This window comes from Streptomyces sp. NPDC002104 (assembly GCF_053593795.1).
Genome location: NZ_JBSFDF010000054.1, coordinates 1 through 56,264, shown reverse-complemented (window position 1 = coordinate 56,264; position 56,264 = coordinate 1). Strand labels below are relative to the sequence as shown.

Below are 56,264 nucleotides of genomic sequence, written 5' to 3'. Positions count from 1 at the left end.
CCAGCAGACCGAACAGGCCCGTACCCGGGCCCAGCACACCGACGAACAGGCCCAGGAGCTGGCGGCCGTCATGACCGCCCCCGACGCCAGGACCGTGCACGGACGCACCACCACGGGAGCCGCCACCACCGTGGTCACCTCGGCGCTGCACGACAAGGCGGTCTTCGTCGGCGCCGGGCTGCCGGTTCCGCCGGCCGGCAAGACCTACCAGCTGTGGTTCGACGACCGCGGCACCATGCGCCCCGCAGGTCTCCTCGGCGGCGACGGCGCCACCGTCATGCAGGGCGGCCCCGCGGGCGCCCGGGCGGTCGGCCTCACCCTCGAACCCGCGGGTGGCTCCGCCCGGCCCACCAGCAGCCCGCTGCTCCTCCTCGCCCTCCCCGCCTGAGCTTCTGCGCGGGCCGGGAACGGTTCGGCCGGATGCGGGCAAGGGCTCACCCCTTCGAGGGAACAGGCCATCCGGGGCCAAACCGCCCGCGATGTCACGCCGAAGAAGGTGCGCGGACCCGGTCCGGGTTCGCAGGCGCCCAGCGCCGCTCGAACAGCAAGGAGAACCCCTCATGTCTCGTCTCCTGAAGAGTGCAGGTCTCGCGCTCGCCGTCGGTATGGCCGTCATCGGCGGCGCGTCCGCCGCGTCCGCCGACGCCGGTGCGTCCGGAGTCGCCGCCTACTCCCCGGGCGTCCTGTCCGGGAACCTGATCCAGATCCCCATCCACATCCCCATCAACGCGTGCGGCAACAGCGTCAACGTGATCGGCCTGCTCAACCCCGCCTTCGGCAACACCTGCGTCAACAGCTGAACGTCCCCGGCCCCGGTTCGTCCCGGGGCCGGCCGTCCGGCGGCCCGTCCGGCGGTCCGGCCCGCGGTCCGTCCGGCGGTCCGGCCCGCGGCCCGGGCCGGCCGGGGCGGAAGGCGCCGGGTGGTGACACGGAGGGGAGCCGCCGCCCCCCCATATCCAGTTCGGCATTCTGGATCCAGTAATTCGGTTTCGGAATTCGGCAGGCGGGGTCCTGCTGTATTCGGCTGCATTGCGGAAACGATTCTCTCCTCGCTCCGGGCCGCCTCCGCACCTTATTGCGCACTTCTTGCAATAGCGGGTGGATCCCTGATCGGCCTAGCGCGCGCAGCGCGTGTCGCGGAAATTCCATAATCCCGAATTTCATCCGGTTACGGCTGTGGCCAGGCGTTTTGCTTACACCGCGGTACCGGATTTCCGACGGCTACCTCTAATAGCGGCATGCGCGGGCCCCGGTACGTGCTTTCCTTCCGACTGCGCGGTCTGCATGCAAAGTCGCTGCGCGAGGCCGGCGGGCCTTGATACTGCCGCCGAAGTCTCACGGGCGCATTGTCCGACCGAGTGGTCACCCCACCTGTATGCCCCTTCAGCCGCCGTACCGGTGTGTGCGGTGGGCAGGGGGTCGCAGTCGAGAGGAACAGCCTTGAAGTCCATCCCCGCACGGCCCCGTTCGCGCCGTGTGCTCAACCACTCCCTTCTCGTCCTGGGCGCCGGCGCGCTGGCGGCCGGCCTCGCCGCCCTGACGCTGGCCCCGGGGGTCAGTTCCGCGTCCAGCCACCGCGAGGCGCCGCTGATCGCGGGCGACCCGCGTGCGGACAACACCGACGTGTACGCGTACACGAGCCTGGACCGCCCCGACTCGGTCACGCTGCTGGCGAACTGGATCCCGTTCGAGGAGCCCAACGGCGGACCGAACTTCTACGCGTTCGGCGACGACCTCCGCTACAACATCAAGATCGACAACACGGGTGACGGCGTCTCCGACATCACCTACACCTGGCGCTTCCGCAACAGCTACCAGGACGCCGCCAACCAGTTCCTCTACAACACCGGCCAGGTCACCTCGCTGACCGACCCGGACCTCAACTTCCGCCAGGTCTACGACCTCGTGGTCTCCCACGGCAACGAGAGCAAGGTCCTGCTCTCGAACGTGCCCGCGGCCCCCTCGCGCGTCGGCCCGGCCTCCATGCCGAACTACGCCGCCCTGCGCAACCAGGCCATCCGCAACGTCCCCGGCGGCGGCAAGACCTTCGCCGGCCAGGCCGAGGACCCGTTCTTCGCGGACCTGCGCGTGTTCGACCTCCTCTACGGCGGCAACCTGTCCGAGCGCGGCCAGGACACCCTCGCCGGCTACAACGTCAACTCCGTCGCCCTGCAGATCCCCAAGTCGCAGCTCGCGCTGAAGGGCGACCCCGCCCGCAACCCGGTCATCGGCGTGTGGTCGACCACCGACCGCCAGGGCGTGCAGGTCTCCGACTCCCGCGACAAGCACGGCGACAAGTGGAAGCAGGTTTCCCGCCTGGGCAACCCGCTGGTCAACGAGGTCGTCGTCCCGATCAAGTACAAGGACGCCTTCAACACCCTCAACCCCGACCAGGACCGCACCGTCCAGCCGGTCGTCGACAAGGTCCTGGACCCGATCCTGCCCAAGCTGATCCAGCAGGTCTACGGCATCCCCGCCCCGGCCACCCCGCGCAGGGACCTCTTCGAGATCTACCTGACGGGCATCTGCAAGGCCTGCGGACCCATCCAGGCCGACCTCAACGCCCACCGCCTCAACAAGGACGCACGCCTGCGGGACATCGTGCCCGCGGAGGAACTGCGCCTGAACATGGGCGTGCGCCCGAACCCCAACCCGAACCGCTACGGCGTCCTCGCCGGCGACCTCGCGGGCTTCCCCAACGGCCGCCGCCTGACCGACGACGTCATCGACATCTCCCTCCAGGCCGTCGAAGGCGCCGCCCAGACCGGCCAGCTCGTCCCGGCGCTCGCCGACGGAGACAAGGTCAACGCCAACGAGGTGCCCTTCGGGAACTCCTTCCCGTACCTGGCCCTGCCCCACACCAAGTCCGTCAACAGCGGCCCCACCGCCATGGGTCGCACGACCAACTGACGCGCTCTCCGGGCGGGGACCGAGGCCGGTCCTCCCGTTCCCGCCCGGAGCCGTCTTTCTTCGAACCCACCGGGGAGGATCCTGTGCACCGGCCCGAAGACACACCCGCCCGCGCGACCCGGCACCGCAGACACCTGCGCAACACCGCGATCGTCATCGCCCTGGGCGTGGTCATGTTCACCGTCGGCGCCGTCGGCCTCTCCCCGGCGGGCACCGGCCCGCCGGACGCCTCCCCCTCGGCGTCGTCCGGCCCGGCCCGGGCGCGGGGCACCGAGGCGCTGCGCGAGCGCGTACGCCGCCTGCCGAAGGATCCCGACAGCTGGGCGGACCTCGGCATGGCCCTGGTACAGCAGGCCCGCACCACCGCCGACCAGGCCACCTACGCCCAGGCGGAGACGGCCCTGCGCCGCTCCCTCGCCCTCCAGCCGGACGGGAACCTCCACGCCGAGATCGGCATGGGCGCCCTCTCCGCGGCCCGCCACCGGTTCCGCGACGCCCTCGACTGGGCCCGCAAGGCCGTCGCGACCAGCCCGGCCACCCCCGCCGCCTACGGGGTACTGGCCGACGCCCGCACCCAGCTCGGCCAGTACGGGGAAGCGGAGGACGCGGTGCAGAAGATGGCCGACCTGCGCCCGGACAGCGCCTCCCTGGCCCGCGCCTCGTACGCCTGCGAGCTCCGCGGCGACACCGACCGGGCCACCGCCCTCATGGAACGCGCCCTGCGGGCGGCCGGCACCCCCGGCGAGCGCGCCTTCGCCCACACCCACCTGTCCTCGCTCGCCCTCGACGGCGGAGACCCGGCGACCGCGCTGCGCCAGGCACAGACCGGGCTGGCCATCACCCCGGGCGATACGGGCCTGTTGGAGGCCCGGGCCAGAGCCCACGCGGCCCGTGGGGAGTCCGGGCGGGCGGTCGCCGACTACACCGCGGCCATCGCCGCGGCCCCCCTGCCCCAGTACCTGCTGGGGCTCGGCGAACTCCAGCAGGCCCACGGCAACAAGGAACAGGCCGAAGCCCAGTACGCCGTCCTGCGCGCCCAGGAAACACTGCGCCGGGCCGCCGGCGCACCCGCCGACGTCGACGCGATCCTCTTCGAGGCCGACCACGGCGACCCCCGGCACGCGGTGACCCTCGGGGAAGCGGCCGTACGGGAGCGGCCGTTCATCGCCGTCCACGATGCCTACGCCTGGGCCCTGCACCGCGCCGGACGCGACGAGGAAGCCCTCGTACAGGCCGAGCGGGCGCTCGCGCTCGGCACCCGCAGCGCGCTCTTCCACTACCACCGCGGCGCCGTCCACCAGGCCCTCGGCAACACCACGGCCGCCCTGCACGACCTCGAACAGGCGCTGGCCATCGACCCCTCCTTCCACCCGCTGCACGCCCCCGCGGCGCGCGAAGCGATCCGGCGAATCGACGGCACCCCATGAACCCCGACCACCGCCGGCGCCTTGCCGCCGCCCCGCTCGTGGCCGCACTGCTCACCCCGCTCGCGCTGATCGCCTCCGGCGCCCCCGCGGCCGCCCATCCCCTGGGCAACTTCACCGTCAACCACTCCACCCACCTCACCCTGCGTCCCCACGCGGTCGAGGCCGAGATCGTGGTCGACCGCGCGGAGATCGCCGCGGCACAACAGCGTCCGCTCATCGACCAGGACGACAACGGAACCCTCACCGCGGACGAGCAGAGCACCTACGCGGACCGGGCCTGCGCCACCCTCGCCGGGCAACTCGCCACCTCCGTGGGCGGCGTGCGCGTCTCATGGGACCGCAGCAGCAGCGGGCTGACCTTCCACGCCGGTGAGGCCGGGCTCACGACCAGCCGGCTCGTCTGCCGACTGCGCGCCGACGCGCAGCTCACGGCGCCGTCCGGTGTCCGCGTCGTCACGCACTACGACACCCAGCGCATCGGCTGGCGGGAGATCACCGCCGACGCCGAGGGGCTCACCCTCACCGAATCCACGGTCCCGGCCGTCTCGCCCACCGACCGGCTGCGCCACTACCCGCGCGACCCCCTCGCCGCCCCGCTCGACCAACGCGGCGCCGCATTGCGGACCACCCCGGGGCAAGGCCCCGCGAGCCGGATCGTGCCGCCCGGCCTGCCCGGCGCGGGACCCGTCACCGCCGCCCTCGACAAGGTCTCCGCCCGCTTCGACGCCCTCGTCGGACGCCGCGAACTGACCGTCCCCGTCGGCCTCCTCGCCCTGCTCCTCGCCGTCGTACTGGGCGCCTCCCACGCGGCCATGCCCGGGCACGGCAAGACGATCATGGCCGCCTACCTGGCGGGCCGCCGCGGCACCCCGCGCGACGCCGTCACGGTCGGCGCCACCGTCACCCTCACGCACACCGCGGGCGTCCTGGCCCTCGGCCTCCTCCTCCCGCTGGCGACCCACCTCGCAGGGGAAGCGGTCCTCACCTGGCTCGGCCTGGCCAGCGGGCTCCTCGTCACCGCGATCGGCATCCGGCTCCTCCACTCCGCCCTCCGCGGCCGAGGGCACGACCACGGGCACGGCCATGGACACAGCCACGGGCACAGCCATGGACACGGGCATCACCACCATGACGGCGACCACGAGCACGGCCATGGCCACGGCCACGGCCACGGCCACGAGCACGATGCGGATCACGGGCGAGGCCGCGACGTGGTGCCCGGCCTGCCGTCCTCACGGCGTGCCCCCGACACCGTGCCGGCGGCCGGCACCACCGTCGTACTGACCAAGGCCGGCACCGTGCCCCCGCACGATCACCACCACCACGGCGAAGCCGACCACCCGCACACCCGTACCCCCGCCCCGCGCCGCCGCTGGACCCTCATCGGCGTCGGCATCGCCGGCGGACTCGTCCCCAGCCCCTCGGCCCTGGTCGTCCTCCTCGGCGCGGTCGCCCTCGGCCGGACGGCCTTCGGCGTCCTCCTCGTCATCGGCTACGGCCTCGGCATGGCCGCCACGCTCACTCTCGCCGGCCTGCTCCTCGTACGGCTCCGGGACCGGATCACCGTCCGTACCACCGCGAGGGCTTCGGCCCGGCTGAGGTCGCTGGGGCGCGTCGGACCCGTCCTCACCTCCGCCCTCGTTCTGCTCGTGGGGCTCGGACTCGCCGCCCGGGCCGTCGCCAGCATGTGAGCGGAGGCGCCCGAGACCATCCGCATTTCATACCAATCCGGTGGTTTCCTGCCGCCGAATCACAAGGTGGGAGGAGTGGGCCTGCCACTCACGGCGCCAGGTCAAACGGCCTCGGGGCGCAGGGGCGAGGGGTACGAAAGGAAGTGCTGTGATGACCGCACGAACGATCGGACGCAGTCTTGCCGCCGTCGTCCTGGCCGCCGGCTTCGGTGTGGCGGGCGCGGGCGTTGCCGGGGCCGCCCCCCAGTCCCACCACAGTGACCGGGGATCGTGGGGCACGGTGACCTCCCGGATCGAGCTCAATGTCCGCCAGCACCCGTGGACGCATTCCCACGTGGTGTGGAGCCTGGCTCCGGGAAGCCACGTCAAGCTCGCCTGCCAGCAGGACGGCTGGTACCACCTGGCCGACAAGTCCGGCTGGGTCGATGCCCGTTACGTCCACGCCCACGAATGGGTCCGCTACTGCTGACCGGAGCCGACGGCCCGGATCACCGTTTGCCGCCGTCCCGCGCCGCCTTCACCCGAGGCGGCGCGGTCCCCGGACCGTGAAGCGTGCTCGCACCGGCAGGGAGCGGGGTGTGAGCACGCTGTGGACCTCGGGCAGGGTGGCCGTGGCCAGGGCCCGCAGAATCCGTTCGGGCGAGGCGGTGTCGTCGACGACGATCCGGGTGCGCAGCCGCGCCTTGGCCACGGGCCCGTGCAGGGTCGTGCGCGCGGTGGTCACGCCGGGCAGTGCGAGGAGGCGGCCGCTCACCGCGGCGGTGACAGCCCGCCCGTCGACCGTGCTGTGGCGTGTTTCCAGCGGGAGCCGTCCGAGCGTGCGCCGGCGCAGCTGGAGCAGGAGCAGCAGCAGACCGGCGGCGGCGAGCGCCGACAGGACCAGGACGGCGGTGGTGCGGGTCGCGGGTTCGATCCAGCGGAGGGAGCCGCCGCGCACACGCGCGGCCCACGGCGGCAAGGCGGCGCCGACGCCGGTGGTCGCGGTGAGGACGGCCGTCGCGGCGCCCAGGAGCGTGCAGCCCCCGGCGAGCAGAACGAACCGGTTGACGGCATTACGCGTGCGGTCCATCGGCCTCTTCTTCCTTTCCTGCATCGCCTGCATCGCCTTCGTCACCTTCGGCGCGCGGTGTGCGAGCCGCCTGCCAGGAGGGGTCCGGGCGCAGCCGGACGCGGATGCGTGGCGGTGGGGCCAGAGCCAGGTCCCGTACCGCGGCCTCGACGGCCTCGTGGACGCCGCCCAGGGCCCCGGCCTTCTCGCCCCGGGTGAAGAGGGCTCGTACGGTCACCCGCCGCCGGCCCACCCGCACCCGGACCTCGGCGATGTCCGGGAGGCGGGCGAGCGCGGCCCGCACGTGACGGGAGGCCGACCGGCGGCTGATGACGGCCCGGACCTCCGTACCGGAGCCGGACATCGTCAGGTCGCCGCGGCGTCCCGGGGTGAGCGCCAGAACGACCATCCACAGGCCGGCCGTCCCCAGGGCCGTCGCGGCCCAGAACGGCGTGGTCGCCGGGCCGTGGCGGGCGAGCCAGTCGACGAGCCGGGCCTGCCACGCCGCGTCCCGCAGCAGGACGGCGGCGCCGCCCGAGGCCAGGGCGGCCAAGAAGGCGACCGGCAGCCTTCGTTCGGACCACGCACGCGCGGGCCCGGGACCGTCCACGACCGGGGTTTCGTTCGCGACGGGTGACCGGGCCGGCGCGGCGAGTTCCCGCACCCGGATGCGGGGGGCCTGGATGTGCAGGCCGGTCAGGTGGGAGGTGCGTGCGGCGACGTGGTCCTGCACGGCCTGCGCGGTGTCGCTCGCCGAGCCGCGGTAGGCGAGCACGACGCCGACTCCGACGTCCGCCGACCGCCCGCGTACGGTCGCCGTCGTGTTCGACACCCGGCCGCCGAGGGCCGTGAGGGTTTCCCGCGCGGACTGCTCCGCGATCTTGCGGACGACCCGCCCGGCGACCGTGGTCGTACCCCGGTCCCGCGCCGTCACAGCCGGTCCCGGTCCCGGGTGACCAGCAGCGCGCGCAGGTCGCCGCCGTGCTCCAGGAACCGGCCGGCCGCGAAGCCGAGCGCCCCGAGCGCGGCGACGAGGAGGAAGGCGCCGAAGCCCCCGAACCAGCCGGCGAACGCCAGCGCCATGCCCACCAGGAGCCCCAGTACGTCCTTGCTCATCGCTTCATCCTCCACGTGGTACCGAATACGGGCGGCCCGGCCGGCTCGCGCGGGTCACTCGACGCGGGTGTCGGCCTGCATGCCGGGCTCGTCGTCCTGAGGGAGGTGGACGTCGTTGACGGCCACGTTCACCTCGACGACCTCCAGGCCGGTGATCCGCTCCACCGCGGCGATCACGTTCTCGCGCACGTCGCGGGCCACATCGGTGACCGGGACGCCGTACTCGACGACGAGTTCGACGTCGATGGCCGTCTGACGCTCGCCCACCTCGACCTTGATCCCGCGTCCGACGTTCGGACGGCCGCCGGGCACGCGGTCGCGGACGGCGCCCAGGGTGCGGGACAGACCGCCGCCCATGTCGTGGACCCCGGGGATCTCGCGGGCGGCGATGCCCGCGATCTTGACCACGACGACGTCGGCGATGGACGTCTTGCCGCGGGTGGACGCCGGTTCCGACACCCCGCTCTGCCCGGTGCTCAGCGTCGTGGTGGCCGTGGTGCCCGAGGTGCCCGTGGTGCTCTTGCGGGCGGTCGGGGTGATGGCCGGCGTGGTGGCCGGGGCCAGGTCCTGGGTGCTCATCGGACTCCTCAGAAGACGTCGACGGTGAAACCGCGTTGCCTACGTTCGACACCGGCCGCGGCAGTCCTGTGACGCACCGGTTCCGAATCAGACGGCGACGGCGCCACGGAATTCTCCGCCGGTCCCCGTAACGAAGGGGATGCACGCGTGTCCAACGTAGGGAACGTGAAGGGAGCGAGTGGGTGACGGCTGAGCAGGATCCAAGGCCACGGCGGCCCGGAGCGGCGGACCGGTCCGACGACGCCCTCCTCACCGTCCGGGCGGCGGAAGGGGACGAGGAGGCCTTCGAGACGCTGGTCCGCCGGCACGGGCCGGCCATGCTCCGGCTGGCCTCCCAGCTCCTGGGCAACAGGTCCGAGGCCGAGGACGCCGTCCAGGACGCCTTCATCAGCGCCTGGCGCAAGCTCCCCGAATTCCGGGGCGAGTCGGGATTCGGCACCTGGCTGCACAGGATCGTCAGCAACCGCTGCCTGAACACCCTGCGCGCCCGCCGTCCCGCCACGGACATCGACGAGCTCCCCGAGCAGGCCGCACCCGAACACCAGAGTTCCCCCGAGCGCGCCGCGGAGTCCCAGGCCGCCGTGCACGCGCTGGGCAAGGCGATGGCGGTCCTGTCCCCGGAGCAGCGCGCCTGCTGGGTCCTGCGGGAGATCGAGACGATGCCGTACGAGACGATCGCGGAGACGGTCGGAATCAGCCAGGAAGCCGTACGGGCCAGAGTGTTCCGGGCGCGGCGCTGTCTGACGGAGGCGATGGTCGCATGGCGATGAACGAATCCCACCTGCCACAGCAGGACCCGACGGCCGATGACGACGAGGGGTTCCTGCCCTGCGGAAGGGACCTCGCGGCCCTGTGGGACGAGCAGGACCAGATCCTGCGGCGCCCGCACGCGCAGCCCGCCGACGCCCACACCGCCCGGTGCGAGCACTGCACCGCGGCGCTCGAGGACTTCGCACGGCTCCGCAGCGCCGTCGCGCGCGACCGGCAGGACACCGGCGAGGACTGGGAAGCCGGCGCGGCCCGGCTCACCGCGAGCATCATGGACGTCGTACGCCTGGAACTGCGCCCCGGTCACACCCTCGCCCTGGGCGAGGCCGACGAGGACGCCTGGATCTACGAAGCCGTCGCCGCCCGGACCTTCCGCGCGGCAGCCGAACGGGTCCCCGGGGTCCGTGCGGGCAGTTGCCGCGTCAGCCCCGGACCCGCCGCCCGCCCCGGGAGCCGGACGCGGACACCCGCACGGATCCGCATCGAGGTCACCGTCGGCATGACCCGCGCGCTCCAGGAGACCGCGGACCGGGTCCGCCGGCAGATCACGGCGGCCGCCGGACAGGACCTGGGCCTGCCGGTCGCCTCCATCGACGTGACCGTCACCGACCTCCACCACGAACCCGCCGACGAGGAACTCGATGACCACGGCCAATGACCGCGAAGCGACCCACACGGCGATCAGCCGGGCCGTCCTGGCCGTGCCGGGCGTCGCCTTCCTCAAGCCCGCCCTCGGCGACCTCCTGCGCACGGCGGCCACTTCCAGAGCGGGCCTCCACCCACCGGGCGCGCCCGTGCGCCGCACCGCCGGCGTCCGCATCACCCCCACCCGTCAGGGAGGGGGGCCGGCCGTCGAGGTCGAGGTCGTCCTCCTGCGCGGACACCGGGCCCTGGACGTGACCCGCGCCATCCGCGCCACGGTCCAGGCCGCCCACCCCTCCGCGCAGGCGATCCCGGTACGCGTCACCGTGACCGGGATCGTCTGAGGAGCGGCGGCGGGTCAGCCGGCCCAGCCCGGCAGCCAGGTGTTCAGGAGGACCAGCATCAGCGCCCACCCCCCGATGGCCGCGGCCACCCCGCCCATCCACGGCACCCAGCGGGCTTCCGGCACCAGGGCCACCGCCCGCGAGCGGCTCACGGCCGCCGCCACCGGCGCCGGGGGCGGCGGCGCCACCGCGCCGGACGGGGAGGCTCCGCCGCCGGGAACGGCCGGCTTCCGCTCCCCGGGCGCCGACGCCCGGGGAGCCGGCGCCGGAGGCACGGAGCCCTCCGGGCTGCGGCTGGCCGGCAGCACAGCGGTACGGGGCTGGATGTCGGCGCGCTGGGCAAGGCCCTGAAGGAAGCGGCGGTACGCCTCGCGGCGCTTGCCTCTGGGCTCGCTGCGCCCCGCCTCCCACGAGCGTACGGTCGCCGCCCGTACTCCGAAGGCCACGGCCACCTGCTGGGGCGTCAGGTCCCACATCTCCCGGAGCCTGCGGCGTTCACCCGGAGCGGGAAGGGAAAGGAAGGCAGCGACTCGGGGCGACTGCCGGGACAGCGTGTGCGAAGACGTCATATCGGTAGGACAATCCGTCCGCGGCTCCGTTACGGGCGCGATTGCAGGATCACCCGTTTGTCGGACCGGATGGCCGGACCGCCCCGGGGAGCGCGCCGCTCCAGGCGCGTTCCGCGACGGGCGGGCCGTTCCCGAGGACCGCGTCGACGGCCTCCACCGTGACGCGGTGCCATCGGCCGGCGTCCCGGAGCATCGAATGGCCGCCACGGGGCATCCGGATCCCCTCGACCCGGGCCCCTGCGCTCCGGGCACGGGTGAGGCAGGCCCAGGTGTCCGCCGCGGCGGTGACCCGGTCGGCTTCGTCGTGCAGGGCGATGACGGTACGGCCGCGCAGGTGGCCGGTGGATTCCGAGGCGGGCCACCAGGGCGCGAGGGCGACGACCCCTTTGACCTGCGGGTCGGCGGCCGCGCGCAGGGCGGCGCGGCCGCCCATGGAGTGGCCGACGAGGACGACGGGAACCGGACCGGCCAGGGCGCGGAGCTCGTCGAGCGCGCGCAGCGCGTCGGCCACCGGATGGGCGTGCGCACCGTTCCAGCCGCGGTGCCGGTAGCGGACGTGGGCGATCAGCACGGCCTCGTCGAAGGTCTCCCGGAGCAGCGCGGAGGCGAACGGACGCATCCGCAGCGACGGAAGGTTCAGCCGGGGCGGCGCCTGCAGCGCGTCCGCGCGGCCCCCGTGGAGCAGGAGGACCGCCGCCTCCGACTGCCGCGGCAGCCGGTGGCGAAAGACCGGGACCAGGGCCGGGGCCGGGTCCTGCGCGACGCCGTGCAGACGGTTCACCGGCTTCCACCGGACGCGGCGTCCATCCCCGAGCCGCCTTCGCGGGTGGGCCGGACCGCGAGGAACTGGTCGACGCCCATGCGGCCCTCGGCGAAGGCGAGGGAGGCCCCGGCCAGGTAGAGCCGCCACACCCGCCCCGTGGTCTCGCCGACGAGGTCCTCGACGTCACCCCACCTGTCCTCCAGGTTGCCCCGCCAGGCGTCGATGGTCCTGGTGTAGTGCTCGCGGAGGGACTCCACGGAGCGGACCTCCAGGCCGGCGGACTCCAGCAGGTCCGCGGTCCGGCCCAGGGGACGCATGTGCATGTCGGGAGCGATGTACGTCTCGATGAAACGGCCGCCCCCGGGGGCGTTGGCCCCCCGGGACATCTGCTGGATGAGCAGCCGGCCTTCCGGGCGCAGCGCCGCCCGCAGCATCCCGGCGAACTCCGGGTACTCGGCGTCCCCGACGTGCTCGCCCATCTCGACGGCGGCGGCCGCGTCGTAGCCTCCGCCGTCGATGTGCCGCCAGTGCCGCAGCTGGACGTCCACCAGGCCGGCCACACCCTCGCGTGCGGCCCGGGCGGCGACGAAGTCCCGCTGCGCCGCGGACAGGGTGACCGCGGTGACCCTCGCCCCGTGCTCCCGGGCGGCGTGGACCGTGAGGGAGCCCCAGCCGCAGCCGACGTCCAGGAGCCGGTCCCCGGCGCGCAGCCCGAGCTTGCCGCAGATCAGCTCCAGCTTGTCGGCCTGGGCCTCGGCCAAACCGTACGAGGCGTCCGCGGGGCGGGTCCAGTAGGCGCAGGAGTACGCCATCGTGGCATCGAGCAGCACGGCGTAGAACGCGTTGGACAGGTCGTAGTGGTGGCTGATCGCGGCCCGGTCCCGGGAAGCGCTGTGGAGCCGCCCGCTCAGACGGGCGCGGCCGTGCGGGCGCCGGGGAGGGGGCCCCGCGGCGCCCAGTCCGGCGGCGAGCACGGTGGCCGAGGCCAGCGCACCCGCGCCCGGCCACCGGATCCCCTGGTCGCGGACCGACCGGCCGGCCCGGCCGAGGGCCTGGGCCAGGTCGCCGTCGACGTCGATGTCACCGGCGACGTACGCCTCGGCGAGCCCGAGCTCGTTCGGCTGCCACAGCAGTCGGCGCAGCGCGTCGGGCCCGCGCAGGGCTATCAGGGGCATGTCCGCGGGCCCGGCCTCGCTGCCGTCCCAGGCGCGCAGCCGCACCGGGAGCGGTCCGTCGACGAGGTGGCTGAGGAGGTCGGCCAGGCGGTCGGCTGCGGGCCTCATCGGAATAGTCCCTCCGTGGGAGAACCTGAACGGTGTCGAGGTGGCGGAAAGTCGAGCCGGCGTGCCGACGTCGTGGGGGATTCGCGGCGAACCGCGGCGCGGATTGGTCCGAACGTGTCCGGTCCGCCTCCCCGGCCCCCTTCTCCCTCGCGGGGAGGATCGAGGCCGGCCGCAGCACCGCCTCCACCGCTCCCCGCAGCAGCTCACTTGGGGCTGAGGACCGTGTCGATGATGTTGACGGTGGCGTTGGCGGTCTGGACGTCACCGCAGACGATCTTCGCCTTGCCGTTGACGGTGAAGCTCTCGCCGGATCCGGCCGTGCTGAGCGAGCCGCCTTCCAGGGTCTTGAACGTGCCCGCGCCGAGCTGCTTCGGGGTGATCTTCTCGCCCACCACGTGATAGGTGAGGATCTTGGTCAGTTCGGCCTTGTCGGCCAGGATCTTGTCCAGGTCAGCCTTCGGGATCTTCGCGAAGGCCTCGTTGGTCGGCGCGAACACGGTGATGCCCTTGGCGTTGTTCAGGGTGTCGACCAGGCCGGCCTTCTTGACCGCCGTGACGAGCGTCGACAGGGCGGGGTTGTTGGACGCGGCGGTGGCCACGGGGTCCTTGGCCATGCCGGCGAGACTGCCGGAGCCCTCCTTGGGCACCGAGGCGCAAGCGGGTCCGAAGGGATCGGTCTGCTGCGGTGCGGCGAACGCCGGGGCCGCCACGCCCAGGGCGATGGGGAATGCGAACGCTGCTGCCGCGAGCGCGGCGGACCGGCGTACGTGGTGAGTGTTCATGTGCTTCTCCTCGTGGAGGCGGGTCCGACGGTCTGCCCCGTCCGGAGCCCGCTTGTCCCTCTCACCCGTTCATTCGCAGCCGGAAGGCCTTTCGGTTGCTGGAGAAACATACGAAATAATCTCTATGCGACTATTGCCCCTTTCGCCTGGAGGTCGCCCGCTCCGAGAACGCCCGGTGGTGCGCGGGTGCGGGCCGGCCATTGCCCTCCTGCCGGTGGTGGGCGAGGATCGGCCGGGAATCTTCGCCCTCGGGAGGGTCTGCGTGTCCGAAGTCAAGGCCGAGCTGGACCGGTTGATGCGTGTCTTCCTCGGTGCGTTCACCAATGCCGGAGGCGGGCGGCCGGATCTGGGCGCCATCCGAGAGGTGTTCATTCCCCAGGGGATGATCATCAAGAACGTCGGGGCCGAGCCCGTGATCTACGACCTCGACGGCTTCATCGAGCCGCGCGAGAAGATCCTCACCGACGGGACGCTGACGGAGTTCCGCGAATGGGAGGTCGCCGAGCGCACCGAGGTCTTCGGTTCGGTCGCGCACCGGTTCAGCGAGTACCGCAAGTCCGGATACCTCGACGGAGCGTGGTTCGAGGGCACCGGCCACAAGACCACGCAGTACGTCCGCACCCCCGGCGGCTGGCGGATGAGCGCGATGGCCTGGGACGACGTGGCCCCGTAGACACAACCGGCCCCCCGCGGACAGCGGGGGGCCGGACGTGCGGGGGAGCGGTTACGCGACGGGCTGCTGCTGGGTGACGCAGTGGATGCCGCCGCCGCCCCCGCCCAGGCTGTCGATGTTCAGCTGCACGACCACCCGGCCGGGGAAGAGCTGCTGGAGGGTGGCCTTGGCCGCGGCGTCGGCGCGGGTGTCACCGAACTGCGAGGAGATCACCGCGCCGTTGCACACGTAGTAGTTGGCGTACGAGCCCACGAAGTCGGGGTTCGTGGAGCGGATCTTGTCGTAGTCGGGGCCCTGGAGCCTGGTGACCGCGATCGGGCTGCCCTGGGCGCTGGTGGAGGTGGACAGGATCTGGTACTGCTCGCGCGCGTCCTTGGCCCAGACGTCGTTGTCGCTCGCGAGCGGCATCTGGACCAGGCCCCTGCCCGCTTCGAGGAACCGGGACGTGGCGTCCACGTGGTCATCGGTGATGTCCTGGCCGGAGATGCCCTTGAACCAGATCACCTTGGACGCGCCGTAGGCGGCGCACAGGGCCGCCTCCAGCTGCGCCTGGCTCTTGTTGGGGTTGCGGTTGGAGTTGATGAGGGAACTGCGCGTGGCCATGAGCGTGCCGGCGCCGTCCGTCTCCACCGAGCCGCCCTCGCCGACGAACGAGGCGGTGCTGAACGCCACCCCGGCGTAGGCGGCGACGCGGCTCGCCACCAGGGCGTCCTTGGCGTGGCTCTGCTTGTTGCCCCAGCCGTTGAAGTTGGTGCCGAACGCATCCAGTCCGCCCGCCCCGTTGGTACGGAACACCGGCCCGCTGTCACGGATCCAGCAGTCGTCCACGGGGATCGAACTGATCACGGTGACCGAGGTCCCGCAGGCGCTCTTCGCCTTGGAGAGGCTCGCGGGGTTGGCGAGCATCACGACCGGTTCGTACTTCGCGATGGTCTTCGCGATGAGCGCGATGTTGGCCTGCACCCCCGACAGCTGGTTGCCCCAGATGGAGGTCCGGTCGGGCCACGCCATCCACGTCCGGGTGTGCCGGACGGTCTCGCACGGTACGGCGAAGGCCCCGGCTGCCGCCGCCGACGGCCGGCCGGCCGCGAAGGCCTGCCCGCCCAGCGATGCCAGAGCGGCGCCCGCGGCCGTGAGACCGGCCGCGGCCAGGAACCCTCGTCTGTCCAGCTTCCCTGCTACGTGCTCGTTCATCTCTGATCTCCGATCAGTTGTGCCTGGTGGGGTGATGAACCGCTGGGTGATGAACCGCCGGGCCGCGGGAACCGCCGTTCCCACGGCCCCCCTCACAGCGCGCGGCGCGCGGCGGCGATGCTCCGCGGATCCCACCCCGGACGGGGTACGGACTCCAGGAGCAGGCGCGTATAGGGGTGCTGGGGGTCGGCGAGGACCTCCTGCGTCGGACCCGACTCGACGATCCGGCCGCTCCGCATGACGATCACGTCATCGGTCACGCAGCGCACGACGCCGAGGTCATGGGTGATGAACAGGTAGCCGATGCCGGTCTGTTCGCGGATGTCGAAGAGCAGGTTCAGGATCTGCGCCTGCACCGAGACGTCCAGGGCGGCCACCGCCTCGTCGAGGACGAGGACGGCAGGCTCCACGGCCAGCGCGCGGGCGATCGCCACGCGCTGGCGCTGCCCTCCCGACAACTGCCGGGGCAGCGCGTCCGCCTCGCGGGAACCGAGGCCGACCTGGTCGAGCAGTTCGGTGATCCGGCGCGCGTGATCGGCGCCGGGGAAGTGCAGGGCGAGGGTCTCCCGCAGGGCCGCGCCCACGGTGGTGCGCGGGTCCAGGGACAGGAAGGGGTCCTGGAAGACCATCTGGACCTCACGGGCCCGGGCGAGCCGGCGCGCCTTGCCGCGCGCGTGGTCGCCCCGGTCGCGGCCGTGGATCAGCACCCGGCCCTCGTCCGCGTGTTCCAGGCCCACCACGATGCGGGCCGTGGTCGTCTTGCCCGAACCGGACTCGCCGACGATGCCGAGGGAGCCGCCCTCGGCCAGCCGGAACGACACGTCGTCCACGGCCCGGACGCTTCCGTAGCTCCGGTGCAGGCCCAGGACTTCCAGGACGGTCTTCGTCGCGGCGGCCGTGGTGCCGGCGCTCGCGCCGGTGGCGGTGCTCATGGGTGGAGTTCCTTCCGCTGGGTGCCCGTCCGTTCCTGTTCGGCGATCAGCTCGCCGTGGTGGCAGGACGCGAGCCGGTCCGGTTCCCCGGCCACCGGGAGCAGGGCCGGAGCCTCCCGGGTGCAGACGTCGGTCGCGAGCACGCAGCGCGCGGCGAAGGGGCAGCCGCTCAGCTCCTCCCGCAGGCTCGGCGGACGCCCCTCGATCGCGGCGAGCCGCCCGCGGGGTGCGTCCAGGCGCGGGGTGGAGTTCAGCAGGGCCGCCGTGTACGGGTGCCGGGGCCGGGCGAACAGCTCGGCGGCCGGGCCCGATTCCACGATCCGGCCCGCGTACATCACGTACACCCGGTCGCTGATCGCGGCGGCGAGCCCGAGGTCGTGCGTGACGAACAGCAGCCCCGTTCCGAAGCGTTCGCGCAGATCACCGAGGAGGCCGATCACCTCGGCCTGGCTGGTGACGTCCAGTGCCGTGGTGGGTTCGTCGGCCAGGATCAGGGCGGGATCACCCATCAGCGCCGCCGCGATCACGACGCGCTGCAGCATGCCGCCGGACAGCTGTCCGGGGTACTTGCGCAGGGCGCCCGCCGTGAGGCCGACGGCCTCCAGCATGGCCACCGCCCGCTCCTCGGCGACCGCCTTGCCCGCCTTGGCGTTCAGCCGCAGGCTCTCGGTGAGGAAGTCCCCGACCCGGCGCATCGGGTTGACCGCCGCCCGGGGGTCCTGGAAGATCATGGCCGCCGTGCTGGTGCGCAGCACCCGCAGCCGGCCCGGCGACATGGTGAGCACGTCGTCCCCGGCCACCCGTACCTCGCCCTCCGTACGGGCCCCTTCGGGCAGCAGCCCCAGCACGCTGCGCGAGGTCAGGCTCTTGCCCGAGCCGGACTCGCCGACCAGCGCCACGGTCTCCCGGGGGCCGACGGTGAGCCCGACGCCGTCGAGGACGGGCCGCACGGCTCCCGGCAGACGCAGCCGCAGGCCCTCGATCTCAAGGGTGTTCTTCAGAGTCATCGCGCCCTCCGGGCTACCTTGTCGGCCCAGTTCTCGCCGACGACGTTGAAGGCGACCACGGTCAGCACGATGGCCGCGCACGGCACGATCGCGGAGAGCGGGTAGCCGGCCTGGATGGCGGCGTTGCCGTCGAAGACCATGCGGCCCCAGTCGGGGGTCAGGGCCGGTACGCCCAGCCCGAGGAAGGCGAGGCCGGCCAGGTCGATCAGGGCGTAGCCGAAGTTGATCGCGGACTGCGCGAGGACGACGGGCATGACCGCGGGGACCACGTGGCGCAGGCAGATCTGCGCCCCGGAGTGTCCTTGCACGCGGTACGCCTCCACGTACGGGCGGGCGCGCTCGGCGAGCACGAGGGAGCGGGTCAGCCGGCTGACGTACGGCAGGTAGGCGATGGCCAGGGCGATGACGGGGGCCAGCAGGCCCTCGCCGTAGACCGAGACGATCAGGATGGCCAGCAGCATGCCGGGGAAGGCGAAGACCAGCTCGGTGCTGCGGGAGAGGACCGAGTCCAGCCAGCCGCCCCGCCAGGCGGCGGCGGTGCCGATCGCCACGCCGGCCACGGTGGAGAAGACGACCACGCCGAGCGGGCCGAGCAGCGAGGTGCGGGCGCCCAGGACCAGCCGGGAGAAGGTGTCGCGCCCGGAGGCGTCGACGCCGAGGAGGTGATCGCCGGAGGGGCCCGCGAGGGCGTTGCCCAGGTCGACCGCGTTGGGATCGTAGGGCGCGATCCAGGGGGCGAGCACCGCGACGACGACCACGAGGGCGACGAAGCCCGTACAGAGCAGGGACAGGGGGGCGCGGGAGGTCCGGAGCCGGGCGAGGCCCGGCCGGCGCACCAGGACGGAGCTCACGAGGCCTTCTTCGCGGAGCCGAGGGTGACCCGGGGATCGACCAGCGGATGGAGCAGGTCGACGACGAGGTTCACCGTCATGAACAGCGCGACCATGATGAGGGAGATGGCCTGCACGGTGGGGAAGTCCTTGGTGGTGGTGGAGAGTTCGAGGAGCTGGCCGATGCCGCCCACGCTGAAGGCGGACTCCACCAGGACGGTGCAGACCAGCAGGGTGGAGACGATGAGCCCGCCGGTGGTGAGCACGGTGCCCAGCGCGTTGCGGAAGACGTGGCGCCGGATGACCTGGCTCGTGGAGACGCCGCGGCTGCGGGCGACCGTGACGTGCTCCTGGCCGAGGATTTCGAGCATCGCGGCCCGGGTGACCCGGGCGAGCATGCCGATCAGGTACAGCGCCAGGGCCACGGCGGGCAGGGTCAGGTGCCAGAGCATCCCGCCGAACCCCTCGCCGGTCCCGCCGGTGGGGAACCAGCCCAGCTTCACGGCGAACAGGCCCTGCAGCAGGACCGCCGCGACGAACGAGGGGGTGCCGATGGCGACGGTGGTCGTCACCAGGATCGCGGAGTCGGCCTTCCCGCCGCGGACGGCGCCGATCCAGCCCAGGAGCAGCCCGAACACGAGGACCAGTACGAGCGCCATCGACATCAGCATCAGGGTGTTGGGCAGCCGGTCCGCGAGCAGCCGCGACACGTCCGTGCGGTACGTGATCGAGCGGCCGAAGTCGCCCTGCACCACCTGGCCGAGCCAGTTCAGGTACCGCACCGCGAAGGGGTCGTCCAGGTGGTAGTGCTCGTTGATCGCCTGCAGTGCCTCCGGGGAGGCCGAGCGGCCGCCCAGGAGGAAGCTCGCCGGATTGCCCGGAGCCAGGTACAGCGCGCCGAAGATCACGAAGGAGGCGCCGAGCAGGGTGGCGGCCATCTCGGCCAGCCGCCGTGCGGCGAAGCGCAGGAAACTCATCGCGCGGCCGCCCCGACATCCGCGGCCCACGGGTAGTAGAGGTAGGAGATGGTGGTGGGCGCGCCGGTGATCCGCTTGTTCAGGAAGACCGCGGTGGGCCATTCGGCGACCGGGATCCACAGGACCTGGTCGGAGGCCTTCCTCTGGAGTTCGGCGGCCGCCGAGAAGCGCTTGGCCGGGTCCGACTCGGCCCGGGCCTTGTCGGCCAGCGCGTCGTAGGACTCGTCGCTGTAGCCGGCGTAGTTCTGGTAGGCCCCGGTCTGGAAGTTGCTCAGCATGTCCATCGGGTCGGTGATGGAGTCGTAGTACGTCTCCGGGAACATGTCGATGCCCTCGCGCGCCGCGGGATCGGTGAACAGCGAGGTGAAGGCGTTCGGGGCGATGGTCTTCAGCTGGACCTTCAGGCCGATCTTGGTGCCGGCGTCCTGGATGGCGGTGGCCAGCACCGAGACGTCCTGGCCGATCGAACTGGTCGCCACCGTCAGCGTCTTGCCGGTGGCGCCGGCCTCCTCGATCATCCGCTTGGCCGCCTCGACGTTCTGGTCGGGGGAGGGCAGGGTGTCGAAGGCGGACGCGCGGATGGCGGGGGGCGCGGCGGCCCAGATCGCCTTGGTGGTGAGCGAGCTGGTCACGGTGCCCGCGCCGCCCAGGCCCGCCTTGACGAAGCCGCGGCGGTCCAGGGCCAGGGACAGGGCCCGGCGGACGCGGACGTCGCCGAGCGCGCCCTTCATGCTCGTCACGTTGACGTTGACGGTGCTCAGGCCCTCGCCGAAGTAGAGCGTGCCGGCGCCGCTCGCGCGCAGCCGGTCGTAGCTCTCGGTGGGGATGAGGTAGCCGCCGTCGGCCTCGCCGCTCAGCATGGCGTTCGTACGGGCGTTGGGGTCGGTGAGGAAGGTGAAGACGGCCTTCGCGGACTTGGCCTTGGTGCCCCAGTAGCCGTCGAAGCGCTGGAGCTCGATCGACTGGCCCTTGTTCCAGGTGCCCAGCTTGAAGGGGCCGGTGCAGTCCAGGCTGCCGCTGGTGCCGTAGTCCTCGCCCGCCTTCTGGATCCCGGCCTTGGAGGCCACGACGCCGGCGGCGGTCGCCATGTACTGGGGGAACTGCGAGTCGGGCTGCTTCAGCTTGACGGTCACCTGGAGCGGGCCGGTCTTGGTGACGGACTCGACGTTGGAGAAGTTGCTGTTCCAGGCGGCCCCGTTCTTCGGGTCCATCTGACGGCCCAGGCTGTGGACCACGTCGTCGGCGGTCATCGTGCCGCCGTCGTGGAAGCGCACGCCCGCGCGCAGGTCGTAGATCCAGGTCAGGTCATTGGGGTTGGTGGCCTTCTCGGCCAGTCCCGGAGCCATGGTGAGCTGCGGGGTCCACCGCATCAGGCTCTCGCAGACGTTCGACAGGATCGTGTTCGCCGGGTAGTCGAAGGCCGATATGTAGTCCAGCGTCGGCGGTTCCGCGTACACGGCCCAGGTGAAGGAGTCGATCTCACCCGCGGCGGCGGGGGTGCCGGCGGACAGCTTGAAGGCCGTGTCCTTGCCGCCTCCGCCGCCCTTGGGCGGCCCGGAACATGCGGCCACCAGGCTGAGGGCGGCCAGCGCGGCGACGGGCAGGACGTATCGGCGGGAGGCGGCCGCGGCAGCGGGGGCGGGGGCGGTGCGGCCGGCGGACCTGGCGGCTCTGGACCAGGGAAGGGATCTGGGCATCGGGGCTCTCTCTTCCATGCGGGGCGGGGAGGTACGGGCAGGCGGCGAGCGGGTCGAGGAGGGGAGTCTCGGGGGCCGGCCGCCGGCCCGGGCACGGCAAAAGGGGGCGAGCGCGTCAGGCGGTGCGGCCGGCCGCCGGGATCTGCTGGGTGATGCAGTGCACGCCGCCGCCGCCGTACGCGATCACGCGCGAGCGGACTCCGACGACCTTGCGGCCGGGCAGCGCGGACGCGATGACGGCGAGCGCGCCCTCGTCCTCGGTGGTGCCGGCGATCGGGACGACGACCCCGCCGTTGGCGATGTAGAAGTTCAGGTAGCCGACCTCGGTCTCCTTGCCGTCGACCTCGACGAGGTTGCTCTGCGGCAGGTCGATGATCGTGAAGGGGCGGCCGGCGGCGTCGGTGGACCCCTCCAGGACGGCGCGGTTGACGCGCATGCGCTCGTAGTCGGGGTGCGCGGGGTCGCTCGGGAGCTGGACGACGACCGTGGCGGGGGCGACGAAGGCGCAGACGCCGTCGACGTGGCCGTCGGTCTCCGTGTCCAGCAGACCGCCGTACGGCAGCCAGATGACCTTGGTGACACCGAGGCGGGCGATCAGCTCGGCCTCGATCTCCTCCTTGGTCATGTCGGGGTTGCGGTTCGGGTGCAGCAGACACTGCTCGGTGGTGATCAGCGTGCCCTCGCCGTCGACGGTGATCGCGCCGCCTTCGAGGATCATCCGGGAGTCGACGCGGTCCACGTTCAGATGCGCCAGCAGGGCCGCGGCGATCTTGTCGTCGGTGTCGTAGGGGAAGTGCTTGCCGCCCCAGGCGTTGAAGCGGAAGTCCACGCCCGCCCGCCGGCCGTCCTGACCGAGCACGAAGATCGGACCGGAATCCCGGAACCAGGAGTCGTCGATCGGCAGCTCGATCACCTCGACGCCCTCACCGCACAGCGCGCGGGCCTCGTCACCGGCACCGGGCAGCGCGACCATGGTGACCGGCTCGAACTCCGCGATCGCGCCGGCGACCTGGGCGTACTCGACCTTGACCTCGTCGAAGACCTCGCCCCACAGCTCCTGCCGGGTCGGCCACGCCATCAGGCAGCCCTCGTGGTCCGTCCACTCGGCCGGCATGCGGAAACTCGTCATGATCACTCCTGTTTGAAAATTCAGTCAGTGTTCGTAAGGGGTGCCCGCATCCTCCACCGAACTGAAAATTCAGTCAATGGTTCTGGCCAAGCTGATGCGGAATCGGTCACACCGTGTGGCGGACGGACTGCGGAGAGGGCCCTGAACCGGCATGATCACGTCGTAACCCCCGGAAACGGGTCCCTGATGTTACGGTCAGGAAAAGCCCCAGGTGACGGAGTCGGCGGGTAGAGTGACCCTTCGTGTCAGACCGTCGAACGGAAATACTCAGAGCCGCCACGCGAGTGATCGCGCGCCGCGGCGTGCGCGGGCTCCGGGTGGGGGAGCTCGCCGCCGAAGCGGGCGTGTCCACCTCGCTGATCTACTACCACTTCACCGACCGCGCCGGGATCCTGCGCCGCACGCTGGAGTTCATCAGCGACCGCGCCGATCGCTACACGGCCGAACGCGAGGACGGCTCGGACGATCCTGAGAGCCCCCGCGACGAGCTGAAGCGGACCCTGCTCCTCGAACTCCAGGAGACCCCGGAGGTACGGGAGAACAGCACCGCCTGGGGCGAGTTGAGGGCCAGCGCCGTATTCGACCCCGACCTGCGCGAGGACGTGGCCAAGGCCACGCACAGCTGGGTCCACGAGATCTCCTACCTCCTCGCCCAGGCCCGCCCCACCGGCACGGCCCCCGAGCACGCGGCCGCCGCCGAGCGCCTGACGGCCCTCCTCGAAGGCCTCAGCGTCCGCTGGCTGAGCGGCTCGCTGCCCCTGGACCACGCGCGCCGCCTCCTCGCCGACGCGATCGACGGGGAACTGGCCGCGTAGGCCGTCCCCTCCGGACCGGCCGGCCGCGCCGATGATGATCACGGCTCGGCGGCCGCCCCTAGGCTGCGGTCATGGATCGTGAAACGGGCGGCGCGGCCGCCGCAGCGGTGATCGTCGGCGCCCTGGAGCTGGTGTCCGACCCGGAACGGGCGGCCCGGTTCGCCGCGGAGGCGCACGGGATCCTGGCCGAGCTGGTGGCCGGCGGCGCCGCGCTGGGCTGGGTCGAACCGCCCGGGGCGGACGAGGTGGCGCGGCTGCTCGACGGCGTGGTCGACGCCGTACGGTCCGGGGACGCGGCCCTGCGCGGCGCCTACCTCGGAGACCGGCTCGTCGGACTCGGGTACTGGCAGCGCTACGCCCGCCCGACCCACCGCCCGCACGCCGACCTGGAGAAGCTCGCCGTCGCCGCCGGAGCCCACGGGCTCGGGCTCGGCCGGGCCCTGACCGCCGCCCTCGTCGAGGACGCCCGCCGGGCCGGGATCGAGGTCCTCACGCTGGACGCCCGGGGTGACAACACCCGGGCCCTGCGGCTCTACGCCTCCCTGGGCTTCACCGAGTACGGGCGCCTGCCCCGCTTCGTCGCCGTCGGCGAACGCCGCTACGACAAGGTGCTCTGCATGCTGGACTTCCGCCCGTCGGGTGGGGGGAGCGCGCCCTAGGGCATCCCTATGGTTTCCGGGCGTCCGGGGAGTGCTGCGTCGCGGTGTCCTGCTCGCTGAGGTGGGTGTCCATGGCGGAGTTCAGGTCGGTCATGAACGAGTCGAACTGCTCCAGGAGTTGCGGCGGGTAGTGCGACATCGCCGCGTCGAGGCGGTGGGCGAGCGGGCCGAAGAACTCGTCCGCCCGTTCCTGGATGTGGCCGCCGCTGCGCAGGGTGATCACGCGCCGGTCGGTGTGCTCGCGGACGCGGGTGATGTGCCCCGCCGCCTCGAGGCGGTTGAGGAGCGCGGTGGTGGCCCCCGTGGACAGGGGGATGCGCTCGCTCAGCCGCGCCGGCGACAGGGGGGTGCCGCGCTCCTCGGCGGCGGCGATCTCCAGTACGGCGGTCGCGTCGGTGGAGTGCAGGCCCAGCCAGGCGGCGAAGCGCCGGCTGAGTTCGGCGTAGTGGCGGCCGTGGATCCTCAGCGATTCCATCAGCCGCTCGTGCTGCGCCGCGACCTCGTCGCGCTGCGCTTCCTCCATGGAGGCCCTCCGCCCTTCTCTCCTGCCGTGCCGTCCGCTGCGGTCCGCTGCCGTACGGTCCGCGCCGGCGGTCTGCTTTTGACAACCTACCGTCACCACTTTACCTTCACCATGGAACTATTCCATGATGGAGGTATCTGGCGTGCGTGACCCTTCCCCCACCCCCGAGGCGACCCCCGAGGCGACCACCCAGGCGACCCCCGAGCCCTACCGGTGGCGGTGGCTGATCCTGGTGGTGATGCTCGTCGCCGAGATCATGGATCTCCTGGACGCCTCGATCGTCAACGTCGCCGGCCCGGACCTGGAGCGGTCCCTCGGCGCCGGCTCCGTCGGCCTGCAGTGGGTGATCGGCGGCTACGCGCTCACGCTGGGCGCCGGGCTCGTGCTGGGCGGCCGGCTCGGCGACCGCTACGGGCGGCGCCGCATGTTCCTGCTCGGTCTGGCCGCCTTCACCGCCACCTCGCTGCTGTGCGCGCTCGTGCCGAACATCGGGGCACTGATCGCCTTCCGGCTGCTCCAGGGCGCCGCCGGGGCGATGCTGCTGCCCCAGGGGCTGGGCCTGCTGCGGGAGAACTTCTCCGGTCGCGAGCTCACGAAGGTCTTCGGGATCTTCGGGCCCGTGCTCGGGCTCGGCGGCATCGTCGGCCCGGTCCTCGGCGGCTTCCTCATCGAGGGCGACTTCTTCGGCCTCGGCTGGCGGTCGGTGTTCCTGGTCAACCTGCCCATCGGCATCGCGGCCCTGATCGTCGCCGCGAAGTGCGTACCGAAGAAGCCCGGCGACCGGACGGTGAGCATCGACGTGACCGGTGCGGCGCTGGTCGTGATGGCCTGCACCCTCCTCGTCCTGCCGCTGAACCAGGGGCAGGAGGACGGCTGGCCGCTGTGGACCTGGCTGTCCATGGCGGCCTCGGCCGCCGGGTTCGCCCTGTTCGCCCTGCGGCAGCGCCGTACGGCCGCGGCGGGCCGGGAGCCGCTGGTCACCCCCGGCCTGCTGCGCAAGCCCGCCTTCACCGTCGGGCTCGGTGCCATCGCCCTGTTCTTCGCCGGGCTCGTCGGCACGCAGCTCGTGCTGACCCTCTACCTCCAGATCGGCCGGCACTTCACCGCCGGCGACGCGGGGCTCGGCAACCTGCCGCTCGCGGTGGGAACGGCCATCGGCGGCGCGGTCAGCGGCGCCGTCCTCGCCGACAGGATCGGCCGCAAGGTCCTCCAGATCGGTCCGCTCGTCCAGCTCGCCGGCGTGACCCTGCTCTGGTTCGAACTCGACGGGCTGACCGCGGAGTCCTTCTCGATCTGGGACATCGCCCCGGGCGTGGCCGTTTCGGGCATCGGCGCGGGCATGGTCATCGCCGCCCTGTTCAGCTTCATCCTGGCCGCCGTGGACGACGACGAGATCGGCTCCGCCTCCGGAGTCCTGTCGGCGGTCCAGTCCATCGGGGGCTCCATCGGCGTCGCCGTGTTCGGCTCCGTGTTCTTCGACCGGGCCGAGGCCGGCGAGTTCACCAGTGGCTTCCACTACGCGCTGGTCGTCCAGGCCTGCCTGCTGGCCGCGTTCTTCGCCCTCACGTTCCTGCTGCCCCGCCAAGGACGTCCCGAGGACGAACAGCACGGCGTCGCCGCAGGCGACCCGTCCGGCACCAAGCAGGTCGCCGTGTGAACCCGGGACCTACCGGCTGCCGCCGCTGCCGTACGGGAGCAGAGCCATCTCGCGGGCGTTCTTGATCGCGGCGGCGAGCCGTCGCTGCTGCTGCGCCGTGACCCGGGTGACGCGGCGGCTGCGGATCTTCCCGCGGTCGGAGACGAACTTCCGCAGCAGATCGGTGTCCTTGTAGTCGATGTACGTGATCTTCGCCGCCTCCAGGGGGTTGGGGCGGGACTTCAGCCCTCGCGGAGCGCGCAGCAGGCGCAGTCGTTGACGAGCGGCGCCTCGCCCCGGGACCGTTCGCCCGAGGCGTCGCGCACGACGCGCAGCACGGTACCGGCGGCCGCCGTGGCCAGGTCGTGGTGGAGCGCGACGCTGCCGGGGACGGAGCGGAGCAGCCGGTCGACGACCTCCTTGCGGCCGACGATGACGACGGGCAGGCTCACTTGTCACCCCCGTAGCGGCGCTCGAAGCGCTCGACGCGGCCGGCGGTGTCCAGGACGCGGGCGGTGCCGGTGTAGAAGGGGTGGCTCCGCGAGGAGATCTCGACGTCGATGACGGGGTAGGTGTGGCCGTCCTCCCACGCGACCGTCTTCTCGCTGGTGGCGGTCGAGCGGGTGAGGAAGGCGAAGCCGGCGGCCTTGTCGCGGAAGACGACGGGTCCGTAGGCGGGGTGGATTCCAGGCTTCATGGCGTGCCCTTCAGGCCGGGGGGAGGGGCGGGGGTCAGCGTTCTTCGCGGAAGTCGACGTGCCGGCGGACCACCGGGTCGAACTTGCGCAGCACCATCCGGTCGGGATCGTTCCGCCGGTTCTTGCGGGTGACGTAGGTGTGGCCGGTGCCCGCGGTGGAGCGGAGCTTGACGATCGGGCGTACTTCGTTGCGTGCCATGGCGCTACTATACGGGAATGGAAATCGTTTTCAATAACAATCCCGTTCGAGAGAGCCCGGCGAGGGGCTCGCGCGGAACGAGAGGCGCAAGGCGATCGTCGAACGCCACGCCACCCGGGGGGCGGAGCTGAAGGAGATCATCCGGAGGACGTCCTCGACGGATGCCGAACGGGGGGGTGGCCGTGGCCGAGTTGCGGAAGCAGCCGCGCGACGCGAGCGCGACCGGGGTGCGCAACCGTGACGGTGTCGACGGGCGGCCGCGTGGCCACCTGCGGAAGTTCGGACTGTCCCGCGTGCGGATGCGCGAACAGGCGCACGCCGGATTCCTGCCCGGCGTCACGAAGTCGTCTTGGTGGACGCGGGGCCGGGCGGGGCCGCCGATCGTGCCGTATCGCCCTCACCGGGCGGGCGGGTTGCGGATCGGCGGCGCGGAGGGCGGTGCGTCCGTGCGGGGCGGGTTCGGGCAGGAGGTGCGGTGCCCCGGTGTGCTGCCGGTGTCGGTAGCGGCAGCGCCCCGGGGCCCACGGCCGGGCTCTACGGGCGCGGTTCGGCCATCGTGGAGCAGTGGATGCCGCCGCCGCCGGCCATCAGGCGGTCGACGTCGAGCTGGATCACGGTCCGGCCGGGGAAGGCGGCGGCCAGGGCCTGCTTCGCCGCCGCGTCCTTCGCGGAGTCTCCGAACTGGGCCGTGATGACGGCCCCGTTGACCACGTGGAAGTTCATGTACGAGTCGACGAACTCGGGATTCTTCGAGCGCGTGGTGTCGGGACCGTCGACCTTGATGACGGTCAGCCGCCGGCCGCGGGCGTCCGTGGCCGCGGAGAGGATCGAGAACTGCTCGCGGGCATCGCGCGCCCAGACGTCGTCGCGGCCCGCCGGCGGCACCTGGACCATGACCACGCCGGGACGGATGAACCGCGAGGTCACGTCGATGTGGTCGTCGGTGATGTCCTTGCCCTTGATGCCCGGCACCCAGATCATCTTGTCGGCCCCGTACGCGTGCAGAACGGCGTCCTCGACCTCGGCGCGACTCCAGCCCCGGTTGCGGTTCTTGTTGACGAGGCTGCTCTCCGTGGCCATCACGGTGCCGTCGCCGTCGGTCTCGATCGATCCGCCCTCGCCGACGAAGTCCGTCTTGCTGAAGGGGAGATGGGCCTCGTACGCGACGCTCTCCGCGACGTGGGCGTCGTAGGAGTGGGCCTGCTTGTTCCCCCAGCCGTTGAAGTTCAGGCCGATCGCGTCGAGGCCGCCGCGGCCGTCCCGGCGGAAGACGGGTGCGATGTCGCGCATCCAGAGGTCGTCGGTGCCGATGGCGGTGGTCACCGTCACGCCGGAGCCGCACCAGGAGCGGGCGGTGGCGGCGGTGTAGGCGTCCGGGGCGCACATGACGACGGGCTCGTAGCGCGCGATCGTCTTCGCGATCAGTGCGATGTCCTCCTGCACCCCGGTCAGCGCGCGGCCGCCCCAGATGGACGAGCGCGAGGGCCAGGACATCCATGTGCGGGCGTGGGGAACGTCGTCGAGGTCCACCCGCCAGCGCTGCACCGCCGCGCTCGGCGCCCGCAGCGCCCCCGGGGTCGCGGCGGCCGCGGTCCCCAGCGCGACGCCCGCCGCTCCGAGTCCGGCGGCTCCGAGGACGCGCCTGCGGGAGGGGGAGGAGCCGAAGAACCGGCCGAGGAGGGAGCGGCTGTCGTCGGGGGAGTCATGCATCGAGGGGCCTCCGGATCGGGTGGGGGTATGGCCGGGACCGGCCATGGTCCGACTCTGTCACTGACTGAAAATTCAGTCAAGACGCGGGGCGTGCGTGGCCCTTGGGTGGGGGAGGGGGGCCTGCGGGGCCTGCGGCTCGGGGCGGTCAGTTACGGGCGAGGCGGTCCAGCTCGGCGGCGATGGAGGACACCATCAGCTCACGGGCGTGGGGCAGGGGCAGGCTGCCGCTGAGCCAGCGCGTACTCAGCCCCTCGACCAGGGCGGTCAGCCGCTCGGCGGCGCCGGAGAGGGCCGCCTGCGGGGCCATGGGGCGGGCCTGTCCGAGGAGGTCGCCCACCTCCTGGATCCAGACGCGGGTCGCGCCGGCGAGGTCTTCCCGCAGGTCGGGGTCGAACACCGCACTGGCCCGCAGCTCTCCCCAGGCCGTGCTGTTCTCCCGTACCGCGGGGTCGTCCTGGAACTCCAGCAGGAGCGTCTGCTCCAGCTCGCCCAGGGCGTCGAGCGGCGGATCGGCGGGGTCCCGCTCCGCGGTGTAGCGGCCGGCGCGGTCGTTGATGAACTCCAGGGTGGCGCGGAGGATCCCCGCGCGGTCCTTGAAGTGGTAGTAGATCAACGCCGTGGACACGCCCGCCTCGGCGGCGAGCTCCTCCACGCGCAGGCCGCGTACGCCGCGCCGGGCGATGACCCGCGCGGCGCCTTCCATGATTGCCGTTCGACGATCAGCCACGGTCCGACACCTTACCCGGAGGGCGGGTGCTGCCGCCGAGGGGGATTGACTGAAGGTCCCGTCAGCCGGTCCGGTCAGCCGGTCCCGGCCGTGGTCCCGTCAGCGCTGGGTGGAGGTCTCGGCGGAGGTGAACAGTGCGTCGAGCCGGCGCGAGGAGAAGCGGCGGGTGTCGACCCGGAGGTGAGTGAACGTGGGCATCCCCTCCACGGCGGAGGTGTCGACGTGCAGGGACAGATCTCCTACGAGGCCGAGGGCGCGCAGGCGGGGAAAGACCTGCGGCAGCCGGTCGACCACCTGCTGCACGGCCCGGACGTCCTCTCCGTGCCAGAGACCCAGATCGGTGACCTGCGGCAGAACGGCGCCGGCCGGGAGGCTCACGAACGACGCCACGTCCAGGCAGAGCGCGTGGAGGGCGGGCAGTGCGGACAGCACCCGCCAGTCCTCGGCCGACGCGGCGGGGATCGCGAAGTCGAGGGACATCAGCCCGGTGTAGGGGGAGAGCCCCCTGAGTCCTCCCGCTGTCGGGCCCGTGAGGACCAGGCGTTGAAGAGGTGCGCTCGGGTGGAGGGTCTCCGCGGACCAGCGCAGTCCGGCCCGTCCCTCGATGTCGAGCGTCGTGAGCTCCGGGAGGTGCTCCAGCGCGCTCAGATCCATGGCGTCATGGTTCTGGATCTCCAGTGTCCGGATGGGGAGCCCGGCGAGCGGGGACAGGTCGACGAGCGCCGGACAGTTGGAGGCGCTGAACGACGAGAGCCTGGTCTGGCCGGTCAGGAATCCCAGATCCGTCACCGGGTGGTCCTTGAGCCTGAGCTCGGTCAGCGCGTGTCGGGAGAGGTACGAGACGAGCGTCTCCACGGAGACGAGGCTGCGGACGTCCAGGGATTCCACCGGAACTCCCAGCCGCTCCAGGTGGTGCACCTGCTCGTCATTGGTGACGGTGTGGCGCAGCCCCTGCGGGTCGAGACGGGCGATGACCTCTTCCGCGTACAAGGCGCTGTCGAAGCGGGCCCAGGACCACATGAGCTGACTGCGGACCTTGAGCGACGGGTGGGTCGCGTAGCTGCTCAGCAGGGGCACGGCGGCGTCGGACGGCACCCAGGAAGCCGCTACGACCGTGTGGTAGCCGGCCATCTCGTCCTGGTCGTCGGGGCCGTCAAGGAGGTCCAGGACCAGCGGACCGAGCTCCCCCAGGGCGCGGGCCTCGCTCTCGCTGCGCGGCGGGATCAGCCTGGCGGCACGTTCCTCCACCGCTCCGCGGACCGCCGGGTCCAGCGTCGTGGCGTGCTCCAGGCAGGCGGCGGCCAGGAGGTGGACGCGGAAGCGGACGCGCTGGTCCGCGGTGCGGTCGCCCAGGTCCAGCACGTCCTCGAAGAGGGACATCCGCTCGCGCGGCCGGGCCAGGGCGACCGCCATGCGGATGACGTCCTCCCACTGGTCGTCCGCGGCGTGCGCGGCGAGCAGGCCGAAGTCGCCCTCCTCCACCGCCGCCCGCGCTCCCAGGAAGTCCTGGAAGGTGCGGTGGACGAAGTGCACCGTCCCCGGGGTCGGTTCGCGGAGCAGGCCGCTGCGCTGGAGGAAGTGCTCGAAGACGGTCGGGGCGTCTCCCAGTGCCGCCGCCTCCGGGACGGCGGGGAGGCCCCGGCCGATGATGTCCTCGGCCTGGGAGCGGTCCATCTCCGTACGGCCGTTCTTGATCAGCCAGTACGCGAGCCGTTGGAGGAGTTCGAGCTGCGGCTCCTCCCGGAGGTCGGGGACGTTCATGTCCCGCTCGCGGTCGCGGCGGCTGATCAGCATCGAGAGGGCCGCTTCGTACAAGTCCTTGCGCCCGTGCGGGAGATAGCCGCGCCGGTCGCGGTGGAGCGCGCAGATCAGGCCGCACATCAAGGGGTTGGTGGCCAGCCTGCCGAGGTCGGCCTTCGAGCGGACCGCGCTGAGGAGCTGTGCCTCGTACGCGTCGAGTTCGGCCGCGGACTCGGACCCGCCGCGGGCGGCCGCGTGCCAGCGTTTGATGAAGGTGGCGGTGTCGGCGGGCCGCATGGAGGACAGCGCCAGTTCGCCGAACCCTTCGTCGGCGAGCCAGGCCTGGCCGACGGCCGAGGGGCGCGAGGTGACCAGCCAGCGGTTGTCGCCGCCGTACGTGTCGATCAGGTCCCGCAGCCAGCGGCGGGTCCGCTCCCGCTCCGGTTGCGGCACCTCGTCGATGCCGTCCACGAGGACGAGCCCCCGCCCCGCGGTCAGTACCCGGTGTTCCCAGCCGGCGGGCTGCGAGCCTGCGAGGGGGCAGCCGGTGGCGGTGAGGAAGTCCTTCGGCGGCGGGAGTCGTTCGCCGTGGCGGGTGAGCGTGCGGAGCGGGAGCACGAAGGGGATCCGGTCGCGGAGGTACGGGGGCCGGTCCGGGCGGTCCTGCTGCGCGGCGGTCACGGCGAGCCACTGGACGAGGGTGGTCTTGCCCGAGCCTGCCTCGCCCCGCAGAAGGACGCGGGGGGTGCGGGCCAGCGCCTGATCCGCGGGCTGGGGCTCCAGGGTCCGCTGCAGGGTCCGCTGCACCGCGAGGAAGTCGTCCGCGGTCTCGTAGGCGTCCCAGGAGATCTCCGTGCGTCCCAGCGGCGCCGCCTCCAGGCTCAGGTACGCCACGTCCAGCGGCCAGCGCGCCGGTGAGTTGCTCAGGTCTATGCCGTAGAGGGTGAGCTTGGAGTGCTTCCTCGCCAGGTAGGGCAGGTACGCCGCCTCGAACGCGGCGTCCGCCGCGTCGGGGAGCGGGGTGCGACGGATCAACTCGTCTGTTTTTGCCGTAAGTTCGGCGACCGCCTGGGTCTGGCCCACCAGTGCGTGCGCCGTGAAGGTCTTGCGCTGGGTGAAGAACTCCAGGATGTGCAGCGAGGCCACGCCGAGCAGGGCCTCGTAGAAGTGCGTGGCATCGGCGGAGAGGTGGCGCTCCGGGCGGTCGGCCGCGCGGCGCAGTGCGCGGGCGAAGGCCTCCGGGCCGAGGCGGACGGCGTCGACGTCCGTGATCGTGAGATCGCCCAGGGCGTGCAGGGTCGCGGCGAGGGCGTCGGTGACGGCCTCGTGCTCGTCGTCCGGGATCCGGCGTTCGCCCGTGCTCAGGCCCTGCTGGACGAGGGTGGCGGCCAGGGTGCGGACGTCCGACGCGGTGAGGGTGCGCTTCTCCCCCTTGAAGGAGACGTACCCGGAGAGCCGGACCGGCTTGTCGACCAGCCCCGCCCCGGGGGCCTCGGCGACGAAGAACTTCCTGACGAGCGGGCCGATCACGGCCGTCGCCAACTTGAGCCCGATGGCTGTGGGTTCCACGTGTGCCCCCCGTAGAGCTGTGCCGGTGCCGCCCGACGCGATTCTAGAGTGCGCCCTGCTCGGGCCGCCGGGCGAGCGGGCTACGGCATCATGGCTCCGGGATCGGGCGAGGGGGGAGCGCGGTGGCACAGGACGAGGTGCGCGGCAGTGTCGTGGTGGCCGGGCGGTACCGCCTGGAGGACCGGCTGGGCCGGGGCGGGATGGGCACCGTCTGGCGGGCCACCGACGAACTGCTCGGGCGTCCGGTCGCCGTCAAGGAACTGCACGCGGGCGAGGGCGACGGGGACGGTGTGGCCGCGGGAGCGCTGCGCGAGGCGCGCGCCGTGGCGCACGTACGGCACCCCCATGTCGTCGTGGTCCATGACGTCGTCGAACACCACGGTCGGCCCTGCATCGTCATGGAACTCGTCGACGGCGGTTCGCTCGCCGACCTGATCTCCGCCGGGAAGACCCTCACCCCGGTCGAGACGGCCAGGACCGCCCATGCCCTGCTCGGCGCCCTGACCGCGGCGCACGGCCGGGGGGTGCTCCACCGGGACGTGAAGCCGGCCAACGTCCTCATGGAGTCGGGGACCGGCCGTGTGGTGCTCACCGACTTCGGCATCGCCCGGTTCTCCGGGGCCACCACCATCAGCCAGACGGGCGCCTTCATCGGTTCGCCCGAGTACACCGCTCCCGAGCGGATGCAGGGCGCCGAGGCCGGACCGGCCGCCGACCTGTGGTCGCTGGGCACGCTCATGTGCACCGCGCTGACCGGGGAATCGCCCTTCCGCCGCGATTCACTGGGCGGCGTCCTGCACGCCGTCGTCTCCGGGGAGATCCGCCCACCCGCCCAGGCGGGGCCGCTGCTGCCGGTCATCCGGGGCCTGCTGGAACGCGACCCGGAGCGGAGGATGGCGGCGGCCGAGGCGGACCGGCTGCTGTCGGCGTACCTGTCCGGCGGCGGCCCGGCCGGGCCGGGGGCCGTACCGGCCGGGCGGGGGACCGTACCGGCCGACCGCAGGCCCGTACCGGCCGACGGGCCGCCGGCCCCACCGGCCGGGGACGCCCCCGCAGCCGGACCCGCCGCCGGACCCGCGCCAGCGCCCGTGTCCGAGGGGCTGACGGCGCCGGCCGTGGCTCCGCGCCCGACGGCCAGGCAGCGCGTCGCCACCCGGCCGGGCCTGCGCCTCGGGCTGATCGCGGCCGCCGCGGTCCTGGTGGCGGCCGGGGTGGTCGTGGGCGCCGACCCGCTGAACCTGCTGTCCGGAGAGAACGAAGCGGGGCGGGAGTCGCGGAGCGCGCCGGCGGCGCCCGGCGGCACGGCCGGCCCCTTCCCGACCCCCGGCACTTCACGGACCCCGGGCCCGTCCTCGGCGCCGAGCCCCTCCTCGGCCCTGAACGGCCCGGATTCCACGCCGAGTCCGGGGGGCGGGAGCCCGGGCGGGCCGCCCTCCGGGTACCGGACCGTCGCCGATCCGCAGGGCTTCGCCCTGGCGGTGCCCGCGGGCTACCAGCGGGCCACCGACGACCAGCGGGTCTTCTACGTCTCCCCCGACGGGGCCTTCCGCATCGGGATCCGGGTGAAGATGCCGGTGGCCGGCGGCCCGCTCGGTGTGATGCGGCAGGCGCACGCGAACGGCCCGGACACCAACGCCGGTTATCGCGGCGGTTCGGTCGTCGCGACGACCCGCCACGAACTCCCGGCGGCGCTCTGGGAATTCACCTGGAACGGCTTCGACCCGGCCGAGGGGGCCCGGCACACCTACGACCTCTGCTGGGACCAGAACGGCCGGATGTACGACATCTGGGTCTCCGCCCCGGTGGGTGAACGCGACGCGGCCAGGCGTCACTTCGACACCGCCGTGGCCACTTTCGTCCCCGGCGCGCCCCTCTCCGTCACTCCCTGACCCGGTCAGGTGCGCAGCACCACCAGCCCGTCCTGCCCGCCCGCCGTCCGCAGGCTGCCCGGGGCCAGCGGGGCGAAGGTGCGCGGGAGCGCCAGGCCCGGGGCTCCGTCGTCCGGCGGCGCGTCGAAGAGGTACGCCGCCTCCGAGGCGCTGTCGCTGACCAGGTGGGGTCCGTCCGCCCCGCCCGTGCCCCGCGTCAGCGGGGTCCGGAACGCCCTGCGCAGCTGGCGCAGGGTCTCGGCCGTGACCGGCAGCGGCACCGGCATCGGTATCGGCGGGGATTGCGGCTCCGACCGGGAGTCCGGACGGAGCTCCGGCCGCGGCTCCGACGGGAGGCCCGACGGGAGGCCCGAGGGGAGGTCCGGCCGATGCTCCGGCCCGTCCGCGCCGGTGGTGTCCGCCGTCCCCGCCGCCGCCTCCGGGGAGTCCGCGCCGTCGGGCGGGATCGCCCCCGCCAGCAGCAGGGCCAGGAGCACCGGAACCGCCTTGCGCCGGAGGGCGTCGGTGGCCCGGCCCAGCCGGTGCGCGTGCCCGCCGGGCAGGGACAGCGCGAGGCTGCCCGCCGCGTCGCCGAGTGCGAGGGGGACCGCCGCGCACACCACGCCGGGGGCGTACTCGCGCAGGTCGAAGACGGGCGCCCCCGGTGCCACCGCGTCGAGCGCGCTGAACAGGGCCCGGCTGTCGGTGATGGTCCGCTCGGTGAGCCGGGCGGGCCGGTGCCGGGCCACGTGGTCGGCGCGGCCGTCGTGGTCGAGCTGGCTCAGCAGGCACTTGCCCACCGCGCTGGCGTGCGCCGCGTCCCGGAAGTCCACCCACTCCCGTACCGGCGGGGCGCCGGGTCCGTCCGCCATCTGGGTGATCCGGACCTCCCCCTCCGCGTACCGGCTCAGGTAGACGGCCGCGCCCGCGCTGTCCCGCGTGAGGGCCAGCGTGCGCTGCAACTGGCCCGCCAGGCCCCGGCCGCCCGGGGCGGCGAGCCGGTCGAGGGCCGGCCCGGGGGCGTAGACCCCGGCGCCGGAGCGGTACGCGTACTCCTCCTCGCAGAGCATCGACAGCAGCGGCCCGAACTCCGCCTCGGCCAGGCCGGCCTCCCGCGCGAGCCGCCCGGCCCGTACGCCGAGCGGCCGCCGCTGCAGGACCCGTACGACGGCCAGGGCGCGCCGCGCGGCCGCCAGCGCCTCGCCCCCGCCGGGCTGGACGACGGTCCCGCGGGCCGCCGCCGTCAGCGCGGGGTGGCGCAGCGGGCCCGGCCCCAGCCGGCCCGCCCCGGGCCGGGGCGGCCGCGGTGCGGCGGCCGGCGGCCGGAACGCGTCCAGCGCCCGGGACAGTCCGGGCCTGGGCAGCGGCACCGGGCCCAGGTCGGGGTCGTCGAGCTGGTCGACGTAGCGCAGGACGGCCGCCTGCGCGCACAGCCGTACCTCGCGGAGCTCCCGCCGCCCGCCCGGCCGGAAACGGCGCCGGCCCAGCTCCCGGGCCCAGACCCGGGCGTCGTGGTGCTCGCCGCGGCGGGAGTGGTCGAGGAAGAGGCAGTACGCGGCGTGCGTGGTGCGGCTGCGCCCGGAGCCGGCGGCGAACTGCCACCAGAACCGGGCCCCTTCGCGCAGCCCCGCCAGGTGCAGCAGGCAGCCGAAGACCACGGCTCCGGGCAGGTCGGCGTGGCCGCCGCTCTGGAAGGCGTCGAGCCGCTCCCGGGCGCCGGTGGCGCACACGGAGGCCAGGCAGGCGGCCTTGAGGTCGCGTCCGGCCCGCTCGGAGTCCAGGGGCAGATCGCGCAGGGGGTCGCTCCAGCCCAGGGTGCGGCGCCGGGCGTGGGGTCCGCCGCGCCTGGGGACCGGGGCGGGGAGCGGCTTCTTCGAGCCCGCCGCGGCGGAGCCGGCGCCGCGCAGCAGGCGGGCTTCCGGGGTGGTGGAGCCGGCGCCGCGCAGCAGGCGGGCCTCCGCCGCGCCCAGGTCGTAGTGCGGATAGCGGTCGCGCACGCTCGCCCGGGCCAGGAACTGCTCCAGGGAACGCGGGAGTCCGCCGTCCTCGCGGCGGGTTCCGCGGCTCGTGTTGCGGTTCATGACTCGGCCGGGGTGTCGAGCAGCCGGGCGAGCCGCCGCTGGGCCTGGCCGAGCTGCGAGCGGACCGTGGCCTCGTCCACCCCCATGATCGCGGCGGCTTCGCCGGGGGTGCACTGGAGTCCGTACCTCAACAGCACGGTGTCGCGCTGCCGTTCGGCGAGCCGGGAGACGGCGGAGTAGAAGCGGATCGTGTCGGTGAGCACCTCGTACTGGTCGGCTTCCGCGGGGGCCTCCTTGAGCGCCGCTTCGAAGGCACTGGTGTCCATCGGCTCCGGGCAGGGGCTGCGGCGGAACTGGCGGTCGATCAGCCGCTGTTTGAGGACGGTCCACGCGTAGGCGTCGAGCCGGTCCATGTGCAGCATCCGCAGCCATTCGCACATGATCGAGTCGAAGGCGGCGTCGACCGCTTCCTCGGCCGCCGCGTCCGAGCCCAGTTGCAGGTACGCGAACCGCATGTAGGCCGGACGCCGGTCGGCGTGGAAGGCCCAGTAGGACAGGCGCGCCGTCGGATTCCACTGGCTCATGGGCGCCGGCCGCCGTCGCCGGCTCGGCAGACCCACGGCCCCGCCGCCGGACTCCTCCGGAAGACCGCTGCCATCGCTCACCGCTCCACCCCATCCCGTGTGCGGGGCAAGGAAATCAGCGCGGGCGCACTCGGAGGGCGCAGAGACGAAAGCTGGAGGAATTACGTTCGGTGATGATCACCTGTTGATCGATGTCGATCGCGCACCCGCTCAACCAGCGCAAACGCATATGCCGTTCTCCCGTGCGCCCGTTTCGTTCGGTCTCGGAGGGCACGGCGTGTGACCATCCCAAGATTCACTCGTTTGTCGGAGGGTGGGTACAACACAGCGATTCGGTTCCACCGCCGTGGAGCAGGCCGAGGCCGTCCTCGTCGAGCACTACCCCCAACTGGTACGGCTCGCCTACGTGACGCTCCCGGTCACCCTGGGCCGTCATACCCGGGTACTCCTCGCGCACAAGGCGGTCCAGCGGGCACTCCCGCGCGGCGGGCGCGGCAGCACCCAGGCTCCGGCCGGGCCCGACGGGCCGGGCGGCCCCCTGACCGAGGTGCGCGTACGGGTTCTGCGCGCGAGCCTCGCTCCGGCCGGCCGGGCCCGTCTCGCCGCGGCCGGGCTCGGCTGGCCACCGGTGCCGCCCTTCGTCTGGGGGCTGCGGCTGTGGCCTCCGGCGGGCGGGATCGACGAGCCCGCCCGGGTGCTCGGCGCGGCGCCCGGGCCGGTCCGGGCCGCGTTCGTCCTGCACGGCATGGACGGCCTGCCCGAGGAGGCGGTGGCCCGGCTGCTCGCCGCGGCCGGGGTGGCCGACCCCGCGGACTCCGTACGGGAGGCGCTGGCCGCCTGGCACGCGTGGGAGGGCGGCGCCGGGCGCTCGGAAGCGGGCCCGGGCGCGGTCGGCGGCGGTGCTCCGCCGCCGGGCCGCGGAGCGTGGGCCCGGCCCGTGGCGGATGCGCCGGCCGGTGCGGTCCCGCGCGGGGCCGCGGGGAGCGCCGATGGGCGAGCAGGGGGGAGCACCGCTGGGGAAACGCTCCTGCGGGGCCCGGGCGGCGCCGGGTTCGACGCCGCCGTCGTCAGTGCCCGCCCCACCGACCTGCTGCGCCGCAGGCGCCGTACCCGGGCCGGCTGGACCGCCGCGGCCGCCCTCGCCCTGGCCCTGGCCGCCGGGCTCCTCGCGGCCGACGGGTCGCCGCCCCGCCCCGAGGTGTCGCCGCTCGCCGGACCGGCCGTCGCCGGGGCGCTGGACCCCGCCCGGCTGGTCCGCGTTCCCGCCGAGGCCTGGGCGGACACCGCCCGCGTCGACTTCACCGCCTGGCCCGCGCGCGGCGCCCGCACCGCCGACCGGGGCCTGCTGGCCCGCGCCCTGGGGGCATGGGCCACCCGGCCCCGGGAGGTGGAGGTGACGGCCGCGCCGGGGACGGCCACCGATGCCCCGCCGCGCGCGCCGCAGCTCCTGTACGCGGGGGACGTAGCCGGCCGGGCGGTGGTGGTGCTGCTCGACGGGGACCGGGTGGTCCGGTACGGCGAGCCCGCAGACGGCGCCGGCGGCGCCGACGGCCCGGCCGGGCCGCGGGGCAGGGAACTCGCCTTCGCCCGTACCGACGAGGCGAACGTGACCACCGCCGCCGCGCTGACCCTGAGCCGTTCCCCCGGCGGCGGGAGCACGGACGCGGGCCGGGCCCGGTACCTGCTCGCGCCGTGGATCGCCCGGGCCGGCACCCGCGACCTGCTGCGGACGGGGGAGGCGGCCACGCCGCTGGCCGTCTCCGCCGACGGGGTCACGGAGGAGACCGCGGTCCCGCGTACGGACGGAGCGGAGGGCGCCGGCCGCAGCGGGGCCTGCGCGGCCTGGCCCGTACTGGAGCTGACCTCCTCCGCCCGGATCGTGGAGAAGCACGCCTTCGTCCTCGCGGACCTGGGCGCGCTGACCCCCGTACACCTGACCTACACCCCGCTGCCCGACGGTCCGGCGGCCGTGGCGGCGCGCCAGCCGCGCGAGGCCACCGGCCCGGCCGCCCGGGCGGCGTGGGCGCCGGTCGCCTGCCGGCTGCGGGAGTACCGCGGCGGCGGGGTACGGGCCGTCAACATCTGGGACTTCGCCGGCTCCGAGCTCCCCGACGGCGCGGGACGGGCCGTGTGGACCTGCACCCGTGCCTCCGGCTGGGCCGGCCCGGGGGACGTCCTGGTCCAGCTGCGCCTGCCGGCCGGAGCTCCGCAGGACGTGGCGCGGTCCCGCGGGACCGCCGCGTGCGGACGGTTCGGGCAGCACCTCCTCGCGGGCACCCGGTGGAGGTCGCCGGCCGGCCGCTGGTACCTGCTGGCGGCAGGCAGCCGCGAGGTCGCGGGCATCACCGCGGCCGGCTCCGTCCGCGCGGAGGCGGCCGGCCGGACCCTGGCCGTCCCCGTCGCCGGTCCGCAGGGCCCCGCGGCCACCCTGACGGGCAGGCTCGCGAGCGGCGCCCGGATCACCGCGATCGACGGCGCCCGGGGCGGCCGCGACTGACCCCCCGTCTCCGCGGACGGTGTCCCACCGGGGATGGACGGCGGTCCGGGCGCTGCCCGGCCCGCTGTACCATGGCCGCAGCGCGAGGGCCGTGACGGAGAGGTCACAGTCCTCGCTTTTGCATTGCACCCGTCAGTTCTGCGCTGTACCCCCAGTCCACCCCGAAGAAATGCGGGGCGTGGCGTTTCGGCGGTTCGATACGATGAACCGCACGTCACGTCGTACCGGCATATATGAAATGGAGCATCCGAGGATGGCTCGACACCTGATCACCAGCGCGCTTCCCTATATCAACGGGATCAAGCACCTGGGCAACATGGTCGGGTCGATGCTTCCGGCGGATGTGTACTCCCGGTACCTCCGCCAGCGCGGCCACGACGTCCTCTACATCTGCGCCACCGACGAGCACGGCACCCCCGCCGAGCTCGCCGCGAAGGCGGCCGGCCTCTCGGTCGCCGAGTTCTGCGCGCAGGCCCACGACGCCCAGAAGGCGGTCTACGACGGCTTCGAGCTGTCCTTCGACTACTTCGGCCGCAGCTCCTCGGAGCAGAACCGCGAGATCACCCAGCACTTCGCGCGCCAGCTGGAGAAGAACGGCTTCATCGAGGAGCGCGCGATCCGGCAGGTCTTCTCGCCGGTCGACGACCGCTTCCTGCCGGACCGCTACGTGGAGGGCACCTGCCCGCACTGCGGCTACGACAAGGCCCGCGGCGACCAGTGCGAGAACTGCACCCGCGTCCTGGACCCCACGGACCTCATCGAGCCCCGCTCGGCGATCTCCGGCTCCACCGAGCTGGAGGTCCGCGAGACCAAGCACCTCTTCCTCCTCCAGTCCAAGCTGCAGGTCGAGGTCGAGGCCTGGGTCGCGGAGCACGAGGAGGAGTGGCCGCAGCTCGCGTCCTCCATCGCCCGCAAGTGGCTGACCGAGGGCCTGCACGACCGCGCCATCACGCGTGACCTCGACTGGGGCGTCCCGGTCCCCGCCGACACGTGGCCCGAGCTGGCCGCCGACGGCAAGGTGTTCTACGTCTGGTTCGACGCTCCGATCGAGTACATCGCCTCCACCAAGGAGTGGGCGGACGCCGATCCGGCGAACCGCGACTACAAGTCCTGGTGGTACGAGGCCGAGGACGTGCGCTACACGCAGTTCATGGCCAAGGACAACGTCCCGTTCCACACGGTGATGTTCCCCGCCACCGAGCTGGGCACCCGCGAGCCGTGGAAGAAGGTCGACTACGTCAAGGCCTTCAACTGGCTGACGTACTACGGCGGCAAGTTCTCCACCTCGCAGAAGCGCGGCGTCTTCACCGACCAGGCGCTGGAGATCCTCCCGGCCGACTTCTGGCGCTACTTCCTCATCGCCAACGCGCCCGAGTCCGACGACTCCTCCTTCACCTGGGAGCACTTCACCGCCACGGTGAACAAGGACCTCGGCGGCACGCTGGGCAACTTCGTCAACCGCGTCCTGACCTTCTCCCGCAAGAAGTTCGGCGACGAGGTCCCCGCCGGCAGCCCCGCCGGCGAGGCGGAGGCCAAGCTGGGCGCGCAGATCGCCGAACTGCTGGCCGAGTACGAGGGCCACATGGACGCGCTCCAGTACCGCAAGGCCGCGGCCGCGCTGCGCGCCCTGTGGTCCGCCGGAAACGCGTACCTCGACGAGAAGGCGCCCTGGCTGGAGGTCAAGACCGACCTGGAGGGCGCGGCGCTCACCCTGCGCACGGCGATGAACCTCATCCACCTCTACTCGGTGGTCTCCGAGCCGTTCATCCCGGCCTCGGCGCGCGCCATGCGCTCCGCGTTCGACCTCGCCGACGACACGGCGACGTGGATCACCCCGGAGCAGGCCGCCTCCCTGGACGCGGTCCCGGCGGGCACGCCGTTCACGGTCCCGCCGGTGCTCTTCGCGAAGATCACCGACGACGACCTGGAGTCCTACCGCGAGCGCTTCGGCGGCAACCCCGACGCCTAGCCACACAGGATCGACCCGCGCAGGGGCGCGGCCCGAACCGGGTCGCGCCCCTGCGCGCGTTCCTCACGGGCGTACGCCGCCGAAGGCGCGCGGGTTGAAGCGGGTCAGCGCGTGCTCCTCGCGCAGGGACTCCAGCCGCCGCAGCGCGTCCGCGCCGTAGAAGCCCTCCAGCAGCTCCGCGTCCAGCTCGTGGGAGCCGTACAGGTACGGGCGGCCCCCGGCCCGCGCGCAGGCCGCCAGCAGCTCGCGCAGCACCCTGCGGGTCTCGGCCACCGCGGGGGAGCCGGACCCCTCGATGGTGGTGAACACGCCGATCCCGTACTGGACCGGGACGTCGAGCGACGGGGCGAAGACGAACGGCGTCGCCTCCTCGGGACGCCCGATGACCAGGAAGTACAGGCTGATCAGGTGGTCGGCGAACGGGGACTCGCGGGTCAGTTCCTCCAGGGTCTTCGTGATCCCCTCGAAGCCCGCCGCGTCGAAGACGTAGTCGGCCCAGAGGTTCACGCGGGACGCGTCCTGGAGGACGGGCAGCAGGTGCTGCTCGACCTCCTGGTGCAGCAGCAGGGAGTAGTCGGGGGCGGGCAGCACGGTGCCCGGCTCGCCGGCCGCCACCGCTTCCGCGGCCTCGGCGGCGAAAGCGATCTGTGAATACCACGAGGTCCGGTCGTACATGCCGAAATAGCCGGACACCGCGGGATCGTCGGCGACGTTCCTCATGAATTCCGCGAGATCGGATATTCCCGTGTGCGGAATCCTGGAGACGGGAGTGACCGCCCGGTACGGCACGGTCCGGAGCACCACGGTGCTGATGAAACCGACCTGCCCCAGGCCGCCCAGGGCGAACCGGAACAACTCGGAATTCTCCTGACGGGAGCAGGTGCGCGAACGTCCCGTTCCGTCGACGAGTTCGATCTCTTCCACCTGGTCGATCTGGAGTCCCGACCGCAGGGAACCGTGTCCGAAGCCGCCGACCGACAGCGTTCCGCCCACCGTGAGATTCAGATAACTGGGCAGGACGGGATTGGCGCGCCCGTGCCCGTTCAGCCATTTCTCGAGGGCCAGCCAGGTGATTCCGCTCGGGACCTCCACGAGGTGTTCCCCGCCCGCGAAGCGCGGCTCCGCGTCCGCGCGGGCATTGTCCAGCACGGTGCCGGACGCGAGCGTCTGCGTATTGCAGGAGCGGCCGGCGCCCCGTACGGCCGTATCCTTGCCCGAGGCGGCGGCCGCGGCCATGAGGTCGCCGATCTCTCCGTCCCTTCCCTCCCGGACCACCTTTTCGGGGGTGATGGAGAGGGCGTGACCGAAATCGCTGCCGAATGCGCTCATCGTGTGCCACCTTTTTCGCCGGAGTCGGGGAAGCCAGGGGACAGTAACCGGACGCGGTCCCGCTCCGGAAGGACGCGGGCCGCTCGCGGGCCGTCGGCTATAGGGATGCTCCATGCGGGCTCTATCCGCCCCTGTCAGGCTTCCGTAAAAGGCTGACAGCAGTGCGACCGATGGGCGGAGGTAAACCGCTTTGCTTACGCGCAGTGGAGAAAAGGACAGGTCGGAAATCCGGGACGACTTCATCTCGGATTACGACGGGCTCGCCGGCGAGTGGTGGGATCCGAGGGGGGCGCTCGCGCCACTGGGCTGGATCGCACGGGCCCGCGCGCACTTCGTTCCCTCCGCCCGGAACGAGCAGGCCGCCCTGCTCGACATCGCCTGCGGCGGGGGACTGTTCGGCCCGCACGCGGCGGCCAAGGGGTACCGCGTGGTCGGCGTCGACCTGTCGGAGATGTCGCTCCGCGAGGCCCTGCGGCACGGGTTCGACGAGGTCGTCCGGGCGGACGTGTCACGGCTTCCCTTCGAGGACGAGTCCTTCGACGTGGTCACCGCGGGCCAGTGCCTGGAGCACGTACCGGATCCCTACGCCGTGGTGGCGGAGGCCTGCCGGGTGCTGCGTCCCGGAGGCACGCTGATCGTCGACACCATCGCCGACACCCGCGTGGCCCGGCTGGTCTCGATCACCCTCGCCGAGAACCTCCCCCTCCCCGGCCGGCCGCCCCGCGGCACCCACGACCACCGGCTCTTCGTCAACCGGGAGCGGCTGACCCGGGCCGCGCGGGAGAACGGCGTCGAGCTCGAACTGCTCGGCCTGCGCCCGCGGATGCGCGAGATGGCCCGCTTCGCGGCCGGCCGGCTCGACGAGGTGACCATGGTGCGCACCAGGTCCACGTCCGTCCTCTACCTGGGCGTGGGGTCGAAGAAGTGACCCTTCAGCAGCCGAAGCAGCAGCCGAAGCAGCAGCCGGAGCAAGAGCCGAAGCAGCCGCGGCGACAGCCGCCGCAGCCGGTGCAGCCGCCGCAGCCGGTGCGGCCCGGTGCCGTGCGGAGCTGGGTGGCCGGGGCGCGGCTCAAGACCCTGCCCGTCACCTTCGCCCCGCTCGCCGTGGGCCTCGCCATCGCCGCCGGGGCCGGGACCGTCGACCGCTGGCACGCCGCCCTGACGGCCGTGCTCGTCCTCGGCTTCGTCCTCGGGACCAACTTCTTCAACGACTACAGCGACGGCATCCGCGGCGTCGACGACCACCGGGCGGGCCCGGCCCGGCTGGTGGGCTCGGGACGGGCCACTCCCGGCCAGGTCTTCCGGCACGGACTGGCGCTGTACGCCGTCGGGGCCCTGGCCGGGCTGGTCCTGGCCGTACTGGTCTCGTGGTGGGTGCTCGCCCTGACCGTGGCCCTCGCCCTCGGCGGCTGGTTCTACACCGGCGGCGCGCGGCCCTACGGCTACCGCGGGCTCGGCGAACTCAGCATCTTCCTCTACCACGGCGTCGTCTTCGTCTGCGCCCCCGCCGCCATCCAGCTCGGGCACGTCCCCCCGGTCGCGCTCGCGGCGTCCGTACCCCTCGGCTTCCTCGCGGTCGCGCTGCTCACCACGAACAACCTCCGCGACATCCCCACCGACGCCGCCGCGGGGAAGATCACCCTCGCGGTGCGGATGGGCGCCGGACCGACCCGGCGGTTCTACGTCCTCTGCGTCGCCGCGGCCTTCGTGTCCGCGCTGCTCCTCGCCTCCGCCCGGCCCGGGGCCTTCCTCGTCCTCGGCGCGGCCCCGGTCGCCGTCCACCCGGTGCGCCGGGTGCTGGGCGCGGCGGCCGGCCGCGACCTGATTCCGGCGCTGGAGCACACCTGCCTGCTCCTCCTCGCGTTCGGGTCCCTGCTGGCGATCGGCGTGGCCCTGTGACCGCCCGGAGGGAGACGAGGAGCCCCGACCACGAAGTCCTGATCATCGGCGCGGGGTTCTCGGGCATCGGAGCCGCGCTCGGCCTGCGCCGGGCGGGCATCGACGACTTCGTCGTCCTGGAGGAGCGGGACGACGTGGGCGGCAGCTGGTACGCCAACAAGTACCCCGGTGTCGCCGTGGACATCTCCGCCTTCTCCTACTCCTTCGCCACCGAACCCTTCGCCTCCTGGTCCCGGGTCTTCCCTCCGGGGGAGGAGCTCAAGGCGTACGCCGACCACTGCGTCGACGCGTACGCCCTGCGGCCCCATCTGCGCTTCAACTCCCGTGTCAAACGCGCCGCCTACAGCGAATCGGCGCACCTGTGGACCGTGGTCCTCGGCGACGGCACCACCCTGACCGCGCGCTTCGTCATCTGCGCCACCGGATGGCTCACCCAGCCCAAGACGCCCGCCATCGCCGGCCTCGACACGTTCAAGGGCGACCTCGTGCACACGGCGCGGTGGGACCAGTCCCTGGACCTGGACGGCAAGCGCGTGGGAGTCATCGGCACCGGCGCCTCGGCGGTCCAGATCGTCCCGGAGATCGCCGGGCGCACGGAGCGGCTCCACGTCTACCAGCGGACCCCCATCTGGCTGCTCCCGAAACCGGACGTCGCGGTGCCGCAGGCCGTCCGCCGGCTCTTTCGCAGGGTTCCCGCGACGCAGCGGACGATCCGGCTGCTCACGGACGTCGTGACCGAGCTCAGCTTCGTGATCGCCATGGTCCACTACCGGCGCTTCCCCTTCCTCGCGAGGGCCGGGGAAGCGGCGTCCAAGCTCTACCTGCGACGTCAGGTCAAGGGCGACCGCGCACTGATCGCCAAGCTGACCCCCTCCTACCGGGTGGGCTGCAAGCGGCCGTCGCTGAGCAAGGGCTACTGGCGCTCCTTCACCCGCGACGACGTCGAGCTGGTCACCGAACCCATCGAGGAGATCACCCCGTCCGGCATCCGCACCACGGACGGCGAGGAGAGGGACCTGGACGTGCTGATCCTGGCCACCGGATTCCACGTGCTCGACAACCTGCCCCCGTTCCCGATGCGCGGCCGAGGGGGCCGGGACCTCAAGGAGTTCTGGAGGACGGAGCGGTTCCAGACGTACGAGGGCACGTCGATCAAGGGCTACCCGAACCTGTGGTTCATCGTGGGCCCCTACTCCTTCACCGGCGGATCCTGGTTCGGAATGATCGACTACCAGGTGACCCACGCCCTGAGGGTGATCGGCGAAGCCAGGCGGCGCCGTGCCACGGAGGCGGTCGTCCGCCCGGAGAAGCACGACCGCTCCTTCCGCCGGAACCTGCGCCGCATGCGCAACACCGTCTTCCTGGACCCGAGTTGCCAGGGCACGAACAGCTACTACCTGGACGAGCACGGAGACGCTCCGGCGGTCCGCCCCGCCTCCACCTACGAAGCGGCCTGGCGGGCGCGGCACTTCGACCTGGACGACTACAGCTACGAACGGTGACCCCGCGGCCGGTCGGGCCGCAGGGCGACAACCAATGCCTGGGAGGCAGTTGTGACGCGTTTGAGCGAGGTGCGCGGGAAGGACCGGGCCCTGTGCTTCCTGTACGGGGCGTCCGCCCTGACCGGTCTGATCGTCATGGGGTGGATGGCCGTCTCCTTCGTCGTGCAGAACGCCGACGCCGGGGCGCTGGGGGTCGTCGAGAACTTCCTGCGCGATTCCACCACCAACCAGGCGACCCGGTTCGTGTACATGGACCTGGTGCTCACCTGGGCGGCCGTCGGCGCCTACATGATCGTGGAGAGCCGGCGGTTCGGCATCCGGCACGTATGGGCCTACATCCTCGGGGCCCCGGCCATCGCGCTGATCGTGACCTACGGCCTTTTCATGCTCGTCCGCCAGCTGAGGATCGCGGCCCTGCGCGATGCCGACGGCCGGATCGCCGCGGGGGAACGGTTCGCGGCCGCCGAGGAGTTCGCGGACCGGTCCGCCCTGCGGCCCGTGGCGACGACGGCCTCGCGATGAGCGACGGAAACGGGATGGCCGGCAAAATCGCCCTGGTGACCGGCGCGGCGGGCGGCATCGGCTCGGCCGTGGTCCGGCTGCTCGCCGAGCAGGGCACGGTGGTGGCCGCCGTGGACCTGGACAACGGGCAGCTGTGGGAAACGGTCGGGAAGCTCGCCGCCGAAGGCCTGCCGGTCCGCGGCCTTCCGGCGGACGTGACGTCGAGCGCCGACGTCGAAGCCGTGGTGGAGGCGGTGGAGGAGCAACTGGGGCCCATCGACTACCTGGTGAACGCCGCCGGGGTGCTCCGCCTCGGCGAGGTCACCGACCTGAGCGACCAGGAGTGGTACCTCACCTTCGGGGTCATCGCGAACGGGGTCTTCTTCGTGTCCCGCGCCGTCGTCAGCCGCATGGTGGCGCGCCGCAGGGGCTCCATCGTCACCGTCGCGTCGAACGCCGCCGGCACCGCCCGCTCGCACATGGCCGCCTACGCGGCGTCCAAGGCGGCGGCGGTCGCCTTCACCAAGTGCATGGGGCTGGAGGTCGCCCGGTACGGCGTCCGCTGCAACGTGGTCGCCCCGGGCTCCACGGATACCCGCATGCTGCACGGCATGCACGCCGACGGGAGCGCGGTCGCCGCCTCGGTGGAGGGGGACCCGGGGGCCTACCGGACCGGCATACCGCTGGGGAAGGTGGCGAGCCCGGAGGACGTCGCCCACGCCATCCGCTTCCTGCTGTCGGAGGAGGCCGGGCACATCACGCTGCAGGGCCTGACCGTCGACGGCGGGGCGACCCTCGGGGCGTAGCCCGGCCGGCCCCACCGCGCCGCTGCGCCGTACCCGCCCCGCCGTACCGGCACGCCGTACGGGCACCGCCGTACCCCCGCCCCCGTACCCGCCCCGTCCACCGACCGCATCCCGAAAGGACCGACCACCGCATGGCAGGCCTCCCTTCCATCGATCCCTACCCGATGCCCCTGCCCGGTGAGCTCCCTCCCGCGGCGGTCGGCTGGCGGGTGGACCCGCGGCGCGCCGTACTGCTGGTCCACGACATGCAGGAGTACTTCCTCCGGCCGTTCGCCCGGGGCACCTCGCCCCGCGACCCCCTCGTGCGCAACGCAGTCCTGCTGCGCCGGCGCTGCGCCGAACTCGGCGTCCCCGTCGCCTACACGGCCCAGCCCGGCGGGATGACGCCCGCCGAGCGGGGTCTGCTCGCGGACTTCTGGGGCCCCGGGATGCGTACGTCGCCGGAGCACCGCCGCGTCGTCGCCGGACTGGAACCGGCCCCCAAGGACTGGGTGTTCACCAAGTGGCGCTACAGCGCCTTCTTCAACTCGGGCCTGCTGGAACGGATGCGGGCCGAGGACCGCGACCAGCTCGTCGTCTGCGGGGTCTACGCGCACGTCGGGGTCCTGATGACGGCCGTGGACGCGTTCACCCACGACATCCAGCCGTTCCTGGTGGGCGACGCCGTCGCCGACTTCTCCGCCTCCTACCACCGGCTCGCCCTGGAGTACGCGGCCGAGCGGTGCGCCGCCGTGCTCACCACGGCCTCCGTGTGCGAGGCGCTGGCCGCCGCCGCACCGGCGGGAGGCCGGCGGTGACCGGGCCGGGCGCCGTGCCCCCGGACCTCCTCGCCCGGGTCCTCGACGGCTCCGCGGGAGCCTTCGCGCTGTTGTACCGCCCGGAGTCCACGGTCCCGGGCACCCTGGAGGTGCTGCTGGGCGATGCGGCCGCCTGCGCCACGCTGGCCGACCTGCCGCTCACGGAGCACACGGCCCCCACGGCCCCGGCCGGTCCGACCGACCCGGCCGCCCCCGCCGCTCCGCCCGGGGCGGGCGAGGTGCTCGCCCTGGTGCCGTACCGGCAGATCACCGAGCGCGGGTTCGCCGCCCTCGACGACGGCACGCCGCTGATCGCGCTCACCGTCACCGGCCGGCAGGACCTCCCGCTCGCCGAGGCCCTGCGCCGGCTGCCCGACGACCCCGTCAAGGTCGAATCCGAGGAGTTCGACCTCTCGGACGAGGCGTACGCGGACATCGTGCGCCGGGTCGTCGCCGACGAGATCGGCACCGGCGAAGGCGCGAACTTCGTGATCAAGCGGACGTTCACGGCCTGGCTGCCGGACTGCTCGGTCGTCGGCGCCCTGTCCTTCTACCGCCGCCTCCTCGAACGGGAGGCGGGGGCCTACTGGACCTTCCTCGTGCACACCGGCGACCGGATGCTCATCGGCGCCACCCCCGAGCGCCACATCAGCGTCCGGGGCGGCACCGCGGTGATGAACCCCATCAGCGGCACCTACTGCTACCCCCCGGGCGGCCCCACGCTCGACGGCGTCCTGTCCTTCCTGACGGACCGGAAGGAAGCCGACGAGCTGTACATGGTCGTCGACGAGGAACTGAAGATGATGTCCCGCCTCTGCCCGTCGGGCGGGCGGCTCATCGGCCCCCACCTCAAGGAGATGACCCGGCTCGCGCACACCGAGTACCTCATCGAGGGCAGTACCGACCTCGACGTCCGCGAGATCCTCCGCGAGACCCTGTTCGCCCCGACGGTGACCGGCGCACCGCTGGAGAACGCCGCCCGGGTGATCAGCCGCCACGAGACCACCGGACGCGGCTACTACAGCGGCGTCGCCGCGCTGATCGGGCGGGATCCCTCGGGCGCCCGGAGCCTCGACTCCGCCATCCTGATCCGGACGGCCGACATCGCCGTGGACGGCCGGCTGCGCATCGGCGTCGGGGCCACGCTGGTGCGCCACTCCGATCCCGGGGCCGAGGCGCGCGAGACCCGGGCCAAGGCGGCCGGGCTGCTCGCGGCCCTGGCCGGGCCCGCCCCCAGCCGCTTCGCCGCCCATCCCGAGGTCCGTGCCGCGCTCGCCCTGCGCAACGAGAACGTCGCCGGGTTCTGGCTGGACGAACCGGCCGGCAGGGACGGGGCCGGCGCCGAACTGGCGGGGCGCCGGGTCCTCGTAGTGGACGCCGAGGACACCTTCACGGCGATGCTCGCCCAGCTGATCCGCTCCCTGGGCGCGGAGGTGACCGTACGGCGGTTCGACGAGCCGTACGACACCGCGGCGCACGACGTGGTGGTCCTGGGCCCCGGTCCGGGCGACCCCGGTGACCTCGCGGATCCGAGGATCGCGCACCTGCGGGCCGAGGTGTCGCGGCTGCTCGCACGGGAGCGGCCCTTCCTGGGCGTGTGCCTGAGCCACCAGGTGCTGAGCGGGTTCCTCGGTCTCGGCCTGGTCCGCCGCGCGGCACCCAACCAGGGGGTCCAGCGCGAGATCGAGCTGCCGGGAGGGCGCGAACGGGTGGGCTTCTACAACACGTTCGCCGCCCGCGCCGGCGCCGACGTCCTCGACCACCCGGTCCACGGCCGGGTGACGGTCAGCCGGGACCGGGACACCGGAGAGGTGCACGCCCTGGAGGGCCGCCGCTTCGCCTCCGTACAGTTCCACGCGGAGTCCGTCCTGACGCAGGAGGGCCGGCGCATCCTCGGTTCGCTGCTCACCGGGGTGCTGCGGTCGTGAACGCGCACCCGAACGCGAAGGCGAGCGCCACGGCCAGTGTCCACGCCCACGCCCACGCGGCCACGCCGCACGCACTCGTCGCCGGCGGGGGCATAGGCGGTCTCGCCGCAGCCCTCTCCCTCGCCCGACAGGGGCACCGGGTCACGGTCCTGGAGCGCGCGGAGGCCTTCGCGGAGCTCGGCGCGGGCATCCAGCTCGCCCCGAACGCCTTCCGCGCCCTGGACCGGCTGGGCGTGGGGCGGGCCGTGCGCGAGCGCGCGGTGTTCGTCGCCGCACTGCGCTTCATGGACGGGGTCACCGGCGAGAGCGTCGTCGCCCTGCCCCTCACCGAGCGCTACCGGCGCCGGTTCGCGGGCCCCTACGCGGTGGTGCACCGCGCAGACCTCTACGAGCCGCTGCTCGCGGCGTGCCGCGCGGCCGACGGCATCGAACTGGTGACCGGCGCCGCCGTGCGCGCGTACGCGCACCGCCCGTCGGGCGTCACCGTGACCACGGCCGACGGGCGGAGCTTCGCGGGCGACCTGCTCGTCGGAGCCGACGGGATCCGGTCGGCGGTCCGTGCCCAGCTCGTGGGCGACGGAGAGCCCCGGGTCTGCGGGCACACCATCTACCGCTCGGTGATACCGATCGGGGAGGTGCCCGAGGAACTGCGGTGGGACGCGGTGACGCTGTGGGCGGGCCCCCGCTGGCACTTCGTCCACTACCTCATCGGGGGCGGGAAGTACCTCAACCTCGCCGCGACCCTGGACGACGGCGCCCGCGAGCCCGTGGCGGGCCGGCCCGCCGGCCGGGACCTCGTGCGCGCCCGCTTCGGGGAGCTGCGCGGCCCCGCCCGCCGGCTCCTCGAACTGGGCGCGCAGTGGCGCGAGTGGGTGCTGTGCGACCGCGATCCCGTGGACGTCTGGACCGACGGGCGGGTGACCCTGCTCGGCGACGCGGCCCACCCGATGCTCCAGTACGCCGCCCAGGGCGCGTGCCAGGCCCTGGAGGACGCCGTGGTCCTGGGCGAGGTCCTCGGCGGGGCCACCGCCGGCGACGTGCCCGCGCGCCTGGAGAAGTACGCCGCCGAACGCCGCGAGCGCACCGCACGCGTCCAGCTCCTGGCCAGGGAGATGGGCGAACGGCTCTACCACCCCGCCGGGGAGGCCGCCCGCGCGCGCAACGCGATGCTGCGGTCCCTGGGCGAGGACGACCTGTACGCGCACATGGCCTGGCTGCACGGCGCCCGGCCTTCCTGGGAGGAGACAGCATGAACCGTCTGGACGTGAAGCCGAGGCCCCGCGCCGCCGGCGCCGTTGACGTACCCGGCCTGCTGGAGCGGGGGCGCACCCTGTCGACGCCCGCGCTGCGCAAGGCTGTCGCTCGGTTGGCGGCGCCCATGGACACCATCGCCGCCTACCACTTCGGCTGGATCGACGCCGCGGGCAACCCGTCGGACGGCGACGGCGGCAAGGCCCTGCGCTCCGCCCTCGCCCTGATCTCCGCCGAAGCCGTCGGCGCCCCGCCCGCGGCCGGGGTGACCGGGGCGGTCGCGGTCGAGCTCGTGCACAACTTCTCGCTGCTGCACGACGATTTCATGGACGGCGACGAGCAGCGCCGCCACCGCGACACGGTCTGGAAGGTGCACGGTCCGGCGCAGGCGATCCTGGTCGGGGACGCCCTGCTGGCGCTCGCCGGCGAGGTGCTGCTGGAACGGGGCACCGTCGAGGCGAACCGCGCCGCGCGCCTGCTGAACAGTGCCACCCGCAAGCTGATCGACGGCCAGGCCCAGGACATCTCCTTCGAGCAGCGCGGCCGGGCGACGGTCGCCGAATGCCTGGAGATGGAGGGCAACAAGACCGGCGCGCTCCTGGCCTGCGCCGTCTCCATGGGCGCCGTCCTGGGCGGCGCCGACGACGTGACCGCCGACGCCCTGGGGCGCTACGGGTACCACCTCGGGCTCGCCTTCCAGGCCGTCGACGACCTGCTCGGCATCTGGGGCACGCCGGAGCAGACCGGCAAACAGGCCTGGAGCGACCTCAAGCAGCGCAAGAAGTCGCTGCCGGTGTGCGCGGCGCTGGAGGCGGGCGGCCCGGCCGCGGAGCGCCTCGCCGCACTGCTCGCCGCCGACGCGGGGTCCGCCTCCGCGACCGCACCGCACGAGGCGTTCGGCGAGGCGGAGTTCGCGCTCCGGGCCGCCCTGATCGAGGAGGCCGGGGGCCGCGCGTGGACCTCCGCCGAGGCGAGGCGGCAGTACGACACCGCCCTCGACGCCCTCGACGCGGTGCACCTGCCCGAAGAGGTCCGCGAACAGCTCACCGCGCTCGCCGAGTTCGTGGTCGTCCGGCGACGCTGAGAGCCCCGCCGCCGTCACATCGCGGCGCCCAGGGCCAGGAACCCGCAGATCATCACGAAGAGGATGCCGAGCAACGGCCAGACGAAGCGCAGGTACTTGTCGTAGCCGACCTTGGCCAGTGCGACGCCGCCGATGGTGACGGCGGTGGTGGGGACCCAGAGGTTCATCCAGCCGCTCGCCGACTGCCAGGCCGTCACCATCAGCGCGCGGGAGACCCCCGCGAAGTCGGCGAGCGGGGCCAGGATCGGCATGGTGAGCGTGGCGTGCCCGGAGGTGGAGGGGATCAGGAAGGCGAGCGGGAGGTTCACGAGGAAGACGATGATCGCGAACACCCCGGACGAAGTCCCCTTCACCACGCCCTCGATGGAGTGCAGCACCGTGTCGGTGATCTTCGAGTTGTTCATGATGACCGTGACCCCGCGCGCCAGCATGATGACCAGGGCGGGCGAGATGAAGTCCGCGGCGCCCTGGATGAGCGTGGAGCTGAGCTTGGCCTCGCCCATCCGGGCGACCAGGCCGATCAGCACGGCCGCGCAGATGAACAGCGCCGCCAACTGGGCGAAGGACCAGTCCAGTTCCCAGGCGTACGGGGCCGCGTCCGCGTCGCCGGTGAGCGCGCTCGACCAGGGCACCACCGAGAAGATCATGAAGGCGAAGACGAGGACCAGGAGGACCAGTACGGTCTTGTGCAGTCCGGTCAGCTCCGGTTCCGCCTCCTCGTCGCCGGTGGCCTTCTGCTCCCGGTCCCCGGGCAGGAACCCGCAGATCGACTTGGCGGGATCCCTCTGGACCCGGCGCGCGTACCGGATCACGTAGAGCACCGTCACGGTGGTCAGCACGATCCACATGAGGAAGCGCAGCCCGATCCCGTCGCCGAGCGAGATCCCGGCCGCCGAGGAGGCCACGCCCGTCGCGAACGGGTTCACCGTCGAGCAGAGCACGCCGACGCCCGCGCCGAGGATGGCGGCGCCGACCGCGACCAGCCGGTCGTAGCCGAGGGCCAGCATCATCGGCACGAGCAGTCCGTAGAACCCGAGGGTCTCCTCGGCGAAGCCCTCCACGGTGCCCAGGATCGAGAAGACCACCATCACGGCCGCGATCAGCAGCGCCCCGCGGTCGCGCAGCCGGTGGGCGAGGCGGGCGATGCCGCGGTCGAGGGCGCCGGCGGCGAACACGACGGTGATGAAGGCGCCGATGGCCAGCACGAAGAGGAACACGCCCGCGCTGCCGTACAGATCGCCGCTGAAGGTGGGCCCGACCTCGCCGGTCTTGGGGTCCTGGAGGCCGTAGAGCCCGTTGACGGGGGAGAGGAACAGGTCGTTCAGGCGATCGGTGAAGCTCCGGGTCCCCTCGACCCGGTGGTAGGTGCCGGAGACGGGGGAGCCGCTGTCGTCGCGGTCGTACTCGCCGGCCGGGATCAGGAAGGCCAGCAGCCAGATCGCGACGGTGACGATGGCCAGGATGGTCAGCGCGCTGGGGAAGGAGAGCTTCCGCGCGGGCGGCGGCTCCTCCGGCGGAGCCTGCACGGTCGGAATCTGGGGCGGGGCCGGGGGCGGGGGCGTCGTGGTCACTGCCCGCCTCCCGTGGACGGCGGGGCCTGCGCACCGAAGTCCGCCGCGTACTCCCGGACGAAGGCGGCCATCGCGACCACCGTGTTGCGCACCTCGGACAGCAGCACCCGCTCGTTCGGCGCGTGCAGGTTGCACATGCTGTCCTGCGCCCCGAAGAGCAGCACCTCCGCGTCCGGAGCGGCCCGGGCGAGGCCGTTCACCAGCGGGATCGAGCCACCCGTCGCCACGTACGAGGCCTCGGTGCCCCAGGCCTCCTTCAGCGCGGTCAGCGCCGCCCGGTACGCCGGCCCGCCCGTCCGCGCCTCGAAGCCGGGGCCGGTGTCGCCCGGCGTGACGGTGAGCGCGATCCCGAACGGGCGCTGGGCGCGCAGGTGGTCCACGAGCGCCTTCCGGGCCTCCCGCGGGTCCTGGAGCGGGTGGAAGCGCAGGTTCAGCTTGGCCCGCGCGTAGGGGACCACGGCGGAGGCGGCGCCCGCCACGTCCGGGGCGTCCAGCCCGATGACGGTGACCGCGGGCCCGCTCCACAGCCGCTCGCCCAGCGAGCCGGTGCCGATCAGCGGCAGCCCGTCCCGTACGGAGGCCAGCTCGCGGAACTCCTCCTCGGTGTAGGTCGTTCCCTCCCAGGGATCGCGGCGCAGCCCGGGCACCGCCACGTCCCCGTGCTCGTCGTGCAGGGAGGCCAGCGCCCGGAGCAGGACCAGCAGGGCGTCGGGGGCGGCTCCGCCGAACTCCCCGCTGTGGCGCGCCTCCGTGAGGGTGCGCACCTCCACCACGACCTCGCAGGCCCCGCGCAGACCGGTGGTCAGGGTGGGGGTGCCGGGGCGCAGGTTGCCGAGGTCGGCGATGACCATCGCGTCGCAGGCGAACCGGTCCGGATCGGTGGGCGGGTAGTCGTCGAAGGGGCTGCCGTACTCCTCCTGGCCCTCGATCACCAGCTTGATCCCGACGGGCGGGCGGCCGCCGTAGACCCGGAGCATGCCCAGGTGCGCGATCACGTTCGACTTGTCGTCGGCGATTCCGCGCGCCCGCAGGGCGCCGGGGACGCCGGCGACGGGGGTGGGCTCGAAGGGCGGGGAGAGCCACAGGGTCGGGTTGCCGGCGGGCTGGACGTCGTAGTGCCCGTAGAGCAGGACGGTCGGGGCGTCCGGGTGCGGGGGCGGGATCTCGCCGTAGATGACCGGGGCGGTGTCGGGGAGGTCGATCCGCTCGATGGTGGGGACGCCCGCCTCGCGCAGCAGGGAGACGAGCAGGTCGTGCGCCTCCTCGACGGGCTCCGACGGGTAGCCGGGGAAGGCGACCGAGGGGATCGACGCGATCCGCTCCAGGTCGGCCCGCAGGCCGTCCATCAGGGCGTCGACCTGTGCTTCGAGGGTCTGCGAGCCGTCCGCGTCCACCTGCCACCGTCCCTGTGCTCCCCGGGGCGACCCCGCTGAGCTGCGGGATCGGGTTCTCCGATCATCGGCGGGGGGAGCGGGCCGCGCCGTGGCGGAGTGGGCCGGGCGGGTGAAGGACGGCCGCCGGGTCGCGGGCGCGCGACGGCGCGTCGGGGTGGTGCGGGACGGCGCGCCTGCCGGTGCGGGGCCGGGACGGGCCGGGGGCCGTGCCGGCGCGCGGTGGCTCGAACTGGGCGGCCGAGGGCCGATCTTGACCTGTCTGCCGCGTGTCGAAGCACCGCCGTGATCGTTTCTTCAGGCGTAGTCCTCATCCCTGCGGCGGAATCGGGAGAACGCGCGGTGACCGCTTGGCAGTACTTCGCCGGGGCCGGCCTGGTGGCGGCGCTCTGCCCGTTGCACGGTCACGTCGCGGTGGCCGGGGACGGCCACGGGCGCGGCGCCCGGGTCGACCTGTGCGTTCCGGCCGGGTCGCAGCCGGGGCCGCGCCCGGGTCCCCGGCCGTCCGCGCCGCGGCCCTCGGCGGCGCTTCCGGGCCCGGGCTGAGGCCGTAGATCACCAGTCCGGTCAGCGCGGTGGAGATGGCCGCGTACGCGAGGTCCAGCACGGTCACGCCCTGACCCACCGCCC

Annotated in this window: 51 protein-coding genes and 3 pseudogenes (1 of these 54 running past the window's edge); 26 read left to right on the top strand and 28 right to left on the bottom strand. The window is 73.1% G+C overall.

Annotated elements, in window-relative coordinates; all coding sequences use genetic code 11:
- From ACWCP2_RS32135 to ACWCP2_RS32110, 6 genes are all read left to right on the top strand, one after another.
- A protein-coding gene (locus ACWCP2_RS32135) for an anti-sigma factor (RefSeq protein ID WP_450912080.1) crosses the window boundary here: on the top strand, positions 1–388 show its 3' portion. It extends 362 nt beyond the left edge of the window; only the last 388 of its 750 coding nucleotides appear in the window; the start codon falls outside the window, past its left edge; its stop codon occupies positions 386–388.
- Positions 389–560: 172 nt separating this feature from the next.
- Positions 561–800 (top strand): chaplin, encoded by a 240-nt coding sequence (locus ACWCP2_RS32130; RefSeq protein WP_450912079.1) that lies wholly within the window; start codon positions 561–563, stop codon positions 798–800.
- Between the two features lie 640 nt (positions 801–1,440).
- Complete coding sequence (locus ACWCP2_RS32125; protein WP_450912078.1) at positions 1,441–2,910, top strand: DUF4331 domain-containing protein; 1,470 nt, start codon at positions 1,441–1,443, stop codon at positions 2,908–2,910.
- Between the two features lie 83 nt (positions 2,911–2,993).
- Positions 2,994–4,337, top strand: a complete 1,344-nt coding sequence (locus ACWCP2_RS32120; protein WP_450912077.1) for a tetratricopeptide repeat protein — start codon at positions 2,994–2,996, stop codon at positions 4,335–4,337.
- Positions 4,334–6,028 carry a nickel transporter gene (locus ACWCP2_RS32115; RefSeq protein ID WP_450912076.1) on the top strand — a complete coding sequence of 565 codons (1,695 nt, stop codon included), beginning with the start codon at positions 4,334–4,336 and terminating at the stop codon, positions 6,026–6,028. Before ACWCP2_RS32120 ends, ACWCP2_RS32115 begins: the two co-directional genes overlap by 4 nt.
- Positions 6,029–6,179: 151 nt before the next feature.
- Positions 6,180–6,497, top strand: a complete 318-nt coding sequence (locus ACWCP2_RS32110; RefSeq protein ID WP_450912075.1) for an SH3 domain-containing protein — start codon at positions 6,180–6,182, stop codon at positions 6,495–6,497.
- A gap of 48 nt (positions 6,498–6,545) precedes the next feature.
- Here ACWCP2_RS32110 and ACWCP2_RS32105 read toward each other — a convergent pair whose 3' ends face one another.
- Genes ACWCP2_RS32105 through ACWCP2_RS32090 form a run of 4 tightly spaced genes read right to left on the bottom strand, consistent with a single transcriptional unit; the run spans position 6,546 to position 8,771 of the window.
- Positions 6,546–7,097 carry a hypothetical protein gene (locus ACWCP2_RS32105; RefSeq protein ID WP_450912074.1) on the bottom strand — a complete coding sequence of 184 codons (552 nt, stop codon included), beginning with the start codon at positions 7,095–7,097 and terminating at the stop codon, positions 6,546–6,548.
- Positions 7,081–8,010 (bottom strand): DUF6286 domain-containing Asp23/Gls24 family envelope stress response protein, encoded by a 930-nt coding sequence (locus ACWCP2_RS32100; protein ID WP_450912073.1) that lies wholly within the window; start codon positions 8,008–8,010, stop codon positions 7,081–7,083. Before ACWCP2_RS32100 ends, ACWCP2_RS32105 begins: the two co-directional genes overlap by 17 nt.
- The gene (locus ACWCP2_RS32095) at positions 8,007–8,192 is read right to left on the bottom strand and encodes a hypothetical protein (protein ID WP_450912072.1); all 186 of its coding nucleotides are present in this window, start codon (positions 8,190–8,192) and stop codon (positions 8,007–8,009) included. Before ACWCP2_RS32095 ends, ACWCP2_RS32100 begins: the two co-directional genes overlap by 4 nt.
- A 54-nt stretch (positions 8,193–8,246) precedes the next feature.
- Positions 8,247–8,771, bottom strand: a complete 525-nt coding sequence (locus ACWCP2_RS32090; protein WP_450912071.1) for an Asp23/Gls24 family envelope stress response protein — start codon at positions 8,769–8,771, stop codon at positions 8,247–8,249.
- A gap of 182 nt (positions 8,772–8,953) precedes the next feature.
- Between ACWCP2_RS32090 and ACWCP2_RS32085 the strand changes: the two genes are divergently transcribed.
- Genes ACWCP2_RS32085 through ACWCP2_RS32075 form a run of 3 tightly spaced genes read left to right on the top strand, consistent with a single transcriptional unit; the run spans position 8,954 to position 10,525 of the window.
- The gene (locus tag ACWCP2_RS32085; protein WP_450912070.1) at positions 8,954–9,541 is read left to right on the top strand and encodes an RNA polymerase sigma factor; all 588 of its coding nucleotides are present in this window, start codon (positions 8,954–8,956) and stop codon (positions 9,539–9,541) included.
- Complete coding sequence (locus ACWCP2_RS32080; protein WP_450912069.1) at positions 9,532–10,197, top strand: Asp23/Gls24 family envelope stress response protein; 666 nt, start codon at positions 9,532–9,534, stop codon at positions 10,195–10,197. The genes ACWCP2_RS32085 and ACWCP2_RS32080 overlap by 10 nt, the downstream gene beginning before the upstream one ends.
- Positions 10,181–10,525, top strand: coding sequence for an Asp23/Gls24 family envelope stress response protein (locus ACWCP2_RS32075; RefSeq protein WP_450912068.1), 345 nt, complete (start codon positions 10,181–10,183; stop codon positions 10,523–10,525). Before ACWCP2_RS32080 ends, ACWCP2_RS32075 begins: the two co-directional genes overlap by 17 nt.
- Before the next feature lie 14 nt (positions 10,526–10,539).
- Here the strand turns inward: ACWCP2_RS32075 and ACWCP2_RS32070 are convergent, their stop codons facing one another.
- The 4 genes from ACWCP2_RS32070 to ACWCP2_RS32055 form a co-directional block, all read right to left on the bottom strand.
- A complete protein-coding gene (locus tag ACWCP2_RS32070) occupies positions 10,540–11,001 on the bottom strand; it encodes a hypothetical protein (protein WP_450912067.1) in 462 nt (153 codons plus the stop codon).
- Between the two features lie 142 nt (positions 11,002–11,143).
- A complete protein-coding gene (locus tag ACWCP2_RS32065; protein ID WP_450912086.1) occupies positions 11,144–11,866 on the bottom strand; it encodes an alpha/beta fold hydrolase in 723 nt (240 codons plus the stop codon).
- Positions 11,867–11,871: 5 nt separating this feature from the next.
- Complete coding sequence (locus ACWCP2_RS32060) at positions 11,872–13,140, bottom strand: class I SAM-dependent methyltransferase (protein ID WP_450912066.1); 1,269 nt, start codon at positions 13,138–13,140, stop codon at positions 11,872–11,874.
- 203 nt (positions 13,141–13,343) lie between these two features.
- Positions 13,344–13,922 carry a fasciclin domain-containing protein gene (locus ACWCP2_RS32055; protein ID WP_450912065.1) on the bottom strand — a complete coding sequence of 193 codons (579 nt, stop codon included), beginning with the start codon at positions 13,920–13,922 and terminating at the stop codon, positions 13,344–13,346.
- Between the two features lie 262 nt (positions 13,923–14,184).
- Between ACWCP2_RS32055 and ACWCP2_RS32050 the strand changes: the two genes are divergently transcribed.
- On the top strand, positions 14,185–14,595 hold the full coding sequence (locus ACWCP2_RS32050) for a DUF4440 domain-containing protein (RefSeq protein ID WP_450912064.1): 411 nt from the start codon (positions 14,185–14,187) through the stop codon (positions 14,593–14,595).
- Between the two features lie 51 nt (positions 14,596–14,646).
- Here ACWCP2_RS32050 and ACWCP2_RS32045 read toward each other — a convergent pair whose 3' ends face one another.
- The 7 genes from ACWCP2_RS32045 to ACWCP2_RS32015 form a co-directional block, all read right to left on the bottom strand.
- Positions 14,647–15,789: an agmatine deiminase family protein gene (locus tag ACWCP2_RS32045; protein WP_450912063.1), complete on the bottom strand. Its 1,143-nt coding sequence runs from the start codon at positions 15,787–15,789 to the stop codon at positions 14,647–14,649.
- Between the two features lie 92 nt (positions 15,790–15,881).
- Positions 15,882–16,721, bottom strand: a complete 840-nt coding sequence (locus ACWCP2_RS32040) for an ABC transporter ATP-binding protein (protein ID WP_450912062.1) — start codon at positions 16,719–16,721, stop codon at positions 15,882–15,884.
- Positions 16,718–17,728, bottom strand: coding sequence for an ABC transporter ATP-binding protein (locus ACWCP2_RS32035; RefSeq protein ID WP_450912061.1), 1,011 nt, complete (start codon positions 17,726–17,728; stop codon positions 16,718–16,720). The genes ACWCP2_RS32040 and ACWCP2_RS32035 overlap by 4 nt, the downstream gene beginning before the upstream one ends.
- The gene (locus tag ACWCP2_RS32030; protein WP_450912060.1) at positions 17,725–18,579 is read right to left on the bottom strand and encodes an ABC transporter permease; all 855 of its coding nucleotides are present in this window, start codon (positions 18,577–18,579) and stop codon (positions 17,725–17,727) included. The genes ACWCP2_RS32035 and ACWCP2_RS32030 overlap by 4 nt, the downstream gene beginning before the upstream one ends.
- Positions 18,576–19,535, bottom strand: coding sequence for an ABC transporter permease (locus tag ACWCP2_RS32025; protein WP_450912059.1), 960 nt, complete (start codon positions 19,533–19,535; stop codon positions 18,576–18,578). Before ACWCP2_RS32025 ends, ACWCP2_RS32030 begins: the two co-directional genes overlap by 4 nt.
- Positions 19,532–21,232 carry an ABC transporter substrate-binding protein gene (locus ACWCP2_RS32020; RefSeq protein ID WP_450912058.1) on the bottom strand — a complete coding sequence of 567 codons (1,701 nt, stop codon included), beginning with the start codon at positions 21,230–21,232 and terminating at the stop codon, positions 19,532–19,534. Before ACWCP2_RS32020 ends, ACWCP2_RS32025 begins: the two co-directional genes overlap by 4 nt.
- Before the next feature lie 115 nt (positions 21,233–21,347).
- Positions 21,348–22,361: an agmatine deiminase family protein gene (locus ACWCP2_RS32015; protein ID WP_450912057.1), complete on the bottom strand. Its 1,014-nt coding sequence runs from the start codon at positions 22,359–22,361 to the stop codon at positions 21,348–21,350.
- A 242-nt stretch (positions 22,362–22,603) separates the two neighbouring features.
- Here ACWCP2_RS32015 and ACWCP2_RS32010 point away from each other — a divergent pair, with 242 nt between their 5' ends.
- Together ACWCP2_RS32010 and ACWCP2_RS32005 are read left to right on the top strand one after the other, a co-directional pair.
- Positions 22,604–23,176: a TetR/AcrR family transcriptional regulator gene (locus ACWCP2_RS32010; protein WP_450912056.1), complete on the top strand. Its 573-nt coding sequence runs from the start codon at positions 22,604–22,606 to the stop codon at positions 23,174–23,176.
- A 71-nt stretch (positions 23,177–23,247) separates the two neighbouring features.
- Entirely contained in the window at positions 23,248–23,835 is a 588-nt protein-coding gene (locus ACWCP2_RS32005; protein ID WP_450912055.1) for an N-acetyltransferase family protein, read from the top strand.
- A 7-nt stretch (positions 23,836–23,842) separates the two neighbouring features.
- Here the strand turns inward: ACWCP2_RS32005 and ACWCP2_RS32000 are convergent, their stop codons facing one another.
- Positions 23,843–24,358: a MarR family winged helix-turn-helix transcriptional regulator gene (locus ACWCP2_RS32000; protein ID WP_450912054.1), complete on the bottom strand. Its 516-nt coding sequence runs from the start codon at positions 24,356–24,358 to the stop codon at positions 23,843–23,845.
- Between the two features lie 142 nt (positions 24,359–24,500).
- On the opposite strand from ACWCP2_RS32000, the gene ACWCP2_RS31995 reads away from it, so the two are divergent.
- Positions 24,501–26,015, top strand: coding sequence for an MFS transporter (locus ACWCP2_RS31995; RefSeq protein WP_450912053.1), 1,515 nt, complete (start codon positions 24,501–24,503; stop codon positions 26,013–26,015).
- A gap of 9 nt (positions 26,016–26,024) precedes the next feature.
- On the opposite strand, the gene rpsR is transcribed toward ACWCP2_RS31995, so the two are convergent.
- The 4 genes and pseudogenes from rpsR to rpmG form a co-directional block, all read right to left on the bottom strand.
- Entirely contained in the window at positions 26,025–26,267 is a 243-nt protein-coding gene (gene rpsR / locus ACWCP2_RS31990) for a 30S ribosomal protein S18 (protein ID WP_450912085.1), read from the bottom strand.
- A pseudogene (locus tag ACWCP2_RS31985) lies at positions 26,243–26,446 on the bottom strand (cobalamin biosynthesis protein CobW); the annotation flags it as partial. The pseudogene ACWCP2_RS31985 and the gene rpsR, both read right to left, overlap by 25 nt.
- Positions 26,443–26,691 carry a type B 50S ribosomal protein L31 gene (locus ACWCP2_RS31980; RefSeq protein WP_450912052.1) on the bottom strand — a complete coding sequence of 83 codons (249 nt, stop codon included), beginning with the start codon at positions 26,689–26,691 and terminating at the stop codon, positions 26,443–26,445. The pseudogene ACWCP2_RS31985 and the gene ACWCP2_RS31980, both read right to left, overlap by 4 nt.
- Positions 26,692–26,725: 34 nt before the next feature.
- The gene (gene rpmG / locus ACWCP2_RS31975; RefSeq protein WP_375933416.1) at positions 26,726–26,890 is read right to left on the bottom strand and encodes a 50S ribosomal protein L33; all 165 of its coding nucleotides are present in this window, start codon (positions 26,888–26,890) and stop codon (positions 26,726–26,728) included.
- A 94-nt stretch (positions 26,891–26,984) separates the two neighbouring features.
- On the opposite strand from rpmG, the pseudogene rpsN reads away from it, so the two are divergent.
- A pseudogene (rpsN, locus tag ACWCP2_RS31970) lies at positions 26,985–27,243 on the top strand (30S ribosomal protein S14); the annotation flags it as partial.
- Positions 27,244–27,424: 181 nt separating this feature from the next.
- Here rpsN and ACWCP2_RS31965 read toward each other — a convergent pair.
- From ACWCP2_RS31965 to ACWCP2_RS31955, 3 genes are all read right to left on the bottom strand, one after another.
- On the bottom strand, positions 27,425–28,600 hold the full coding sequence (locus ACWCP2_RS31965) for an agmatine deiminase family protein (RefSeq protein WP_450912051.1): 1,176 nt from the start codon (positions 28,598–28,600) through the stop codon (positions 27,425–27,427).
- A 145-nt stretch (positions 28,601–28,745) separates the two neighbouring features.
- Entirely contained in the window at positions 28,746–29,327 is a 582-nt protein-coding gene (locus ACWCP2_RS31960) for a TetR/AcrR family transcriptional regulator (protein WP_450912050.1), read from the bottom strand.
- 99 nt (positions 29,328–29,426) lie between these two features.
- Positions 29,427–32,636 carry an NACHT domain-containing protein gene (locus tag ACWCP2_RS31955; RefSeq protein ID WP_450912049.1) on the bottom strand — a complete coding sequence of 1,070 codons (3,210 nt, stop codon included), beginning with the start codon at positions 32,634–32,636 and terminating at the stop codon, positions 29,427–29,429.
- Between the two features lie 122 nt (positions 32,637–32,758).
- Between ACWCP2_RS31955 and ACWCP2_RS31950 the strand changes: the two genes are divergently transcribed.
- On the top strand, positions 32,759–34,525 hold the full coding sequence (locus ACWCP2_RS31950; RefSeq protein WP_450912048.1) for a serine/threonine-protein kinase: 1,767 nt from the start codon (positions 32,759–32,761) through the stop codon (positions 34,523–34,525).
- A 455-nt stretch (positions 34,526–34,980) separates the two neighbouring features.
- Here ACWCP2_RS31950 and ACWCP2_RS31945 read toward each other — a convergent pair.
- Positions 34,981–35,700, bottom strand: a pseudogene (locus ACWCP2_RS31945) (IclR family transcriptional regulator domain-containing protein); the annotation flags it as partial.
- Positions 35,701–36,581: 881 nt separating this feature from the next.
- Complete coding sequence (locus ACWCP2_RS31940; protein WP_450912047.1) at positions 36,582–37,109, bottom strand: sigma-70 family RNA polymerase sigma factor; 528 nt, start codon at positions 37,107–37,109, stop codon at positions 36,582–36,584.
- Positions 37,110–37,422: 313 nt separating this feature from the next.
- On the opposite strand from ACWCP2_RS31940, the gene ACWCP2_RS31935 reads away from it, so the two are divergent.
- Positions 37,423–39,606, top strand: coding sequence for a hypothetical protein (locus tag ACWCP2_RS31935; RefSeq protein ID WP_450912046.1), 2,184 nt, complete (start codon positions 37,423–37,425; stop codon positions 39,604–39,606).
- 253 nt (positions 39,607–39,859) lie between these two features.
- Entirely contained in the window at positions 39,860–41,575 is a 1,716-nt protein-coding gene (gene metG / locus ACWCP2_RS31930; protein ID WP_450912045.1) for a methionine--tRNA ligase, read from the top strand.
- Between the two features lie 63 nt (positions 41,576–41,638).
- Here metG and ACWCP2_RS31925 read toward each other — a convergent pair whose 3' ends face one another.
- Positions 41,639–42,904, bottom strand: coding sequence for an FAD-binding protein (locus ACWCP2_RS31925; protein WP_450912044.1), 1,266 nt, complete (start codon positions 42,902–42,904; stop codon positions 41,639–41,641).
- 190 nt (positions 42,905–43,094) lie between these two features.
- Between ACWCP2_RS31925 and ubiG the strand changes: the two genes are divergently transcribed.
- The 9 genes from ubiG to ACWCP2_RS31880 all read left to right on the top strand — a co-directional run bounded on the left by ubiG (position 43,095) and on the right by ACWCP2_RS31880 (position 52,672).
- Positions 43,095–43,832 carry a bifunctional 2-polyprenyl-6-hydroxyphenol methylase/3-demethylubiquinol 3-O-methyltransferase UbiG gene (gene ubiG / locus ACWCP2_RS31920; protein ID WP_450912043.1) on the top strand — a complete coding sequence of 246 codons (738 nt, stop codon included), beginning with the start codon at positions 43,095–43,097 and terminating at the stop codon, positions 43,830–43,832.
- Entirely contained in the window at positions 43,829–44,803 is a 975-nt protein-coding gene (locus tag ACWCP2_RS31915) for a 1,4-dihydroxy-2-naphthoate polyprenyltransferase (RefSeq protein ID WP_450912042.1), read from the top strand. Before ubiG ends, ACWCP2_RS31915 begins: the two co-directional genes overlap by 4 nt.
- A complete protein-coding gene (locus tag ACWCP2_RS31910; protein ID WP_450912041.1) occupies positions 44,800–46,305 on the top strand; it encodes a flavin-containing monooxygenase in 1,506 nt (501 codons plus the stop codon). Before ACWCP2_RS31915 ends, ACWCP2_RS31910 begins: the two co-directional genes overlap by 4 nt.
- A gap of 51 nt (positions 46,306–46,356) precedes the next feature.
- A complete protein-coding gene (locus ACWCP2_RS31905; RefSeq protein WP_450912040.1) occupies positions 46,357–46,827 on the top strand; it encodes a DUF2834 domain-containing protein in 471 nt (156 codons plus the stop codon).
- A gap of 14 nt (positions 46,828–46,841) precedes the next feature.
- Positions 46,842–47,612, top strand: a complete 771-nt coding sequence (locus tag ACWCP2_RS31900) for a 2,3-dihydro-2,3-dihydroxybenzoate dehydrogenase (protein WP_450912084.1) — start codon at positions 46,842–46,844, stop codon at positions 47,610–47,612.
- Between the two features lie 131 nt (positions 47,613–47,743).
- On the top strand, positions 47,744–48,409 hold the full coding sequence (locus ACWCP2_RS31895) for an isochorismatase family protein (RefSeq protein WP_450912039.1): 666 nt from the start codon (positions 47,744–47,746) through the stop codon (positions 48,407–48,409).
- Positions 48,406–50,337, top strand: a complete 1,932-nt coding sequence (locus ACWCP2_RS31890) for an anthranilate synthase family protein (RefSeq protein WP_450912038.1) — start codon at positions 48,406–48,408, stop codon at positions 50,335–50,337. The genes ACWCP2_RS31895 and ACWCP2_RS31890 overlap by 4 nt, the downstream gene beginning before the upstream one ends.
- 92 nt (positions 50,338–50,429) lie before the next feature.
- On the top strand, positions 50,430–51,590 hold the full coding sequence (locus ACWCP2_RS31885; protein ID WP_450912083.1) for a 3-hydroxybenzoate 6-monooxygenase: 1,161 nt from the start codon (positions 50,430–50,432) through the stop codon (positions 51,588–51,590).
- The gene (locus tag ACWCP2_RS31880) at positions 51,587–52,672 is read left to right on the top strand and encodes a polyprenyl synthetase family protein (RefSeq protein ID WP_450912037.1); all 1,086 of its coding nucleotides are present in this window, start codon (positions 51,587–51,589) and stop codon (positions 52,670–52,672) included. Before ACWCP2_RS31885 ends, ACWCP2_RS31880 begins: the two co-directional genes overlap by 4 nt.
- Before the next feature lie 14 nt (positions 52,673–52,686).
- Here ACWCP2_RS31880 and ACWCP2_RS31875 read toward each other — a convergent pair whose 3' ends face one another.
- Entirely contained in the window at positions 52,687–54,198 is a 1,512-nt protein-coding gene (locus ACWCP2_RS31875; protein ID WP_450912082.1) for a YfcC family protein, read from the bottom strand.
- Between the two features lie 41 nt (positions 54,199–54,239).
- Positions 54,240–55,637, bottom strand: a complete 1,398-nt coding sequence (locus ACWCP2_RS31870; RefSeq protein WP_450912036.1) for a M20/M25/M40 family metallo-hydrolase — start codon at positions 55,635–55,637, stop codon at positions 54,240–54,242.
- Between the last annotated feature and the right edge of the window lie 627 nt (positions 55,638–56,264).

Excerpts from the sequence above, each read along its gene's own strand:
- ACWCP2_RS32105 (WP_450912074.1), bottom strand. The coding sequence starts at position 7,097 with ATGGACCGCACGCGTAATGCCGTCAACCGGTTCGTTCTGCTCGCCGGG.
- ACWCP2_RS32110 (WP_450912075.1), top strand. The coding sequence starts at position 6,180 with ATGACCGCACGAACGATCGGACGCAGTCTTGCCGCCGTCGTCCTGGCC.
- ACWCP2_RS32025 (WP_450912059.1), bottom strand. The coding sequence starts at position 19,535 with ATGAGTTTCCTGCGCTTCGCCGCACGGCGGCTGGCCGAGATGGCCGCC.
- ACWCP2_RS32045 (WP_450912063.1), bottom strand. The coding sequence starts at position 15,789 with ATGAACGAGCACGTAGCAGGGAAGCTGGACAGACGAGGGTTCCTGGCC.
- ACWCP2_RS32070 (WP_450912067.1), bottom strand. The coding sequence starts at position 11,001 with ATGTGGGACCTGACGCCCCAGCAGGTGGCCGTGGCCTTCGGAGTACGG.
- ACWCP2_RS32005 (WP_450912055.1), top strand. The coding sequence starts at position 23,248 with ATGGATCGTGAAACGGGCGGCGCGGCCGCCGCAGCGGTGATCGTCGGC.
- ACWCP2_RS32095 (WP_450912072.1), bottom strand. The coding sequence starts at position 8,192 with ATGAGCAAGGACGTACTGGGGCTCCTGGTGGGCATGGCGCTGGCGTTC.
- ACWCP2_RS32040 (WP_450912062.1), bottom strand. The coding sequence starts at position 16,721 with ATGAGCACCGCCACCGGCGCGAGCGCCGGCACCACGGCCGCCGCGACG.
- ACWCP2_RS31925 (WP_450912044.1), bottom strand. The coding sequence starts at position 42,904 with ATGAGCGCATTCGGCAGCGATTTCGGTCACGCCCTCTCCATCACCCCC.
- ACWCP2_RS32000 (WP_450912054.1), bottom strand. The coding sequence starts at position 24,358 with ATGGAGGAAGCGCAGCGCGACGAGGTCGCGGCGCAGCACGAGCGGCTG.
- ACWCP2_RS32015 (WP_450912057.1), bottom strand. The coding sequence starts at position 22,361 with ATGACGAGTTTCCGCATGCCGGCCGAGTGGACGGACCACGAGGGCTGC.
- ACWCP2_RS32130 (WP_450912079.1), top strand. The coding sequence starts at position 561 with ATGTCTCGTCTCCTGAAGAGTGCAGGTCTCGCGCTCGCCGTCGGTATG.
- ACWCP2_RS32020 (WP_450912058.1), bottom strand. The coding sequence starts at position 21,232 with ATGCCCAGATCCCTTCCCTGGTCCAGAGCCGCCAGGTCCGCCGGCCGC.
- ACWCP2_RS31940 (WP_450912047.1), bottom strand. The coding sequence starts at position 37,109 with ATGAGCCAGTGGAATCCGACGGCGCGCCTGTCCTACTGGGCCTTCCAC.
- ACWCP2_RS31965 (WP_450912051.1), bottom strand. The coding sequence starts at position 28,600 with ATGCATGACTCCCCCGACGACAGCCGCTCCCTCCTCGGCCGGTTCTTC.
- ACWCP2_RS31880 (WP_450912037.1), top strand. The coding sequence starts at position 51,587 with ATGAACCGTCTGGACGTGAAGCCGAGGCCCCGCGCCGCCGGCGCCGTT.
- ACWCP2_RS32090 (WP_450912071.1), bottom strand. The coding sequence starts at position 8,771 with ATGAGCACCCAGGACCTGGCCCCGGCCACCACGCCGGCCATCACCCCG.
- ACWCP2_RS31900 (WP_450912084.1), top strand. The coding sequence starts at position 46,842 with ATGGCCGGCAAAATCGCCCTGGTGACCGGCGCGGCGGGCGGCATCGGC.
- ACWCP2_RS31980 (WP_450912052.1), bottom strand. The coding sequence starts at position 26,691 with ATGAAGCCTGGAATCCACCCCGCCTACGGACCCGTCGTCTTCCGCGAC.
- metG (WP_450912045.1), top strand. The coding sequence starts at position 39,860 with ATGGCTCGACACCTGATCACCAGCGCGCTTCCCTATATCAACGGGATC.
- ACWCP2_RS32035 (WP_450912061.1), bottom strand. The coding sequence starts at position 17,728 with ATGACTCTGAAGAACACCCTTGAGATCGAGGGCCTGCGGCTGCGTCTG.
- ACWCP2_RS32075 (WP_450912068.1), top strand. The coding sequence starts at position 10,181 with ATGACCACGGCCAATGACCGCGAAGCGACCCACACGGCGATCAGCCGG.
- ACWCP2_RS32060 (WP_450912066.1), bottom strand. The coding sequence starts at position 13,140 with ATGAGGCCCGCAGCCGACCGCCTGGCCGACCTCCTCAGCCACCTCGTC.
- ACWCP2_RS32080 (WP_450912069.1), top strand. The coding sequence starts at position 9,532 with ATGGCGATGAACGAATCCCACCTGCCACAGCAGGACCCGACGGCCGAT.
- rpmG (WP_375933416.1), bottom strand. The coding sequence starts at position 26,890 with ATGGCACGCAACGAAGTACGCCCGATCGTCAAGCTCCGCTCCACCGCG.
- ACWCP2_RS31895 (WP_450912039.1), top strand. The coding sequence starts at position 47,744 with ATGGCAGGCCTCCCTTCCATCGATCCCTACCCGATGCCCCTGCCCGGT.
- ACWCP2_RS32115 (WP_450912076.1), top strand. The coding sequence starts at position 4,334 with ATGAACCCCGACCACCGCCGGCGCCTTGCCGCCGCCCCGCTCGTGGCC.
- ACWCP2_RS32055 (WP_450912065.1), bottom strand. The coding sequence starts at position 13,922 with ATGAACACTCACCACGTACGCCGGTCCGCCGCGCTCGCGGCAGCAGCG.